Origin of the sequence: Mitsuaria sp. BK041 (assembly GCF_014193085.1) — a bacterium.
GTDB lineage: Bacteria > Pseudomonadota > Gammaproteobacteria > Burkholderiales > Burkholderiaceae_C > Roseateles.
In genome coordinates this window covers 1,246,396-1,302,038 of record NZ_JACHYT010000002.1, presented here as the reverse complement: position 1 = coordinate 1,302,038, position 55,643 = coordinate 1,246,396, and the positions used below count along the sequence as shown (strand labels likewise).

Genomic DNA, 55,643 nt, shown 5'->3' with positions numbered 1-55,643 from the left:
CCAGATCAGCCTGAAGTCCAAGATCTGGTCGCTCGACGACCACGGCAGCCTGTCCGTCTGGGGCGCCTACACCCAGAGCTCCCGCTGGCAGGTCTACAACGGGCGCGTGTCGCGGCCCTTCCGCGAGACCAACTACGAGCCGGAGCTGATCGTGACCCACGGCGCCGACGTGGCGCTGCCCTTCGGCTGGAAGGCCAGCATGGTGGGCCTGAGCCTGAACCACCAGTCCAACGGCCGGGCGGCGCCACTGTCGCGCAGCTGGAACCGGCTGATCGGCGACCTGAGCCTGGAACACGGCGAGACCACCGTCAGCCTGCGGCCCTGGTGGCGGATCCTGAACGGCGGCAGCGACGACAACCCGCGCATCCAGGACTACGTCGGCCGCGGCGAGGTGCTGGTGACGCAGAAGCTGGGGCGCCACGTGCTGGCGCTGACGGCGCGGCACAGCCTGCGTTTCGGCGACCGCTCGCGCGGCTCCGCGCAGTTGGAATGGGCCTTCCCGATCGGCGGCGGCCTGCATGGCTACCTGCAGCTGTTCAGCGGCTACGGCGAGAGCCTGATCGACTACAACTTCCGCGAATCGCGGGTGGGGCTGGGCGTGTCCGTCATCGAATGGCGCTAGGCGCGGCCGCTCCTCGCGACCGGCCGCCGCCGGCCGGACTTCCGTCACGACCGGGCGCCGCCGCCGCGTCACGGGGCCCGGTTTCGATGAATATGGCGCACCCCGCGCGGCCCGCCCCCATCGCCTTCGCGCGGCGGCTCGACTAGGCTGCGCGCATGTCCGCTTTCATCGACACCTGCGTCATCTGGGTGGTGCTCTATCGCCTGGACGGCCGCGACCGCCAATGGGTCCGCGCCCTGCCGCCCTCGGCGGAGGCGGCGGTGCGCGCGCTGCTGCTGGAGGAGCTCGACGAGCTCTATGGCGAGCGCGCGACGCTGGTCTCGCTGCGCCCGGCCCTGGACGCCGAACGCGGTGCCTTCCTCGCCGGCGGCCTGCCGATGTGCCCGGTGGCTGCGCCGGCCGGACCCTCGGCCGCCTGAGCGGCGCCCCCGGCGCACGCGGTCCCCACCCGACCGATACGGCCAATACGGCGCACGCGGCCCGGCCTCGCCACCGCCCGGTGGCGGCGAAACGACAACGTCGACGGCCCGGTCGGTTTCATCGCGGTTACGGCCCCAAGCGCAACGACGCCACGAGAGAATCCCGCGCTCGTGTCCACCGCTGTCAGCGGCGGCGCGCGTCCGCCTCCCGCCGCCGCACCATGTCGTCCCCCTCGCACACGCCGCCGTCGCCCCGCCTGTTCTCGCTGGCCTGGCCCCTGTTCCTCGAGCTCTGCCTGGGCATCGCCGTCGGCGTGATCGGCACCATGATGGCGGCCCGGATCTCCGATCCCGCCGGGGCCGCCTTCGCGCTGGCCAACCAGTTGGCGGCCACGCTGTTCATCCTCTTCCGCATCATCGGCGCCGGCATCAGCGTGGTCATCACGCAGGCGCTGGGCAGCGGCCGCCGCGCGGTGGCGGACGCGACCGCGCGCGCCGCGCTCGGCGCCAGCAGCTGGCTGGGCGGCTCCACCGCGGTGATGGCGCTGCTGTTCGCCGGCCCGCTGCTGCGCCTGATGAATGCCCCGGCGGAAGTGCTGCCGCTGGCGCAGCCCTTCCTGATGGCGCTGGCGCCGGCGCTGATGCTGGACGCCTGGAATGCCTCGATGGCCAGCGTCATGCGCGCCCACCTGCGCAGCCGCGACACGCTGCTGGTGCTGGTGGCGATGCAGGTGGCGCAGCTGCTGCTGTCGGTGCTGCTGATGCCGCGCCTGGGCCTGCCGGGCTTCGCGCTGGCGCTGGCGCTGAGCCGCGCCTTCGGCCTGGGCCTGCATGTCTGGCTGTGGCGCGCGCGCCTGGACCTGCGCCCGCGCGCCTCCGACTGGTGGCGGCTGCCGCGCGCGGAGCTCGCCGCGGTGCTGCACATCGGCCTGCCCGGCGCGGCCGAGAACATCGCCTACCGCCTGGCCTACATGGTGAGCATCGCCGTGGCCGGGCATCTGGGCGCGTCGGCGCTGGCGGCGCACAGCTACACCTCGCAGCTGATGTACTTCGTGCTGCTGCCCGGCCTGGCGACCGGCTTCGCGGCGGAGATCGTCGTCGGCCACCTGATCGGCGCCGGCCAGCTGCACGAGGCCCACCGGCTGGTGCGCCGCGCGCTGGCGCGCGGGCTGGCGATCAGCGTGGTGGTCGCGGGCGCGGCGGCGGCGGCGTCGCCGTGGCTGCTGACGCTGTTCACCCACGACGAGGCCATCCTCGCCAGCGCGGCCGTGCTGATGTGGATCACGGTGATCCTGGAGCCGGGGCGGACCTTCAACCTCGTGGTCATCAACGCCCTGCGCGCCGCCGGCGACGCGAAGTATCCGGTGATGGTCGGCGCGGGCTCGATGCTGCTGGTGCTGGCCGGCGGCAGCTGGCTGCTGGGCGAGGTGTTCGGGCTGGGCCTGGTCGGCCTGTGGATCGCCTATGCGGCGGACGAATGGATCCGCGGGCTGCTGATGTGGCGCCGCTGGGCGCGACTGGGCTGGGTGCCGCAGGCGCGGGCGGTGCACCGCCGGCTGCGCCTGGCCGCGCAGGCGCACTGACGCGGGCGGCAATGCGGCGCGGCCGTGAGGCCATGACGCCTCCGCGCTGTCGACGGATTTGACACTCGCGCGCCGTCCCGCCGGGGCCGACGGAAAAACCTCAATCGCCGTCCCCACTTGCAGTTCTGGCCCGGGCCTTGCTGCGAGAGACCGACCGTGCGCGCGCAGACGCGCCGGCCGCCGTCAGGGGGACGACAACGAGCTCCGCAGGGACGGCTCCGCAGGCCGGGGACCGCCGCTCGGGGCGGAGGAGACCGCCATGTCCGTGCTTGCATCCTTCGTCCTTGCCGCCGCCGCGGCCACGCCGGCTTCGACGCCGCCTTGCGCGCCCGCGCGTCCGGAGCAACTGCGCAACGAGCTGTCGCCATCGCAGGGCCTGGGGCGCTACACCGACCTGAGCCCCGCCGTGCGCGAGGCGCTCGCCCGCCGCATCGACCAGCTGCGCATCGACGACCTGGTGATGCTCAGCCGCGCCGGCGTCAACGGCCAGTACCGCTACGACGACGAGATCCGCCACGCGCTGATCGGCAACCTGCTCTGCGACCGGCTCGACCTGTCGTCGTGGAAGGCGACCGACGAGGCCAGCGCCCTGGTGTTCTGCGAAGGCGACACCTGCGTCGCCCTGACCGTCGACGGCCGCGTGCTGACGCGCCTGAGCCGGCGCAAGCCCGATGCCTTCGACGCGCTCGCGCAGGCGCTGCGCATCCGGCCCGGCGGCCCGCAGACGGAGCTCGAGCTGCCGCCGCCCGCGGCCGGCACGGCCAACGGCTGGGCGCGCCAGCGGCTGCTGGTGCAGACGCGGGCGGGCCTGGACGACAAGGCACTGGCCAGGATCCTCGGCCCGCACGGCGGCAAGGCGCGCCGCATCGGCCGCACGCAGGTCGCCATCGTCGACCTTCCGCCCAACGCCTCGGAGACCGCGGTGGCGATGACGCTGGCCCGCCATCCGCAGCTCAAGACGGCCGAGCTGGACATGCGGGTGTCGCCCGCGATGACGCCCAACGATCCCTACATGGGCAGCGAGTGGCACCTGGTGCGCATCAACGCGCCGCAGGCCTGGGACACCGCCCAGGGCGCCGGCATCAAGATCGCGATCCTGGACACCGGCATCGACGCCAGCCATCCCGACCTGGCCGGCCGCATGGTCCCGGGCTGGAATTTCTATGACGGCAACGCCGACACCAGCGACGTCCACGGCCACGGCACGGCGGTGGCCGGCGCGGCGGCGGCGGCCTTGAACAATGGCATCGGCGTCGCGGCCGTCGCCGGCCAGGCGCAGCTGATGCCGGTGCGCATCGCCGATCCCAATGCCTATGCCTACTGGAGCACCGTCGCGCAAGGCTTGAGCTGGGCGGCGGACCAGGGCGCCCGCGTGGCCAACATCAGCTACAGCGGCGTGGCGGGCAGCGTCTCGGTGCAGAGCTCGGCCGACTACCTGCGCAGCAAGGGCGGGCTGGTCGTGGTCGCGGCCGGCAACAACGGCATCGACGAGGGCATCACGCCCACGGCCAGCATGATCCCGGTCTCCGCCACCAACGAGACCGATGCCAGGACCAGCTGGTCCAGCTACGGCAACTTCGTCGCGCTGGCCGCGCCCGGGCAGAACATCTGGACCACCCAGCGCGGCGGCAGCTATGGCGCCTGGTGGGGGACCTCGCTGGCCAGCCCGGTCGTGGCCGGCACCGTCGCGCTGCTGATGTCGGCCCGGCCGACGCTCAGCGGCAGCGCGATCCAGAACGCGCTGTTCACCACCGCCGTGGATCTCGGCACCGCCGGGCGGGATCCGTATTTCGGCTGGGGCCGCATCAACGCCGGCGCGGCGATGCAGGCGGTGCTGAGCGCGCCCGCGCCCGATACCCAGCCGCCCGCCGTCTCGGTGAGCGCGCCGCTCAACGGCGCGACGGTCAACGGGCTGGTCGCCGTCGATGTCGGCGCCTCCGACAACCAGGGCATCGCCCGTGTGGACCTGCGGGTCAACGGCAGCGTCGTCGCCTCGGACACCTCGGCGCCCTACGGCTTCAGCTGGGACTCGACCCGGGTCGCCAACGGCGCGGTGACGCTCACCGCCACCGCGGTCGACGCGGCCGGCAATGCCGGCACCAGCGCGGCGGTGACGCTGACGGTGGCCAATGCGGCGCTGGTCGACACGCAGCCGCCGGAGATCGCGATCGCGACGCCCGCGGCCAATGCCAAGTTCGCCGGCAACACGCTGACGATCTCGACCCGCGCCAGCGACAACGCCGGCGACGCCGGCATCCGCCAGACGCTCTACGTCGACGGCGCGCAGGTGGCGAGCGGCACCGGCGCCACCCTGAGCTTCACCTGGAACCTGAAGAAGGCCTCGGCCGGCACGCACACGATCCAGGCCGTCGCGAAGGACGCCGCCGGCAACACCGCGGTGGCGACGACGTCCTTCACGAAGTAGGCGGGCGGACCGGCGCGGGGCTCGCCGGAACGCAAGAAAGCCCGCCGAAGCGGGCTTTCTGTCGAGGCCTGCTTTCGCGTGACCAGGTCTCAGGACGGGCGGCGCAGCGGGCGTGTCAGCACCCGGCGCGACAGGCCGGCGGCGAGTGCCGCGATGGCGATCAGCGCCAGCGCGTCGGGCTCCGGCACGTTGCCGCCGCCGCCGCCCGAGCCGCCGCCACCGCCTTCGCCGCAGCCCGGCTGGCTGGCGACGCAACCGGCGAACTCCACCGACACCTCGTTCGTGCCGACGCTCTGGAACTTCGCGGAGTAGGGGCTGGTGAAGGTGATGCCCTGCATGAAGTCACCGCCGGCCTCGGCCGTGAGGACGAGGTTGAAGGACGACATCATTCCCTCGCCCAGCCCGTCGCCGATCGGTCCGCCGGAGCAGGAGTTGCCGGCCCAGACGCACAGGTCGACCTTCTTGAAGCTCGGGAAGTTGTCGTCGATCGATGCGGACCATCCGGAACCGGCGGTGGCGCCCTGGAGCGCCGGCGTGACGACGTCGATGCCGAACGACAGCAGCGCGTTCTGCCCCGGCCCGAAGGAGTTGTTCGTGACGATGGTCGCGAAGGTGGCGCTGGTCGCGGACCAGCTGGTCAGCGTGAACTTCACCGTGGCCGACAGCGTGGCGCCGTCGACCGTGCTGGTATAGAGCAGCGTCGTGGTGTCGTTGAGGCCGCCGAACACCACCGCCGTGGCCTGCGCCTGGCTGCAGAGGGCCAATGCCGCAGCGGCGACGATCCCATGGATCATTGTTGGCTTCATGATCGATCCCTTCCCGGACGATGCACGTGGCTGTTGTTCTCCCCTGCCTTCCCTATGCATAAGCCGGGCCACTTCGCCAAGCCGTTGATCCGGCGTGAGATTTCCGTTGATCTGATAAATCCGCGCACGGAACTGTAAAAAAATGCGACGCGGCGGGCACGCCGGTTGCCGTTGCGTCCGCCCGTGTGGGGCAACGCCGTCGCGGACGCGGCGCCTATGATCCCGCCCGCGATGAATTACCTGCTCAAGCGCCTGGCGGTGCTGTTGCTGACGCTGCTGGCCGCTTCGGCGCTGATCTTCGGCGCGCTGGAATGGCTGCCCGGCAATGCCGCCCAACTGATCATGGGACCCGAGGCCCCGCCCGAAGCGGTCGCGGCGCTGGCCCGCCAGCTGGGACTGGACCAGCCGGCGTGGTCCCGCTACCTCGCCTGGCTGGCCGGCCTGGTGCGCGGCGACCTCGGCCTGTCCTACGCCTACGGCGCGCCGGTCGCCGACCTGATCCTCGAGCGCCTGGCCCTGACCCTGCCGCTGGCGCTGCTGGCGATGTCGATGACGGTGGTGCTGGCGCTGGGCGCCGGCTGGTGGGCCGCCAGCCAGCACGGCCGCGCGGGCGACCACCTGGTGATGGGCCTCACGCAGCTGGGCCTGGCGGTGCCGAGCTTCTGGCTGGGCATGCTGCTGGTGCTGCTGTTCGCGGTGAAGCTGCAGTGGGTCGACGCCGGCGGTTTCCCCGGCTGGTCCGAGGACCTCGGCGGCGGCTTCTGGCCGGGCCTGCGCGCGCTGCTGCTGCCGGCGGCGGCGCTGGCGGTGGTGCAGGCGGCGATCCTGGCGCGCATCGCGCGCTCCGCGCTGCTGGACATCGCCCGCGAGGACTTCATGCGCAGCGCCCGCGCCAAGGGCCTGTCGCGCCGCGCGGCGCTGTGGCGGCACGGCCTGCGCCATGCCGCGATCCCGCTGCTGACGCTGGGCGGGCTGCAGTTCGCCAACCTGCTGGCCGGCACCATCGTCATCGAGAACGTCTTCACCTTGCCCGGCCTGGGCCGCCTGATGGCGCAGGCGATCGCCAACCGCGACCTGATCGTCGTGCGCAACGGCGTCATGGGGCTGGCGGCGCTGGTGCTGCTGCTGAATTTCACGATCGACCTGCTGCACGGCTGGATCGATCCCCGGCTGCGCACGCGGGCCGAGGCCGACGTCGAGGCGGAGGGCGCGGCATGAAGGACGGTGCCAAGGACAGCATGAGGTCCGACGTGAGGTCCGGCATGAAGTCCGGCGTGAGGTCGGGCATGACGCGCGCCGGCTTCCTCGCGGGCGCCGTGCTGACCGCCGCGCTGCTGCTGGCGGCGCTGCTGTCGCTGGTCTGGACGCCCTGGCCGCCCGAGCAGATCGACATGGCCCGCCGCCTGGCCGCGCCCAGCCCGGCGCACTGGCTGGGCTGCGACCAGCTCGGCCGCGACGTCCTCAGCCGCCTGATGGCCGGGGCGCGCAGTGCCTGGCTGGTGGGCCTGGTGGCGGTCGGCATCGGGCTGCTGGCCGGCACCGCGCTCGGGCTGGTCGCGGCCGCGCGGCGAGGCGCGGTGGAGGCGCTGATCCTGCGCGGCGCCGACCTGGGCTACGCCTTTCCCGCGCTGTTGCTGGCGATCCTGCTGGCGGCGGCGCTGGGGCCTGGCATGACGGTGGCGATGGCGGCGATCGGCCTGCATGCGGTGCCGTCCTTCGCGCGGCTGGTCAATGGCAGCGCCAAGAGCTGGTGGGCGCGCGACTTCGTGCTGGCCGCCCGCGTCGCGGGGCAGGGCCGGTGGGCGATCACGCTGCGTCACGTGCTGCCGCAGCTGCTGCCGCTGCTGGTCGTGCAGGGCACGACCAGCTTCGCGCTGGCCATCCTGGCCGAGGCCGGCCTGTCCTATCTCGGCCTGGGCGCCCAGCCGCCGCAGGCCAGTTGGGGACGGCTGCTCGCCGAGGCCCAGACGCTGATGTTCGAGGCGCCGCAGCTGGCGCTCGCGCCGGGCCTGGCGATCACGCTGGCGGTGCTGGGCCTGAACCTGCTGGGCGACGGTCTGCGCGATCGCCTCGATCCCAAGGAGCTGCCGCGATGAGCGCGCCGCTGCTCGAGGTCCGCGACCTGCAGGTGTGGCTCGCCGGGCGCGGTGGCGCGGCGCTGCATGCGCTGCGCGGCATCGACCTGAGGCTGGACCGCGGCGAGTGCCTGGCGCTGATCGGCGAGTCCGGCAGCGGCAAGACGCTGACGGCGCTGGCCGTGATGGGGCTGCTGCCGGACGGCGCGCGGGCCACCGGCCGCATCGCCCTGGACGGCCGCGAGCTGCTCGCGCTCGACGAGGACGACTGGTGCGGCCTGCGCGGCCGCCGTGTCGCGATGGTGTTCCAGGAGCCGCTGACGGCGCTGAACCCGCTGCAGCGCGTGCTGGCGCAGGTGATGGAGCCGATCCGCCTGCACCGCCTCGCGCCGGACCGCGCGAGCGCCCGTCAGCGTGCGCTGGCGCTGCTGGCGCGCGTCGGCCTCGAGGAGCGGCAGGCCTGCGCCTATCCGCACCAGCTCTCCGGGGGCCAGCGCCAGCGGGCGCTGATCGCGATGGCGCTCGCCGCCGAGCCCGAACTGCTGATCGCCGACGAGCCGACCACCGCCCTGGATGCGCGGCTGCGCGTGCAGGTCCTGGAACTGCTGCGGGAGCTGGTCGCCGAGCGCGGCATGGGGCTGCTGCTGATCTCGCACGACCTCGCGCTGACGGCGCGCCGCGTCGATCGCCTGCTGATCCTGTACGGCGGACGAGTGATGGAGCAGGGCGTCGCGGCGGACTTGCTGGCACACCCGCGCCATCCCTACACGCAGGCGCTGTGGGCGGCGCGGCCGCGGCTGGGCGCCGGGCGGGACCAGCCGCTGCATCCGCTCAAGGGCAACGTGCCGGCGCTGGCGCAGCTCGGCGACGGCTGTCCGTTCGCGCCGCGCTGCCCGCTGGCGACCGCCCGCTGCGCCGCGGAGCCGCCTCGTTTCGACGGCCGGCTCGCCTGCTGGGAGGTGTCGACATGAGCGGGGTCATCGGCCGGACTCCGGCGCCGTCGTCCTCGCCAGCGGCCCCGCTGCTCGAGGTCGACGGACTGGGCCAGCGCTACGGCGGCCGCACGGTGCTCAAGGACATCGCGTTCACGCTGCCGGCGGGCGAGTCGCTCGGCATCATCGGCGAGTCGGGGGCCGGCAAGAGCACCTTGGCGCGCCTGGTCATGGCGCTGGAACGGCCGCGCCACGGCCGGGTGCGGTGGTCCGGCCAGGACGTGAACGCGATGCCCGCCGCCGCGCGCCGCGCGCTGCGGCCCGGCGTGCAGATGGTGTTCCAGGATCCCTACGGCTCGCTCGATCCGCGCTGGCGCGTCGGCCGCAGCGTGGTGGAGCCGCTCGCCGCGCTGCCGATGACCGACGCGCAGCGCCAGGCGCGGCTGCTGGAGGTGCTCGCCGAGGTGGGCCTGGAGCCCGACGCGGCGCTGCGCTTCCCGCACCAGTTCTCCGGCGGCCAGCGCCAGCGCCTGGCGATCGCGCGGGCGCTGGCGACGCGCCCCCGGCTGATCGTCGCGGACGAGCCGCTGTCCGCGCTGGACGTCTCGGTGCAGGCGCAGATCCTGGCGCTGCTGCGCGAGCTGCAGCGGCGCGACGGCATCAGCCTGGTCATCGTCAGCCACGACCTCGCCGCGGTCGAGGTGCTGTGCGACCACGCGCTGGTACTGCGCGGCGGCGAAGCGGTCGAGCAGGGCCCGGCCGCGCGCCTGCTGGGCGATCCCCGGCATCCCTACACCCGGGACCTGCTGGCCGCTTTGGCATGATCCGCGGCCATGGACACCTCCCTGGACCGCCGCCGTTTCCACCGGCTCTCGATCGGCGCCGTCGGCGCCAGCCTCGGCGCCGCGCTGCCGGCCTTCGCGCAGGTGCCCGGCGGGCGGCCGCTGGTGCTGGGCATGACCCTCGAGCCCCCGGGCCTGGACCCGACCGCCGGCGCCGCCGCCGCCATCGGCGAGATCGTGCTCTACAACGTGCTGGAGCCGCTGACCAAGGTGGCCGAGGACGGCTCGGCCCGCCCCCTGCTGGCGCTGCGCTGGAGCGCCTCGGCGGACCAGAAGACCTGGACCTTCGCGCTGCGTCCGGGCGTGCGCTTCCACAACGGCGCGCCCTTTGACGCCACGGCGGTGAAGCTCAGCTTCGAGCGCGCGGCCGCGCCGAACAGCCTCAACAAGGACCGCCGCGTCTTCGAGAACATCGCCGCGATCGCGACGCCCGATCCGCTGACCGCGGTGCTGACGCTCAGGCATCCGGAGCCCGACCTGCCGGCGCTGCTGGCGCAGGCGACGGCGGTGATCGTCGAGCCCGGCAGCGCCGCCGGCAACGCGCAGAACCCGGTGGGCACCGGGCCCTACCGTGTCGCCCAGTGGCAGCGCGGCGCCAGCCTCACCGTCGCCGCCTGGCCGGGCTTCCGCGACGCGGCCTCGATCCGGATCCCGCGGGTGCAGTTCCGCTTCATCGGCGAACCGGCCGCGCAGGTCGCCGCGCTGCTGGCCGGCGACGTGGACGCCTTCCCGCGCGTGGCCGCGGCCCGGGCGCTGTCCCAGTTCAAGGCGCAGCCGCGGCGCTTCCAGGTGATCACCGCCTCCTCGCGCGCCAAGACCATCCTGGCCATCAACCACCAGCGGCCGCCGCTGGGCGACGTCCGCGTGCGCCGCGCCATCGCCATGGCGATCGACCGCAAGGCCGTCATCCAGGCCAGCGCCGACGGCTACGGCGTGCCGATCGGCAGCTTCGTCACGCCGGACGCGCCGGGCTACGTCGACTGCACCGCGATCAACGCCTACGACCCGGCCGCCGCGAAGGCGCTGCTGGCCCAGGCCAAGGCGACCGGGCTGTCCCTGTCGCTGAAGCTGCCGCCGGTGCCGTACGCGCGCCAGGGCGGCGAGCTGATCGCGGCGCAGCTGGCGGCGGTCGGCATCACCGCCCGGATCGAGCAGATCGAATGGGCCCAGTGGCTGTCCAGCGTCTACGGCAGCAAGGCCTACGACCTGACCGTCATCGCGCATGTGGAGCCCTACGACTTCGGCAACTTCGCCCGGGCGGACTACTACTGGGGCTACCGCAGCCCGGCCTTCAACGCGCTGTACGAGCGCATGCAGGGCAGCGCCGATCCGGCCGAGCGGGCCCGGCTCTTCGGCCAGGCGCAGCGCCAGGTCGCCGAGGACGCGGTCGCGGCCTTCCTCTACCAGCCCCAATGGATCACGGTGGCGCGGGCCGGCCTGAAGGGCCTGTGGAGCCGCACCCCGCTGTTCGCCAACGACCTGTCCGCGCTGAGCTGGGCATGAAGCCGTGCAAGCCCCCTGATGCAGGGACGCGGCGGCGGCGCGCTGTCGCGTGGCCGCGTCAGCCGGCGAGGCGCGACGGCGGCTCGTCGGAGCTCGCGCGCCGGCCGTCCACCGAGAGGGCTTTTCCTCTACAGGCCGTCTTGCGGCCGGTGTAGCGTGCGCGGTTTGGGGAGGAGTCGGAGAGCCGCATGCCGTTTGAATTGCCTGAGACCCTGCAGCCGTTCCTGTTGCCGCTGCTGATCGTGGTCCCGCTGGCCATCGTGATCATCATCATCACGGTGCGCCGTGGCGACTATCGCGACGTGGGCGCGCCGCCGCCATCGCCCCGTCCCCTGCCGCCCGGCCCGGCCGCCCGCGCCAGCTCGGCCCCCGCCGTGGCGCCCGCCGCCACGTCCCCCGCGACCACCGCCTCGCCCGAGCGCCTGCCGCTGCTGGTGGTCGACGACTCGGCGGTCGTGCGCGCCAAGCTGCTGAAGCTGTTCAGCGAAGCCGGCCACGAGGTGGTCGCCGCGCGCGACGGCGTGGAGGCGATGGAGCTGCTCGGCCAGACCCGCTTCGGCGTGCTGATCACCGACCTGGAGATGCCCAACATGGACGGCTTCGAGCTGATCAAGGCGGTGCAGGGCGCGATGGCGACCGAGGACCTGCCCATCATCGCCATCAGCGGCCATGAGGAGCTGCACGCCCGGCTGCACCAGGTGCAGGGCCTGTACGGCATGTTCCACAAGCCCTGGAACGACCGCGAGCTGATCAAGCGCGTCGAGGCGCTGTCCCACCTGCGGCAACCGGTCCGTTCATGAGCGTGGGTCGCTGGCTGAAGCGCGGCGCGCTCACGGTCGCCGTGCTGGCGGCGCTGGGCGCCGCCGCCGCGGCCTGGCATGTCCACCAGAAGCTGCCGCAGCGCGACGGCGAGCTGCAGCTGTCCGGCCTGAGCGCGCCGGTCACCGTCCGCTACGACGAGTGGGGCGTGCCCCACATCGACGCGCGCAACGAGGACGACCTCTACCGCGCGCTCGGCTACCTGCACGCGCAGGACCGGCTGTTCCAGATGGAGATGCTGCGCCGGCTGGCGCGCGGCGAGCTGGCGGAGGTGCTCGGGCCCAAGCTGGTCGACACCGACCGGCTGTTCCGCGCGCTCGGCATCCGCCAGCGCGCCGATGAACTCGCCGCGGCGAGCGCGGCCATCACCGCCCAGCCGGGAGCGACCCGCGCGCTGTATGCCTACCTGGACGGCGTCAACCAGTACCAGGCGACGCGGCCCGCGCCGCTGGAGTTCGAGGTCCTGGGCATTCCCAAGCGCCCGTTCACCGCCGCGGATACCTACAGCATCGCCGGCTACCTGGCCTACAGCTTCGCCGCGGCTTTCCGCACCGAGCCGGCGTTGACCGCGGTGCGGGACCAGCTCGGTCCCGACTACCTGCGCATCTTCGACCTGGACTGGCATCCCTCCGGTGTGCTGGAGCCGCAGGCGCTGGACACGCCGCGCGGGCGCTTCCCCGACGTGGCGCCGATGCTGGCGCGGCTGGCCGCGGTCGGCGACCAGGCCGCGGCGCTGGCCGGGCTGCCGCAGTTCGAGGGCAGCAACGCCTGGGTCGTGTCGGGCAGCCGCACCGTCAGCGGCAAGCCGCTGCTGGCGGGCGATCCGCACATCGCGTACTCGGCGCCGGCCGTGTGGTGGGAGGCGCACCTGCGCACGCCGCAGTTCGAGCTCTACGGGCATCACCTCGCGCTCAACCCGATGGCGCTGCTGGGACACAACCGGCGCTTCGGCTGGAGCCTGACGATGTTCCAGAACGACGACGTCGACCTGATCGCCGAGAAGGTCAACCCGGCCAACGCCAACGAGGTCTGGTACCAGGGCCGCTGGGTCGCGATGACCGCGCGGCAGGAGACGCTCAAGGTCAAGGGCCAGCCCGACCAGGTGCTGACGCTGCGCCGCTCGCCGCACGGGCCCATCGTCAACGACGCGCTGCCGGGCGACCGCGGCGAGCGCCCGGTCGCGATGTGGTGGGCCTTCCTGGAGACCGAAAACCCGGTGCTCGACGGCTTCTACCGGCTGGGCCGCGCCGACACGCTGGACCGCGCGCGCGACGCGGCGAGCCTGGTGCATGCGCCGGGGCTGAACATCGTGTGGGCCAACGCCAGTGGCGACATCGCCTGGTGGGCGGCCGCGAAGCTGCCGCAGCGGCCGCCGGGCGTGAATCCGGCCTTCGTGCTGGACGGCGCGACCGGCGAGGCCGACAAGCCGGGCTTCCTGCCGTTCTCGGCCAATCCGCACGAAGAGAACCCGGCGCGCGGCTACATCGTGTCGGCCAATTTCCAGCCGACCGGGGACACGCCGGTGCCGGGCTACTACAACCTGGCCGAGCGCGGCCGGCGCCTGGACGGACTGCTGAGCCAGGGCAAGCGCTGGGACATCCACAACAGCCAGGCGCTGCAGCTGGACGTGCAGACCGACTACGGCCCGCGCGTGCTGCGGCCGATCATCCCGCTGCTGCGCGGATCGGCCTCGGTCGAGGAGCAGCCGCTGGTCGAGGCGCTGGTGCGCTGGAACGGCGCCTACAAGGCGGACGCGGTGGCGCCGGTGCTGTTCCAGCAGTTCACCGCCGAGTTGCTGCGGGCGGCGCTCAAGGATGAGCTCGGCGAGGCGCAGTTCGAGAACCTGCGCCGCACCCGCGCGCTCGACCACGCCTTGCCGCGGCTGATGGCGGATGCGGACTCGCCCTGGTGGGATGACCGCTCGACGCCGCAGCGCGAGACGCAGACCGACATCGTGCGCCGCGCCTGGAAAGCGACGGTCGCGCACCTGCAGGCGACGCTGGGCCCCGACAGCGGGACCTGGCGCTGGGACGCGGTGCACACGCTGACGCACGAGCATCCGCTGGGCCGGCAGAAGCCGCTGGACCGGATCTTCAACGTCGGTCCGTTCCCGGTGCCCGGCGGGCATGAGGTGCCCAACAACTTCGCGCAGCGCAACGGCAGTGGGCCGTGGCCGGTGGTCTACGGACCGTCGACGCGCCGGTTGATCGACTTCGCGCGGCCGCAGGAGGCGCTCGGCGTCAATCCGGTCGGGCAGAGCGGTGTCTGGCCGGACGCGCATTACGCCGACCAGGCCGCGCTGCTGGCCCAGGGCCGTTATCGCCGCGAGTGGTTGGACGAGGCCGATGTGCGCGCGCATTCGAACGGCCTGCTGGTGCTCAAGCCATGAGGGCCACGTCGGGCGCACGCGGGGCACCTTGCGCGCGGGCCGCCGTGCTGGCGCTGGCGATGCTCGCCGCGACCTGCTTCGCGATGCCCGCCCTGGCGGTGGACCTGCCGGCACCGGCGGAGCTCGCGCGGCGGCTGGCCGCCGGGCCGGCAACCGGCGCGTCCGGCCCGGCGACGGCGGCGGCCACGGCCAAGGCGACGGCCGCTGTCACCGTCACCGTGCTCGAGCCGCACCTGATGCGTGACGGACGCATGCCCGAGGTCCGCTACCTTGGCGTGCCCGCCGACGCGGCGTTGACGGCGGTGCTTGGCACGGGTTGGCGTGCGCCGGGGCAGGAACTGGAATTCCGCGCGCTGGATGGTTTCGTCTCGCGCATTCCGGTGGAGCGCTTCGCGCAGCATCGCGCGTGGCTGGTGCACGCGCGCGCCGATGGCCGGCCCTTCCAGGTCGACAACCACCTGCAAGGCGAGCGGCAGGTGCCGCTCGGGCCGTATTACCTCGTGTGGGACAACCGCGCCTCGAAGGCGCTGCAGGCCGAGGGCGGCGCGCTCTGGCCCTACCAGGTGGCGTCGGTGAGCGTGGGGCCGTCCTCGACGCGCGCGCTGCTGCCGGATGGCCTGGCCGCCCGGTACGCCGACGCGGCGGACCTCGCCCGCACCCACTGCCTGAGCTGCCACCGCATCCGCGGCTACGGCGGCGACAAGATGCCGCTGGACCTGGACGTCGTCGTGCGCGGCTACGACGCCGCGGCCTGGCAGCGCTGGCTGCTGGCGCCCGCCGCGGTGCGGCCCGGCACGAAGATGCCGGCGCTCGCCGAGGGCATGTCCGCCGACGAGCGGGCCGCCATCGCGCAGCGGCTCTACGACTACCTGCGCGCGCTGCCGCCTCGCTGAGCGGGCGGTCAGAACCAGGGCTTGGGCAGCTGCTCCGTCTCGATCGCGCGCAGCAGCGCCGGGCGCTGCGCCATGCGCTCGAGGAAGGCGGCGAGGGCGGGGCGGTTGCGCGCGGGATGGCTGAAGTTGCGCGTCCAGCGGCACAGCATGAAGGCGAAGGGGTCCAGCACCGAATAGCGCTCGCCGAGCAGGAACGGACCGCCGTGGCGTTCGAACTCGGCGGCGAGCAGGTCCAGCTGCGCCGCGGCGCGCACCTGCGCCTGGGCTTTGACCTCGGCGCTGCCGGCGGCGTTGCCCGGGGCGACGAAGCGGTCCGGGTAGTAGTAGGTGATGACGGTGGGCTGCAGCGTGTTGGTCAGCCACATCAGCCACTTGTAGGCATGGGCGCGCTCGGCGCTGCCCAGCGGCGGCATCAGGCCGGCCTCGGGATGGGTGTCGGCCAGGTGCAGCAGGATCGCGGCGGTCTCGAACAGCACCAGCTCGCCCTGGCGCGTGTCGCGCAGCGCGGGCAGCAGGCCGTTGGGATTGAGCTTCAGGAACGTGGGGGATTTGTGCTCGTCGCGGTCGCGATCGACGAGGCGGAGCTGGAACGGCACGCCCAGTTCCTGCAGGAGCACGTGCGGGGCGAAGCTGGCGTTGCTGGGGAAGTAGTAGAGCTCGATCATGGCGGCGGGGTCGAGGTGGGGCGAGGTGAGGTCGCAAGAAAGGCGTGCGCCCGGCGGCGCGTGGAGAGGCCGTGAGGGCCGTGTCGTCATGTCGTGACGTCGCGGATGCCCGGCGGCGCGCATCATCGCCGATCGTCGCGCGCGACCGTTGCGCCACCGCGCGCGACCCGCTTCCGTCCCATGCGCGGCTCGTGCGCTGACCGTGCACGGACCGACACGGGCAATGGATCTTTACCCCTGCGAAACGCCCTTCCGTAGACGCAGCCGAAGGGCCCGGCGTTCAATAAGCCTCCGGACTTCCTGGGCGCCGCACGGCGGCGCGAGCAGATCATGAGCAAGCTTCGTTGGTTGATTCCCGTCGCGCTGGCGCTGAGCGCCGGCGTCGCCTCGGCGCAGCACCACGGCGGCGGCGCGCGGGTCGACATCGGCCTGCGCTTCGACAGCCGCTACCACCACGACCACTACTACCCCGCGCCCGGTTACGTGGCCCGCGGCCTGCCGGGCGGCGCGGTGTTCGTCGGCAACCGCTACTGGTACCACGGCGGCGTCTGGTACCAGCCCTGGGGGCCGAGCTTCCGTGTCATCGCCCCGCCGATCGGCTTCGTGGTGCCGGTCCTGCCCAGCGCCTACGTGACGCTGCGCATCGGCGGGCTGCCCTACTACTACGCCAACGGCGCGTATTACACGGTGGCCACCGGCGAGCCGGGCTACGTCGTGGTCGCGCCGCCGCCCGGCGCCGACACCGCGACGCCGGCCCCGGTGGCGCCGCCGCGGCCGGACCCGATCATCTATCCGCGTCACGGGCAGTCCGCCGCGCAGACCGAGGCCGACCGCCAGGACTGCAACCGCTGGGCGACCTCGCAGCCCACCGCGATGAATGACGCGGGCGTGTTCAACCGCGCGGTGGAGGCCTGCATGGACGGGCGCGGGTACAGCATGCGCTGAGCGCGGGGTGCGCCGCTAGACCACGCATCCCGCCTCGCCGCGATCCTCCGGCAAGGCGCTGCTGACGACCTGCACGCCGTAGCGTTCCGCGGTCATGTGGGCCAGGATGGCCAGCGCGATCTCGGGCGGCGTGCGGGCGCCGATGTGCAGGCCCACCGGGCCGTGCAGGCGGTCGAGCTGGGCATCGCTCAGGTCGAAGTGCTCCTTCAGCCGCGCGCGGCGCTTGGCCTGGTTCACCCGCGAGCCGATCGCGCCGACATAGAACGCGGGGCTGCGCAGCGCCTCCATCAGCGCCAGGTCATCCAGCTTCGGATCGTGCGTCAGCGCGACCACCGCCGTGTGCCCGTCCGGCCGCAGCCGCTGGACGACGTCGTCCGGCATCTCGCGCGTCAGGGGCGCCGCGATCAGCGTCCACGGGTAGTCGTCGCGCGGATCGCAGACCTGCACCTGGTAATCGAGCGCCAGCGCCATCTGCGCCAGGTACTGGCTCATCTGGCCCGCGCCGATGATCAGCAGCCGCCACTGCGGCCCGTGGTGGGTCACCAGCCGGGTGTCGCTCAGCACCAGCCGGTCGGCGCCGTCGCGCGAATGCGCCGGCGGCTCCGCCAGCGTCACCGCGCCGGTGGCCAGCTCCAGCGTGCGCAGCACCCGCTCGCCGCGCGAGAGCCGCTCCAGCAGCGGGCCGATCGCCGACTGCGATCCCACCGGCTCCAGCATCAACTCCAGCGTGCCGCCGCAGGGCAGGCCGAAACGCTGCGCCGCCTCGGCGCCGACCCCATAGCGGATCAGCTCCGGCGTGCGCAGGCTGAGCGCGCCTTCGCGGATCTTCGCGACCAGGTCGTCCTCGATGCAGCCGCCCGAGACCGAGCCGGCGATCAATCCGTCCGCGCGCACCGCGACGATCGACCCGACCGGCCGTGGCGCCGAGCCCCAGGTCCGGGTGATCGTGCCCAGCACGACGCGCTGATCGGCGTCTAGCCACTGCTGCACCTGGCGCAGCACCTGCAGGTCCATGTTGTCCATCCCCGCACCATAGCGAAATTCGTTGCGGCCTGCCTTGGCCGGGGGCGGCGGGCCACAATCCGGCCCATGCCCACGCTCGCCCTCAACGACGACCTCGTCCTGCCCGTGTCCCAAGACCTGGCCTGGCGCGCGCTGCATGACCTGGCCCTGCTCGCCGACAGCCTGCCCGACGGCGCCCGTCTCGCGGCCGGCGACGCGCCGCGGTCCTACGCGCTGGCGCTGCCCGGCTTCGAGGGCGTCGTGACCGTCCTCGACCTCGAGGTCCCCAGCCGCCTGCGCCTGCGCATCGACGGCCGCGGCCCTCGCACCGGCAAGGTCGAAGGCCAGGCGCAGCTGCGGCTGGCCTCGCTGGGCGAGGACCGCGCGCTGCTGCATGTGGCGCTCGTGATCCAGGCCGAGCGCGAGACCCCCACCAAGGTCGCCGGCCTGATGGCGCTGCGCGAGCGGCTCGCCGGCATCGCCGCCGCCGTCGAGCGCCGCCATCCGTCCGACCGCCCGCGGCCGGTGAAGGCGCCGCCCAAGCCGTGGCCGCAGCGCCTCGTCGACTGGTACCTGGGCTGGTTCGCCGCGATATTCAACGGCACCTTGTTCCCGCCGCCCAAGCCCCGTACGCGCGGCCCGCGCGCCAAGCGGTGAGCGGTGAGCGATTGACCTCCTCATGGCGACGTGGCGGTCGTCGTGAGCGGAATGTGAGCGTGACGTGAGCGTGGCGTTGGCCTGATGTGAGTCCGCTGTCATGCGGCGGTGCGCCGGGCGTGATGCAAACGAACTCGATGTAACTCGTTGATTTGCTTATAGAATTGGCGCCTCAACGGCCACCTCGCGGTGGCCGCTTCGTTTTTGCGCCGAGCGAGACCCAGGCTCGTCGGCGACTGCTTTCCGCCGATTCCCGATTCCCGATTCCCGATGGCCTCTCGCCTGTTCCCGCTGGACGCGCTGCGCGCCACCGCCGCGCAACTGATCGTGTTGCATCACCTGTCGGTCTACGGACCGATCGCGGAAGCCATGCACCGGCTGTTCCCGCTGCTGACCGGCTGGCTCTACGACTACGGGCGCATGGCCGTGCAGGTCTTCCTGGTGCTGGGCGGCTACCTGAGCGCGCGGGCGCTCGCGGCGCAGGAGCCGCAGCTGCGCCGCTCGGCGCCGGCGCTGCTGGCCCAGCGCTACTGGCGCCTGGTGCCGCCGTTCATGGCCGCCGTCGGGCTGACGTTGCTGAGTTCCTGGCTGGTGGCGCCCCTGCTGCCGGACCTGGTGCCGGAACAGGTGGAACTGGCGCAGATCCTGGCCCATGCGCTGCTGCTGCAGGACCTGCTGCCGGTCGAGGCGCTCACCGTCGGCGCCTGGTACGTGGCGATCGACTTCCAGCTCTTCGCGCTGCTGCTGCTGGTGATGTGGGGCCTGCGCTGCCTGCCGCTGCCCGGCGCCAGACGCCAGGAGCTCGCGCTGGCGCTGGTCGGCGCCCTGTGCGCGGCGTCGCTGCTGCAGTTCAACCGGATGGCCGAGCTGGACGCCTGTGCCGTCTACTTCTTCGGCGCCTACGGCCTGGGCGTGCTGCTCTGCTGGTGCCAGGGCTGGACGCCGCGGGCGCGCCGCGCCGGGCTGCTGGCGCTGGGCGGCTTGATGGCTGTCGCGCTGGCGCTGGAGTTCCGCGAGCGCCTGGTCGTGGCCGCGCTGACCGCGGCGGTCATCGCGCTGTCGCACCGCGGCACGCTGCCGGCGTGGTTCCAGCGGCACGGCCAGGCGCCGGTGCAGACGCTGGCGCGCCATGCCTACGCGCTCTTCCTGGTGCACTTCCCGGTCTGCCTGCTGGTGAACGCGATCTACGAGCACCGCGCCGAGAGCCCGGCCCTGATGCTGGACGCGCTCGCGCCGCTGGCGCTGCTGGCGGCCTGGCTGCTGAGCAACATGGCGGCGGTGCCTTTCCATCGCTGGATCGAGGCGCCGCTGCTGCGCTGGCGGCCGCGCGCCGCGGCGCTGCCGCAGGGCGTCGCGCTGCGCTGAGGCGCCCGTCGCGTCCGGGCCCGGCAGGCCCGTCGCCTGCTAGGCCCAGTTCTCGCGCGCGTTCTCGCGCCGTTGCAGGTCGGCGAGCGTCTTGCCCGGTTCGTCGCGGAAACGCTCCTCCAGCAGTTCCAGCTGCTGCACCCGGTCGACGCGGAAGCTGCGGAAGTCCTCGCGCAGCTCGCACCAGGCGGAGAAGGTCCACACCGGTCCCCAGAAGAAGCAGGCCAGCGGCCGCACGACGCGGGAGCTGGTCTGCTCGCTCAGGTCGAGGTAGTGCAGCCGCAGCTTGGTGCGGGACTCGGTGGCCAGGCGCAGCTGCGTCAGGCGCTCGCGGGTGGCGTTGTCCAGGCCGCGCTGCGGCGCGTAGACGGTCAGGCTCTCCGCGGCGGCGCGCGCCGAGCCCGGCAGCACCGCGAAGATCTTGCCCAGCGCTTCCTCGGCGCGCTGCCCGAGCACGGCGTCGAGCTGCGGCTGGGCCAGCCGCACCGCGGCGACCAGCGACTGGGCTTCCTCGGCGCTGAACATCAGCGGCGGCAGCTCGAAGCCGACCCGCATCCGGTATCCGACGCCCGCCTCGCCATCGATCGGCACGCCCTGCTGCTGCAGCGCGGCCACGTCGCGATAGACGGTGCGGATCGAGACCTCCAGCCGCTGGGACAGGAACTCGGCCGTCGTGAGACGGCGTCCACGGATGAGTTGGACGATCTGGAACAGGCGGTCGGCGCGGCGCATCCCACCATTGTCAGCGATGGGCCCCACCTATCCGAGTCGTCATCCCCGCTACGATGTGCCGCATGGCTGACCCACATGTTGCGCTTCCCCATGTCGTGATCATTGGTTGCGGGTTCGGTGGCCTGGAGGCCTCCAAGGTCCTCGACGGTGCCCCGGTCCGCATCACCTTGATCGACCGCAGCAACCACCACCTGTTCCAGCCGCTGCTGTATCAGGTCGCGACGGCCGGCCTCACCGCGCCGTCGATCGCGTCGCCGATCCGGCACATGCGACGCCACCAGCGCAACCTCACGGTGCTGATGGCCGAGGTCGACACCATCGATGTCCAGGCCCGCGAGGTCGTGCTCGGCGACGGACAGCGCCTGCGCTACGACCACCTGATCGCCGCCGCCGGCGCGACGCACAGCTACTTCGGCAACGACCAGTGGCAGGCGCATGCGCCAGGCCTCAAGACGCTGGCCGACGCCTTCCAGCTGCGCGCGCGCCTGCTGAGCGCCTTCGAGCGCGCCGAGACCCTGCCCGATCCCGCCGACCGCGCGCCCTGGCTCAACTTCGTCGTCATCGGCGGCGGGCCCACTGGCGTGGAGATGGCCGGCACGCTGGCCGAGATCGCCCGCCACACGCTGCGCGACGAGTTCCGCCGCATCGACCCGGGCCGCGCCCAGGTGCTGCTGGTGGAGGGGTCCGACCGGGTGCTGGCCGCCTTCAAGCCGGCGCAGTCGGCGCAGGCCCAGGCGCAGCTCGAGCGCATTGGCGTGGTGGTGCGCACCGGCTGCCGCGTCGTCGGCATCGACGAGGAGGGCGTGGACCTCCAGACCGCCGACGGCACCCGCGAACGGATCGCCTCCCGCACCAAGGTGTGGGCCGCCGGCGTCGCCGCTTCGCCGCTGGCGCGCACGCTGGGCGTGCCGCTGGACCGCGCGGGACGGGTGATCGTCGACGAGCAGATGAACATCCCCGGCCATCCCGAGGTCTACGTCGTCGGCGACATGGCCGCCGCGACCAGCCTGGAGAAGGATGGCAGCCGCAAGCCGGTGCCCGGCGTCAGCCCCGGCGCGAAGCAGGCCGGCCGGCATGCGGCGCGGCAGATCCTCGCGCGCCTGCAGGGGCGCTCGGAGCCGCCGTTCCGCTACCGCGACTACGGCAACCTCGCGACCATCGGCCGCAAGGCGGCGGTCGCCGACCTGGGGACGATCCAGTTCAGCGGGTTCTCCGCGTGGCTGTTCTGGCTGTTCGTGCACGTCTATTTCCTGATCGGCTTCCGCAACCGCGTCCGCGTCTTCGCGGACTGGGCCTGGGCGTACTTCACCTTCCAGCGCCATGCGCGCATCGTCGTGGAGCCCCGGCCCGGCGCGCGGGACGACGCCTAGGCGCCGGTCAGATCGGGGTGCAGATCTCGACCAGGGTGCCGTCGGGGCAGCGCAGGTAGGCGACCACCTGGCCCCAGGGCTTGGTCATCGGCGGGGTCAGGCCTTGCGCGCCGGCGCCCAGGGCACGCGCGTAGGCGGCCGGCACGTCCGGCGTGGACAGCCCGACCTCCATCCCCAGCGGCGCGCCGTCCGCGGCCTTGCGGTAGTCCTGGCCGAGGTTGCCGCGCGCGATGTCGTGGCGCGCGAAGGACAGGGTGGTGGCGCCGGTCTCGAGCTCGCCATAGGCGCCGGACTCGTGCAGGAAACGGCGCGTCAGGCCGAATGCCCGTTCGAAGAAGTCCAGCGACGCGCCCACGTCCTCGACGTAGACGATCGTGTAGGCGAAGTTGATGGCGCTCATGGCAAGCCCTCCGTGGAGTGACGATGAAAGCGGGGCGCTTGTCCCCGTTGGGCGGGGCAGCGGCGCGGCCCATGCCCCGGATCGCCGCCCGGGCGCCCCCGATTCGGGTGGGCCGCCCGTCAGGACGATGTCGCGCCGATGATGCGGACCGGCTGCTGACAGCGGATTGGCAGCTAGGATGCCGGCCATGAGTGCCCCGCCCCTCGAGCCGCAACGGCTGCCCAACGGTCTGCTCTGGCTGGCGCGCCCGGTCCCGGGCTCGCAGGTCGCGGTGCGCGTCGTCTATCGCTGCGGCGGCCGCGACGACCCCACCGGCCGCAGCGGGCTGTCGCACCTGGTGCTGCGGCTGATCGCCGGCGCCAGCCGCTACCTGGAGCCGGGCCAGTTCCACCGCCTGATCGCCAGCGCCGGCGGGCGCACCCGCATCGAGATCGACGAGGACTTCGCCGCGCTGCAGACGGTGGTGCCCGCGCCGCAGCTCGAGCGCGTGCTGTGGGCCGAGGCCGAACGGATGAGCAATCCCCGCCTGGATCCCGATACGCTGGCCAGCGCGCGGCAGCAGCTGCGCCAGGCGGTGCAGGAGCCGCTGCTCAATCCCTATGCGCGGCTGGACCTCGCGGTGCAGCGCCACGGCTACCTGACGCATCCGTACCAGCGCGGCGCGCTCGGCGATCCGGAGCAGCTCAAGGACCTGGACATCGATGCCGTGCGCGCCTTCCATGCCGCCCGGTTCGGCTGCGACCGCGCGCTGCTGGTGGTGACCGGCGCGTTCGACGAGGGCGCGCTCGCGCGCTGGGTGATGCACTACTTCGGCTCGATCCGTCCGCCGTTGCCGCCGTCCGCCGTGGCGGCCGTGACGGCCGCGCCGGCGGTGTCGCCGACCGCCTCGGCAACGCTGGCGTCGGGGTTGCCGGCCTCGTCCTCCTCCGGGCCCGCCGCCGTGCCGGTCACGCCGCCCGCCGCCGTATCGCCTGCGGCGTCGGTGGCATCGGTGGCCGAGCCGCGCGAGCTGCGCGAATCCCGTCGTCCCCAGAGCCAGACGCTCAAGCTGTCGCTGGCGCAGGCGCCGCTGCCGGCGGCCGCGCTGGTGTGGCAGGTGCCGCGCGCCGACGATCCGTCGCTGCCGACCTGGCAGCTCGCGCAGGCGCTGCTGGGGTTGGGGCGATCGGGCCGCCTCACCGACACGCTGGTCGACGAGAAGGCGCTGGCGCATCAGCTCAGCCTGAGACTGGATTCGCACCGCGACGCGGGGCTGCTGGTCGCCCAGGCGCTGGCGGCACATGGCCAGACCGCCGCACCGCTGGCGCAGGCCCTGCAGCAGGAAGTGCTGCGGCTGGCCGACGAGGCGATCACCGACGAGGAACTCGGCAAGGCCAAGGCCCTGCTGCGGCGCGAGACCCTGTCGGCCGAATGGACCGCCGACCGGCTCGCCCGGGCGCTCGGCACCGCCTGGGCGGTGCGCGGCGATGCCGGCGCGGCGGCCAAGGACATGGCGGTGTGGATCAAGCTCGGCGGTGCCGACGTGCAGCAGTTCTGGCGCCGCCAGGTCGTTCAGGCGCCGGTGCTGACGCTGCTGGCGGACGTCGGTGCCGCCGCGGGAGTCGCGGCATGACGGTCGACCTGCATCGTCGCGGACTGATGCTGGGCGCCGCGATCGCGTCCGGCTCGACGGCCTGGCCGGCGCTGGCGCAGGACGGCTTCGACCGCCCGCCGGAAGCGCCGCCCGCGACCGCGCTGCCGCCGCTGGCGATCGAGCAGGCCAGGCTGCCGAACGGGCTGCGCGTCATCGTGCTGCCGATGCCGGGGGCGCCGCGCACCGCGATCCGCCTGATCGGCGAGGGCGGCTGGCTGCGCGATCCGGCCGGCAAGGAAGGCCTGGCGGAGGTGGCGCTGTCGATGCTCGCGCAGGGCGCGAAGCGCGATGGCGAGGAGATGGAATCGGCCGACATCGCCTACGCGGGCGACCTGCTCGGCCTGCCGCTGCGGCTGGCGCTGACGCCATCCACCTGCGAGCTGGCACTGGAAGCGCTGCCGGACCAATGCGACGACGCGGTCAACCTGATGGCCGACCTGACGCAGCGGCCCTTGCTGGCCTTCGAGGCGCTCGAGCACATCCGCAGCCGGGCGCTCGACGCGCTGGTGCTGCGGCGCGCCGATGCGCTGCTGCTGGCGCCCTGGGCGGCACGGCGGCAGTGCTGGGGCCGCGCGCAGCCGGTGCAGACGACGGCCAGCCTGAAGCGCCTGCGGCGCGAGGACGTGCTGGGCTTCCATCGCCAGTACTGGCGGCCGGAACGCGCGGTGCTGCTGTTCGCCGGCGACCTGAGCCTGCAGGCCGCGCGCGGTCTGGCCGAGGACTTCATGGGCGACTGGCGGGTGCCCAAGGCGCCGGCCGGACCGACGCCGGCACCGGCGCTGGCGACCGCGACGCCCGCCGCCGCCGTCGCCCAGTTCCTGCAGCTGCCGCAAGGGCAGGGGTGCCGGCTGATCGTCCAGACGCCGGTGCCGCGCGGAACGCCGCCGGGCCTGCGCGAACTCGCGCGTACGCTGATGCATCAACGGATCGCCGCGCGTCTCCCCTGGCCCTGGGACAGCGAGATCGAATCGCTTGGCGGCGCGCTGTGCTGGCGGATGGGCGTGACGCTGCCGGTGGCGGCGGTGCCGGAGCAACTCGCACGCTTGCGGGAGCAGCTGCCGCTGCTGGCGGACGAGCCGGTGACGCCGGAGGACCTCGCGCTGGCCCAGGCCCTCGCGCTGGGGGACTGGCAGGCGCAGCTGGCGGAGGCGCCGGATGCGCTGCTGGCGCAGGCGATGGCGGCGGGGGAGCTGGAGGCGGTCCTGCAATGGCCCCAGCGCGTGAGAGCGATCAGCGCGCCGGTGCTGCAGCTGCTGCTGGCCGCGAGTTGGCGCGACAACCGCACGCAATTGCTGCTTCTGGGCGATGCGGGCCCACCGGCGCCGGCGCAGCGCGCCTGGCCCGGGCTGGCGCTGACTACAATGCGCGCTGTCATTGGGGAGTAGCCGCTGCACCCCGCCCGTCGCCCGACGGGCCGATTCAGCAGACCCGCGTCAACAGACTTGAGCTTCGGCTCATGGCGCGAGGTAGCCAGGAACCCGCGGGTTCCCAGCCTGGCGAGACCTTTGACCATGCCCCCGGACCTGCGGCCGGCGGCGGCATGGTCATGGGTTCGTTCCGGCCGCTGAGTCCTTCATGGAAGCCTTCCTCATCTCCACCGGCCTCGTGGCCCTCGCCGAGATCGGCGACAAGACCCAACTGCTGGCCTTCATCCTGGCGGCGCGTTTTCGCAAGCCGGGGCCGATCGTGCTGGGCATCCTGATCGCGACGCTGGTCAATCACGCCTGCGCGGGCGCCGTCGGCAGCTGGATCACGACGCAGGTCTCCGCGCAGACCTTGCGCTGGGTGCTGGGCCTGGGCTTCATCGCGATGGCGGTGTGGACGCTGATTCCCGACAAGATCGAGGAAGAGGAAACCGGCGGCAAGTTCCGGCTGGGCGTGCTGGGCACGACGATCGTGGCGTTCTTCCTGGCCGAGATGGGCGACAAGACGCAGATCGCGACGGTGGCGCTGGCGGCGCGCTTCAATGACCTGTGGATGGTGGTGGCGGGCACGACGCTGGGGATGATGATCGCCAACGTGCCGGCGGTGCTGGTGGGCGGCAAGCTCGCGCACAAGCTGCCGGTGCGGCTGGTTCACGCCATCGCGGCGGCGATCTTCGCGGTGCTGGGCGTGCTCACGCTTCTGGGGGCAGGCGCGTCGATGGGGTTGTGACCGATCAGCGTCATGCCAGCGGAGTTTGCCGCTCCGCGATCGAAGGTCATGGTGCGGAGGCAGCCGGCGCCCGAGCAGCGCCTCTCGATCAGGTAGTCCTGGAAGTCAGCCGTGCCCATGGCAAAGCGGTCCACGGCCTCTGCGACCTCTGCATCGTGTTCGACGCGAAAGTGAGGGTTGGCCAGCATCCGGCCGATGGCACGGATGAGGCCGGCCCGTTCCATGTCGTAGATCTTGCTGAGGACCCACCACATCTCCATGAGCGCCACGGTGGATACGTAGCCGGGATCCTCCGGCGTGAGGGAATTCAAGAACTCCCGCGCAACGGCCTTCTGCGGATCATCCTCGTCCACGAAATGGCGGACGAGGATGTTGGTATCGACGCCCCTCATCGGACATGTCCTCCCCGCGCACGGATCGCGCGGTTCATGTCCTTGATCGTGACCTTGCGCTTGGGCTTGCCGATCATGCCTTCCAGGCTGAGCGGATGCTCCTTCGAATAGATCAGGTACTCGTGCGGGGCGAGCCTGAGAAACTCCACCCGGTCCCCGGGAACCAGGCGCAGTTCGTCGCGAACGTCATCCGGGATGTTGAGAACCTGGCCTTCTTCATATGTGCCGATCTTGACCAGTGCATCGAGTGCGGACATGGCGTATCTCCTTGAATGGAACGGAAGCCCGCCACTCTATGGACGCCGATGTCGTCTCGCACTTGCTCAAATCAGTCATTGAGGGGTGAGGGCGTGCCCCTCTGGATGGGGCACTCCGAATGGGGAAGTGCTCAACGCGCCGACGCCTGCCGCACCGCGCGCTCCCACTGCGCCATCAGCGCCTGGGCGCGGTCGCGCGACAGGGTCGGGCGGAACACGCGCTCGGCCTGCCAGTTGCGGCCGATGTCGTCGAGGTTGCGGTAGACGCCGACCGTCAGTCCGGCCAGGTAGGCCGCGCCCAGCGCCGTCGTCTCGATCACCTTGGGCCGCACGACCGGGATGCCCAGCAGGTCCGCCTGGAACTGCATCAGCAGGTCGTTCACGCACGCGCCGCCGTCCACCCGCAGCTCGCTCACCGGCGCGCCACCCGCCGCGACCGCGTCCCGGCTCATCGCCTGCAGCAGCGCCGCGCTCTGGAACGCGATGCTCTCCAGCGCCGCGCGCGCGATGTGCGCCACCGTCGATCCCCGCGTCAGGCCCACGATCGCGCCGCGTGCCTCCGCGTCCCAGTAGGGCGCGCCCAGCCCGGTGAAGGCCGGCACGAACATCACGCCACCCGCGTCCGGCACGCTCTCCGCGAGCCCCTGCACCTCGCCGCTCGCCTTGATCGCGTTCAGCCCGTCGCGCAGCCACTGCACCACCGCGCCGCCGATGAAGACGCTGCCCTCCAGCGCGTAGCGCGGCGTCGCGTCGATCTGCGCGGCGCTGGTGGTGATCAGGCCGTTCGCGCTGGTCTGGAAGCGCGTCCCCGTGTGCATCAGCATGAAGCAGCCGGTGCCGTAGGTGTTCTTGGCCATGCCGGCCTCGAAGCAGGCCTGGCCGAACAGCGCGCTCTGCTGGTCGCCGCCGATGCCGCCGATGGTGAGGGCGCCGCCCAGGTGCTCCGGCGCCGCCTTGCCGAATTCATGCGCCGACGGCTTCACCTCCGGCAGCAGGGACGCGGGGATGCCCAGCAGCGCCAGCAGTTCCTCGTCCCAGCGGTTCTCGCGCACGTTGAACAGCATCGTGCGCGAGGCATTGCTCACGTCGGTGACATGCACCTCGCCGTTGGTCAGCTTCCAGATCAGCCAGCTGTCGATCGTGCCGAAGGCCAGTTCGCCGCGCTCGGCCTGCTCGCGCGCGCCGCTGACGTGGTCGAGGATCCACTGCAGCTTCGTGCCGGAGAAGTAGGCGTCGACGACCAGCCCCGTTTTCTCCTGGATCCGCGCGCCGTGCCCCTGCTCGCGCAGTTCGGCGCAGCGCGGCTCGGCGCGCCGGTCCTGCCAGACGATCGCATGGTGGATGGGCCGGCCGGTGCGGCGGTTCCACACCAGCGTGGTCTCGCGCTGGTTGGTGATGCCCAGCGCCTTCACGTCGGCGGCTTTCAGCGAGGCCTTGGACAGCACCTCGCGCGCGACGGCGAGCTGCGTGTCCCAGATCTCGTCGGCGTCGTGCTCGACCCAGCCGGGCTGCGGATAGATCTGGCGGAACTCGCGCTGCGCCATCGCGACGATGCGCCCTTGCGCATCGAAGACGATCGCGCGCGAACTGGAGGTGCCCTGGTCCAGGGCCAGCAGGTAGGTCATGACTTGTCTCGCTGGTCGTGTGCTTTGAACGGCGCTTGAACGGCGCTTGAACCGCGGGGCGGCGGCTGCCCGCCGCGATGCTACGGCGCGACCACCAGTTCCACGCCGGCGTCGCTCATCAGCGCCGGGAAGGGCTCGGGCGGCGGCTCGTCGGTGAAGAGCGCGTCGATCTGCGGCAGCCGCGCCACCTCGGCCATCGCCGGGCGGTTGAATTTCGTCGCGTCGGCCGCCACCCACACCTCGCGCGAATGCTCGACGATGGTCCGCGCCACCATCACCTCGCGGTAGTCGAAGTCGCGCAGGCTGCCGTCGGACTCGATGCCCGAGATGCCGATCAGCCCGATGTCCACCTTGAACTGGCGGATGAAATCGACCGCCGCCTCGCCGACGATGCCGCGGTCGCGATGACGCACCGAGCCGCCCACCATGACGAGCTCGCAGTCCGGGTTGTCGCTCAGGATCATCGCCACGTTGAGGTTGTTCGTGATGACCCGCAGGCCCTTGTGGCGCAGCAGCGCATGCGCCACCGCCTCGGTCGTCGTGCCCAGGTTCAGGATCAGCGAACAGCCGGCCGGGATGCGCGCCGCGATGGCGCGCGCGATGCGGGCCTTGCCATCGGCCTGCATTGCCTGGCGCTGGCGGTAGGCGATGTTCTCGGTGGTCGACGAGGGCACGCGCACGCCGCCGTGGAAGCGCTGCACCAGGCCGGCCTCGGCCAGACGCTGCACGTCGCGGCGCACGGTCTGCAGGGTGACGCCGAATTTCTCGGCCAGCGCCTCGACGCTCACCGATCCATTGGCGCGCACCTCTTGCAGCAGGTCGTTCTGACGCGGGTTGGGATTCATGGCGCGCAGGCTAAAGGAACCAAAACGAACAAATGATCGGGTAAACCCTTGCCTGAAACGCGCATATTCGCGCTAAAAAGAAAAAAGAAGAACAGAATTGCGAACTTCGCAACGGCCTTCGAACCGCCGTCGCGTCGATTCGTTCCCCAGGAGACCCGCTTGAATCCCGCCCCGATGACCGCCAGCCCCACGACGACCGAACCCGGAGCCACCGCCGCGCCGGGCGCGCCGAGCGCGTCGAACGTCTGCGACGTGTTCGTCGTCGGCGGCGGCATCAATGGCGCGGGCATCGCGCGGGACCTGGCCGGCCGGGGCTGGAAGGTCGTGCTGGCGGAGGCCTCGGACTTCGCGGCCCACACCTCCTCGTCGTCGACCAAGCTGATCCACGGCGGCCTGCGCTACCTCGAGTACTACGAGTTCTCGCTGGTGCGCAAGGCGCTGCAGGAGCGCGAGGTGCTGCTGCGCAGCGCGCCGCACATCATGTGGCCGCTGCGCTTCGTGATGCCGCACGACGCCGCGATGCGACCGGCCTGGATGATCCGCATCGGCCTGTTCCTGTATGACCATCTGGCGCGCCGCGAGGTGCTGCCCGGTTCCACCGGTGTCGACCTGCGCCACTCGCCCTACGGCGAGCCGCTCAAGGCCACGTACACGAAGGGCTTCGTGTATTCCGACGGCTGGGTCGACGACGCCCGCCTGGTGCTGCTGAACGCGCTGGACGCGCGCGAGCATGGCGCGGTGCTGCATACCCGCACGACGGTCACCGCGGCGCGGCGGCACGCCGACCACTGGATCGTGACGCTGCGCTGCGCCGACGGCGAGCGCACGGTGCGCGCCCGCGCGCTGGTCAATGCGGCGGGGCCGTGGGCGGAGGGCTTCCTGCGCGAGGTCGCCACGCCGGCGCGCGGCGAGGCGCTCGCCACCAAGAGCCTGCGCCTGGTCAAGGGCAGCCACATCATCGTGCGCAAGCGCTTCACCCACGACCACGCCTACATCTTCCAGAACCCCGACAAGCGCATCATCTTCGCCATCCCCTACGAGGACGACTTCACCCTGATCGGCACGACCGACGTGGAGCTCGCGCCCGATGCGCTGGCGGGTTTCGGCAAGGCGCGCATCGAGGAGCGCGAGATCGCCTACCTCTGCGAGCAGGCCAGCCGCTACTTCCGCGAGCCGGTCAGCGCCGCGGACGTGGTCTGGACCTACGCCGGCGTGCGGCCGCTGCTGGACGACGCCTCCGGCGACCCGTCGGCGGTCACGCGCGACTACCTGCTGGAGACCCACGCCGACGGCGGCGCGCCGCTGCTGAGCGTGTGGGGCGGCAAGATCACCACCTTCCGCAAGCTGGCCGAGGACGCGGCCGACCTGATCGGCGCGCTGCTGGGCGACCGGCGCCGCGCCTGGACCGAACATGCGCACCTGCCCGGCGGCGACCTGCGCGACTGGATCGGCGCGCCGCAGCGGCCCGACACCGATTTCCAGCGCCTGCTGGCCGCGATCGGCCAGCGCCACCCGTGGCTGCCGCCGTCGCTGGCGCGGCGCCTGGCGCGGGCCTACGGCGCCCGCGTCGGCCGGGTGCTCGGCGGCGCGGAGCGACTGGAGGACCTTGGCCCGGAGATTGCCCCGGGCCTGCACCAGGCGGAACTCGAATACCTGGTCCGCGAGGAATGGGCGCGCGCGGCGGACGACGTGCTGTGGCGGCGCTCCAAGCTGGGACTGCATTACACCGAGGCGCAGCGGATGGCGGTGGTCCAGTGGTTCGCCGAGCGCGAGCACCTCTGGGCCAAGCCGCCGGCCGCCGCCGCATGACCTGACCCCGCGCCCCGTGGCCCATCGGGAATGCGGGTTCGCGGGGAGCGACAACGGGAGCCACCCGCGCCATAAAGCGCAACGGCGCGCCGACCGGCGCCCGCCAGCGCCGGGAAACGCCGCGAGGCGCGACGAAACGACAACGACATGCACAGAGAGACAACGATGGAGCCGAGCTCATGGAGCTGAGCCTGCAGGGCGTGAGCCACAAGGTCGGCGCGCAGCAGCACCTGTATCCGATGGACCTGCGGCTGGTGCCGAACGCGGTCACCGTGCTGCTGGGCGCGACGCAGGCGGGCAAGACCACGCTGATGCGGCTGATGGCGGGCCTGGACCGGCCCAGCCAGGGGCGGGTGCTGGTCGACGGCACCGACGTCACCGGCTGGCCGGTGCGCCAGCGCGACGTGGCCATGGTCTACCAGCAGTTCATCAACTACCCGTCGATGACGGTGCGCGACAACATCGCGTCGCCGCTTCGACTGCGCCGCTCGACCGCGGGTACGCGGTCGGCCCCCCGGGGGGGCGCGGCCGTCCCTGGGGACAGCCCCTCGCGCGGCCCGCTCGATCGCGACGCGATCCGCCGCCGCGTGGACGAGCTCGCCACCAAGCTGCACATCGAGATGCATCTGGACAAGCTGCCCGCGCAGCTCTCCGGCGGCCAGCAGCAGCGCGTCGCGCTGGCACGGGCGCTGGCCAAGCAGGCGCCGCTGATGCTGCTGGACGAGCCGCTGGTGAACCTGGACTACAAGCTGCGCGAGGAACTGCGCGAGGAGCTCGGCCAGCTCTTCGCCGCCGGCGAGTCGACCGTGGTCTACGCGACCACCGAGCCGGCCGAGGCGCTCCAGCTCGGCGGCTACACCGCGGTGATGGACGCTGGCGAGCTGCTGCAGTACGGCCCGACCGCCGAGGTCTTCCACCGTCCCGCGTCGCTGCGCGTCGCGCGCGCCTTCAGCGATCCGCCGATGAACCTGGTGATCGCGCAGGGCCTGGGCGACCGGCTGCAGCTGCGGCCGGGCGTCGAGCTCGCGCTGCCGGGGCAGGGCGGCGTCACCGTCGGCGTGCGCGCCAATGCGCTGCGTGTGAGCGCGCAGCCCGGCGACCTCGCGATCAAGGGCGAGGTCGAACTCGCCGAGATCTCCGGCTCCGACACCTTCGTCCATGCGCGCACCGAGATCGGCGAGCTCGTCGCCCAGCTGACCGGCGTGCACGACTTCGAGCTCGGCGCACCGCTGACGCTGTACCTCAACGCGGCGCATGTCCACGTCTTCGACGCGGCCGGCCTGCTGACACGGGCGCCCGAGCGCCGGGGAGGCCGCTGATGGCCCGCATCGACCTGGACCTGGCCCATGCCTATCGGCCCGATCCGAAGGAGGACAGCGACTACGCGCTGCTGCCGCTGCAGATGAGCTTCGAGGACGGTGGCGCGTATGCGCTGCTGGGCCCGTCGGGCTGCGGCAAGACGACGATGCTGAACATCGTCTCCGGGCTGCTGCGGCCCTCGCACGGCACGGTGAAGTTCGACGGCCGCGACGTGACCACGCTGACGCCGCAGCAGCGCAACATCGCGCAGGTGTTCCAGTTCCCGGTCATCTACGACACGATGACCGTGGCCGAGAACCTGGCCTTCCCGCTGCGCAACCGCGGCGTGCCGGCGGATCGCATCAAGGCGCGCGTGGGCCGCATCGCCGAGATGCTGGAGCTCAACGGCCAGCTGGACCAGCGCGCCTCGGGCCTGTCGGCGGACGCCAAGCAGAAGATCTCGCTGGGCCGCGGGCTGGTGCGCGAAGACGTGTCGGCGGTGCTCTTCGACGAGCCGCTGACCGTCATCGATCCGCATCTGAAGTGGCAGCTGCGCCGCAAGCTCAAGCAGATCCACCATGAGCTCAAGCTCACGCTGGTCTACGTGACCCACGACCAGGTCGAGGCGCTGACCTTCGCCGATCGCGTCGTCGTCATGACGCGCGGACGGGCGGTGCAGGTCGGCACGGCGGGCGAGCTCTTCGAGCGGCCGAGCCACCGCTTCGTCGGCCACTTCATCGGCTCGCCGGGCATGAATTTCCTGCCCGCGACGCTGGACGAGCGCGGCGCGTTGCGCGTCGCCGACCAGCCGGTGGCGACCGGCGGCGTCGCGCTGGACGCGGCGTTGCCGCGCGGCACGCCGTTCTCGCTGGGCATCCGGCCGGAATACGTGGCGGTCGACGAGGTCGGCGACGGCGTCCCGGCGCTGCCCGGCAGCATCACCGGCGTGGTGGCGCAGGTGCAGGACATCGGCACCTACTGGCTGCTCACGGCCCGCACCGGCGCGCATACGCTGAAGGCGCGGCTGCCGGCGCAGGCCTCGCCACCGCCCGCGGGCGCGACGGTCGCGCTGCGCGTGCTCAATCCCCACACCTGCTTCTATGGCGCGGACGAGCGGCTGATCGCCGCCAGCGCGGCGACCGCCGGCGCGCGCCAGGAGGATCTCGCATGAAACCCATCAACCAGAAAGCCTGGTTCCTGGTCCTGCCCGTGCTGCTGTGCGTGGCCTTCTCGGCCATCCTGCCCTTGATGACGGTGGTGAACTACTCGGTGCAGGACATCATCTCGCCCGAGCGGCGCGTCTTCGTCGGCACCGAGTGGTTCGCGGCGGTCATGCGCGACGAGGAGCTCCACGGCGCGCTGCTGCGCCAGTTGGGCTTCTCGCTGGCGGTGCTGCTGGTCGAGATCCCGCTGGGCATCTGCCTGGCGCTGTCGATGCCGGCGCAGGGCTGGAAGGCCTCGGCGGTGCTGGTGATCGTCGCGCTGTCGCTGCTGATTCCGTGGAACGTCGTCGGCACGATCTGGCAGATCTACGGCCGCGCCGACATCGGGCTGCTGGGCGCGTCGCTGCAGGCGCTGGGCGTCGACTACAACTACACCGGCGATGCCACCGACGCCTGGGTCACGGTGCTGATCATGGACGTCTGGCACTGGACGCCGCTGGTGGCGCTGCTGTGCTTCGCCGGGCTGCGCTCCATCCCCGACGCCTACTACCAGGCCGCGCGCATCGACGGCGCCAGCAAGTTCGCGGTGTTCCGCTACATCCAGCTGCCCAAGATGCGGGGCGTGCTGATGATCGCGGTGCTGCTGCGCTTCATGGACAGCTTCATGATCTACACCGAGCCCTTCGTCCTCACCGGCGGCGGTCCCGGCAACGCCACGACCTTCCTCAGCCAGTACCTGACGCAGAAGGCGGTCGGCCAGTTCGACCTCGGCCCGGCGGCGGCGTTCTCGCTGATCTACTTCCTGATCATCCTGCTGCTGTGCTTCATCCTCTACAACTGGATGCAGGCGCTCGGCACCCAAGACAAGAGCGAGGTGGCCCATGGATGAACGCCGATTCCGCAAGCGCACGATCTTCCTGATCGCCTACCTGCTCTTCGCGCTGCTGCCCATCTACTGGATGGTCAACATGAGCTTCAAGACGAACGAGGAGATCCTCTCCAGCTTCAGCCTGTGGCCGCAGCACTTCTCGCTGGCCAGCTACCGGACGATCTTCACCGATCCGTCCTGGTACAGCGGCTACATCAACAGCCTGATCTACGTGGCGATCAACACGGTGATCTCGATCAGCGTGGCGCTGCCGGCGGCCTACGCGTTCAGCCGCTACTCCTTCCTGGGCGACAAGCATGTCTTCTTCTGGCTGCTGACCAACCGGATGACGCCGCCGGCGGTGTTCCTGCTGCCGTTCTTCCAGCTCTACACGACGCTGGGCCTGATGGACACGCACCTGGCGGTGGCGCTGGCGCACCTGCTGTTCAACGTGCCGCTGGCGGTGTGGATCCTGGAAGGCTTCATGAGCGGCATCCCGCGCGAGATCGACGAGACCGCCTACATCGACGGCTACAGCTTCCCGCGCTTCTTCCTGACGGTGTTCCTGCCGCTGATCAAGGCGGGCGTGGGCGTGGCGGCGTTCTTCTGCTTCATGTTCTCGTGGGTGGAGCTGCTGCTGGCGCGCACGCTGACCAGCGTCGACGCCAAGCCCATCGTCGCGACGATGACGCGCACGGTGAGCGCTTCCGGCATGGACTGGTCGACGCTCGCGGCCGCGGGCACGCTGACCATCGTGCCGGGCGCCATCGTCATCTGGTTCGTGCGCCACTACATCGCGAAGGGTTTCGCGATGGGCCGGGTGTAAGGGAGGTCCGCGATGTTTGATTGGATGGTGTGGACGACGCCGGTCGCGATCTTCTTCAGCTGCGTGGTGCTGATGCTGATCGGGATGACGGTGTGGGAGATCAAGTCGCCGACGACGCTGCGCAAGGGCTGGCTGCCGATGCGCACGACGCGCGGGGACCGGCTGTTCATCGGCCTGCTGACGGCGGCGTACATCAACCTGGCCTTCGTCGGCCTGGGCGCGAAGATGGCCGAGTGGTTCAAGCTCGAGGCCGAGCCCAGCGTGTGGATCAGCTTCGTCCTGTCGATGCTGGTGCTGGGCCTGATCCTGCGCAAGGGCTGACACTTCATTGAAGCTTCAAGGAATTCGGCTTCCTCTTCCCCCGGAGCCGCGATTCGTCCTCAAGAGGGGGAGATTCGACAGACACAGGAGACAAGCGTGAACAAGAGCAAGTATTCCGCGCTGGCCGTGGCCGCATTGCTGGCGTTGGGAGCGAACGCCGCCTGGGCCGGCGAGGCCGAGGCGAAGAAGTGGATCGACAGCGAGTTCCAGCCGTCGACGCTGTCCAAGGACAAGCAGACCGCCGAGATGAAGTGGTTCATCGAGGCGGCCAAGAAGCTGCAGGCCAAGGGCGTGAAGGAGATCTCGGTGGTGTCCGAGACCATCACCACGCACGAGTACGAGTCCAAGGTGCTGGCCAAGGCCTTCAGCGAGATCACCGGCATCACGGTCAAGCACGACCTGATCCAGGAAGGCGACGTCGTCGAGAAGCTGCAGACCTCGATGCAGTCGGGCAAGAGCATCTATGACGGCTGGATCTCGGACTCCGACCTGATCGGCACGCATTTCCGCTACGGCAAGATCATGAACCTCACCGACTACATGGGCGGTGCGGGCAAGGAGTGGACGAATCCCGGGCTGGACCTGAAGGACTTCATCGGCACCAGCTTCACGACCGCGCCGGACGGCAAGCTGTACCAGCTGCCCGACCAGCAGTTCGCCAACCTGTACTGGTTCCGCGCCGACCTGTTCGCGCGCAAGGACCTTCAGGACAAGTTCAAGGCCAAGTACGGCTACGAGCTGGGCGTGCCGCTGAACTGGAGCGCCTACGAGGACATCGCCGAGTTCTTCACCAACGACGTGAAGACCATCGACGGCAAGCCGATCTACGGCCACATGGACTACGGCAAGAAGGACCCGTCGCTGGGCTGGCGCTTCACCGATGCGTGGCTGTCGATGGCGGGCTCGGCCGACAAGGGCATTCCCAACGGCATGCCGGTGGACGAATGGGGCATCCGCGTGGCCGACGACAAGTGCACGCCGGTGGGCGCGTCGGTGGCCCGCGGCGGCGCGACCAACTCGCCGGCGGCGGTGTACGCGCTGACGAAGTACGTCGACTGGATGAAGAAGTACGCGCCCAAGGAGGCGACGGGCATGACCTTCGGCGAGGCCGGCCCGGTGCCGGCCCAGGGCCAGATCGCGCAGCAGATCTTCTGGTACACGGCCTTCACCGCGGACATGACCAAGCCGGGCCTGCCGGTGGTGAACGCCGACGGCACGCCGAAGTGGCGCATGGCGCCCGGCCCGAACGGTCCGTACTGGAAGGCCGGCATGCAGAACGGCTATCAGGACGTGGGCAGCTGGACCTTCTTCAGCGGCCATGACGCCAACCGGACGGCGGCGGCCTGGCTGTATGCGCAGTTCGTGACGGCCAAGACGGTGAGCCTGAAGAAGAGCATCCAGGGCCTGACCTTCATTCGCGACAGCGACATCCGCAGCGACTACTTCACCAAGAACGCCAACAAGTACGGCGGCTTGATCGAGTTCTACCGCTCGCCGGCGCGGGTGGCGTGGACGCCGACGGGCACGAACGTGCCGGACTATCCGAAGCTGGCGCAGCTGTGGTGGAAGAACGTGGCGCAGGCGGTGACCGGCGAGAAGACGCCGCAGGCCGCGATGGACACGCTGGCGGACGAGATGGACGCGGTGATGGCGCGGCTGGAGCGCGCCGGCATGGCCAAGTGCGCGCCCAAGCTCAACAAGAAGGAAGACCCGAAGAAGTGGCTCTCCGACAAGGGCGCGCCGTGGGCCAAGCTGGCCAACGAGAAGCCCAAGGGCGAGACGATCGCCTATGAGAAGCTGCTGGGGGCTTGGAAGGAAGGCAAGGTGCGCTAAGGAGACCCGCCTGAATCAGGTGGAGAGTGCTACCGAGGAGGATGGCACTCTCCAACCTGTAGCATTCGGCCCAGCGCCCGCAGTCTGCGACGGGCGAGAACTTAGGGCGCCCAATGACTCAGTCCATCTTTCTGACACGCGTCGTTCTCCGGAACTACAAGAGCATTGGGTACTGCGACGTCCCTCTTCGTCGATTGACCTACTTGGTGGGCACAAACGGCTCTGGGAAGAGCAACTTTCTTGATGCTCTCCACCTCGTGCGAGACGCATTGAGCGGATCTCTGGACAACGCGTTGAACGAGCGGGGCGGCCTTGGCGAGGTTCGCCGACGTTCTAGCGGACATCCGACGAACTTCGGCATCCGCTTGGAGTTCGTGCTCCCAAGTGGCCAACCAGGGCGGTATGCATTCAGCATCGGCGCGCTTGCGAACGGAGGCTACGAGGTCCAGAGCGAAGAGTGCACCATCGGCAAAAAGGGGCAAGGTCCGACGTATCGGATCGAGAAAGGGATCGTTAGGTCCACAAGTGAACCAACCTTTCCGGCCGTCACTGGGGATAGGTTAGCACTGGTAGCGCTGTCGGGTGTCGCTGCGTTCCGGCCAGTCTATGACGCACTGACCGCGATGGGCTTCTACAACCTGAACCCCAAGGTCATGCGAGAGCTCCAGAAGCCGCAGGAAGGAAGACTGCTGAAGCCGGTCGGGGAAAACATTGCTAGCGTCATAGGGCACCTGGAGCGCGTGGCGCCCGAAGGGCTGTCCAAGATTCAGGAGTATCTTCAGACGGTCGTACCGATGGTTCATGGCGTTCAGCGTGTTCAAGTCGGTCCGATGGAGACGCTCGAGTTCCGGCAAGACATGGCCGGCGCCAAGCATCCCTGGAAGTTTTTGGCGCAGAACATGTCCGATGGCACATTGCGCGCCCTGGGGGTTCTTACAGCACTCTTCCAAGGAAACCGCGATTACGCGCCCACGTTGGTGGGCATCGAGGAGCCTGAGACCGCACTGCATCCTGCAGCCAGCGCAGCGTTGCGCGAGGCCTTGGAACGCGCTTCTCAGCATTCGCAAATCATCATTACGAGCCACAGTCCAGATCTTCTGGACGATCGGAATATTGACGCTGATGCAATTTTTGCCGTGGTTTCAAAAGGGGGGGAGACCCATGTTGCAGCCTTGGATGAGGGGGCTCGAGAGTCACTTAGGAGCCATCTATTCTCTGCAGGAGAACTGCTGCGCCTGAATCAATTGGCGCCTGACCCAGTTGAGATTCAGCGACAAGAGACTTCGCAGATCGATCTTTTCGGCGAGGCGCGAGCATGACCAGCGTCAGTTCAATCGTCGAGGGAGATGGCGAGGTAGCGGCCCTACCTGTAGTGCTTCGGCGCTTACACGAACGATTCGGTCCGTACGATCACGTGAATGTCCTCGCGCCGATACGCGTCTACAAGGATCGTTTTCTTAACAGAGAAGAAGAGTTCCGTCGGCATCTCCTCCTGGCCGCAGCTAAGTGCGGAGAAGGGGGCTGGATTCTTGTGGTTCTAGACGCTGACGATGAATGCCCCAAGGAACTGGCCGAAAGGATTCGCGCCCGCGCGGCGGAGGTGGTACCTCATCGACGCGTGGCGGTCGTTATTCCAAAGCGCGAGTTTGAAGCTTGGTTCATAGCAGCGGCAGCTTCGCTTGAGGGCGTCCGAGGCTTCTCGTCTAGTGAAGCCGATCGCGGAATAGATGCGGAAACGCCCCGAAATGCCAAGGGTTGGCTCAAAGAGCGCATGCACGGTGGTAGTTACGGTGAAACCACCGACCAACCGGCATTCGCCGCTCGATTCGATCTGGACCAAGCGTTGGCCAACAGCCGCTCCTTTCGCAAGATGTGCAGCGAATGGAGGAAGAACTTTCAACTCGATGAAATGGGCGACGCCAAGTCTGTGGCTTAAGCACGGCGTAAGCCCCGCGCCGACGCCCATGCCACCATGGGCCCATGTTCAAGTCGCTGATCGACCTCTTCGACACGCTGGCGCCGGATGACGCGTTCGGCCGCTCGCGGGGCGGCACGCCGTCGCTGCCGCTCGCGGCGGCCGTGCTGCTGGTCGAAGTCATGCGAGCGGACGCCGACTTCTCCGGCGTCGAGCGCGCCGCGGTCCACCGCGCCCTCACCGCCCTGTTCGCCATCTCCGACGACGAGGCCGATGCGCTGACCGCGCAAGCCGAGCGCACCGCGCGCACGGCCTCCGACCTGTTCGCCTTCACCTCGCCGATCGACGAGCGCTGGGAGATGCCGCAGAAGCTGCGCCTGCTCGAGCTGATGTGGGGCGTGGCCTATGCCGACGGCCGACTCGGCGACATCGAGCGCCACACGATGTGGCGCATCGCCGACCTGCTGCACGTCCCGCAAGGCGCCTACGTCCACGCGCGCATGCGGGCGAAGGCGGCCGCCGGGATCGGCGACGAAGACTGAATCCGCCTCCTCCGAGGCACCGGTCGTGCCACCTGCCCGAAATGGAAAGCCCTCCGCAGGAGGGCCTTCTTGTTGGTGAGAGCTCGGTGATGGCGAGGCTCGCCCCGACCGCCTCGCCCGGTTGGGTCAGCGCACGTTCTGGAAGACCACGCGTTCCGCCAGTTCGCGCGGCGCGACCGCCGTGCTGCGCTGCAGCTGGTTGAGCACCAGGCTGGCGCGCTCGCAGCTGATGGGCGCGGGACCGGCATCGCCGCCGGTCCACAGCTTGGAGAAGGCGCCGGCGGCAGCGGTGCCGACGGTCCGGGCCACGACCTCGAGTTCCAGCGCCGTCGCCTGCGGCGCACGCGCGCGTAGCGGCGCGGTCTCGGCGGCGGACTCGGTCAGCCAACGCGCCTCAAGGGCCATGGCTTCCTCCGGCAGCAGGCGGCGCGGCACCGGCGAGCCCGACAGCCAGGACTGGCAGGTGTCCGCCCCCAGCGCCTGCGCCGCGGTCAGCTGCGCGCGCAGCACTTGCAGATAGCGCCGGCGCAGGTCGCGCGAGCCGTTCAGCAGCATCTCCCGCACGTTCGGTGCGAGCGCCGCCTGGGCCGCGATCTGCGCGCCGGCGACGGCGTGTTCCGATCCCGCCAGCGCCATGTGGGCATTGCGCATGCGGCCGGCGGCGTCGTCGATCAGGCCCGGGAAACGCTGATCGAGCCGGAACCAGGCGTCGCTCGCCCGCAGCGCGTTGACGTAGTCGACCAGCGGCGCGTACTGGCCTGGCTTGTCGCCTTCCGGCAGCGCCACGTCCAGCGTGCGCGGCGGCGGCAGGATCAGGGAATGGCGCACCAGGTCCTCGGCGGCGGGGTACCACATGCGTCTGGACGGCGTGCTGAGCGTCTTCTCGATGAAGTCCTCCGGCAGCTCCATGCGGCGGTAGGTGCGGGCGAGTTCCTGATTGGCGATCTCGTCGAAGGCCGGATTGAAGGTGCCGCTGCTGGCGCGATGGAAGCCCAGCTGCGCGCCGGGCATGAGCTGGCGCTTGTTGCCGGCCAGGAAGACCAGCGTGCAGGCGCTTTCGCAGTTGCCGATCGCGCGGGTGCCGACGCCGCGTTGGCGGATGAGCTCGACCATGCGTTCGGCCTCGGTGACGCGGCCGCCGGGCGAGGCGACCTCGAGCAGCCGCACCGCCGGCGAGGCCGCCAGCAGCGTGCCCAGGCGATGCGCGTCGCCGGCGCCGATCGGACCATTGAACTGCATGGTGCGGCCGTCGGCGCTGACGGACAGGCGCACATTGCCGATCGGATCGATGCCGCGGGCGAGCTTCCACAGCTCCGGGAACTCGGAGAACACGCCCAGCGCGAGCGAGAAGGCGATCTGCAGGAACGAGCCCAGCAGCGACAGTCGCGCCAGGCCGGAGATCAGGTAGGAGCCGCCCGCGTCGACGTAGCCACGCACCGAGCGCCAGGTGCCGACGGCGCTCCAGACCTCGATGACGATCAGCAGCGGCCAGGCGATCAGCAGCGCGATCGCGACGCCCTGCAGGCCCTCGCTCTTGGTCGCGAGCCAGGCGACCAGGCCCTGCACGCCGGCGGCGACGGGCCAGGTCAGCAGGACATGGTTGATCCAGAAGCTCTGGGCCAGGCTCTGCTCGCCGCGCCAGTGGCTGGCGATGTAGCCGATGAGCAGGCCTTCGCCCTCGGCGGGCGCCTCGCGGCTGCGCTCGACGGCGGTGCGGGAGAGGCGGTCGTGCCAGGTGCGGCCCTCGGCATCGACGCGGGCCCACAGAAAGCCGGCGAACAGCGGGACCGCGGACACGAGATAACCGGCCCAGCGCAGGGCGGCTTGCAGCGGTGACGGGTGCTTGCCGCTGCGGGCGTCGACGACCTTGATGCCGGCGACCAGCTTGCCGGGCGTGGCGCCCTGCCAGCTCCAGAACACCACGCAGACGATCAGCGGCAGCAGCCAGTTGATGGCGAGCGTGCCGGGACGCAGGTCGGTCCACTTGGACACCGGGTCGCCATAGACGGCCCACATCAGCAGCGTGCTCGCGGCGAGCATCAGCGCGCCGTCGATGACCATGGCCAGCGCGCGAGGCGCCAGGCCGACGGATTGGTTCGACATCCTTCTCTCCCTCCAGGGCGGGGAGTGTAGTGAGCGGGTGCGCCGCGGCGCTTGTCAGTCCTGTGGCGGTGTGGGCGCTGTATTGAATCCGTCACAGGCGATGGGGTGGAGTTCCCCCTTTGGGAGGAGGCCGCGAGCGCCGACGCCTCAGTCGTCCCACAAGAACCGCCGGTCCGGATAGACCACGCTCTGCGAGGTGCGGAACACCACGCCGTTCTTGAAGTGCACGTTGAAGCGCAGCAGGTAGCCGTTCATCTCGGGCTCGATGTTCCAGTCCCAGACGTCCTCGCCGCTGAGCTTGAAGAACACGCGGGTGCGCTCGCGGCCGAGGATGCGGTTCACCTGCTCGGGCGTCATGCCCGGCACGATGCGGTTGCGGCTCGCCGGCGAGAGGCCGTCGACCGCGCTCACGAAGCGGTCCTGCGCATCGAGCCGCACCATGTAGCAGGTGCGGCCGAAGGGCTGGGTGGCGTACTCCAGCGTGTGACCGCCGTCGGCCTCGGGCCAGACCTGGCTCGGCGGGCCGTAGAGCTGTTGCACCTGGGCGCCGGTCGTGACGCCGGGCTGCAGGCGCTGGTCCTTGAGCAGCGTCGTGCAGCCGCCCAGCGCCACCGTCGCGACCACCGCCACCGCTGCCGTGCCCAGCGGGCCCAGGCTCGTCCACTCGCGCATCGTTCTCTCCTGCCAGACGAAGCGGCCATTGTGCGGCGAGCCCGGCGACGCACAATCCGCCCCATGCCGAGACCGCACTTCCGACAGGCGTTTCAGATCGCCGCCCTGACCGTCCTGCTGACGGGCGCGCCCGCGATGGCGCAGGCGCCCGCCGTGACCGGCGCGGGATCCGCGTCGAGCGCCGCGCCGGGCGCGCCGTGTGTGCTGCTGTTCGGACAGGGGCGCAACTTCGATCCCGAGCAGCCGGCGGCCAATCGTCGCTGGGACGAGGCCAACGGCGCCTTCAACCTTGCCGTGCGCGAGCCGCTGGCGGCCGCGGGGCTGCCGGTGATCAACCTGGTGCTGCCGGTGTCGGCGACCGACCTGCCGCGCAACCTGCAAGGGCTGCTCGCCGAGGTGCAGCGGCGCGGCTGCACGCGGGTGCTGGAGACGGCGCTGTTCGCCGACGTCGCGCAAGGGCTGCTGATCGCGCGGCTGCGGGTGTATCCGGTGCTGGGACTGCTGGGCCCGCAGGCGGCCGGCAGCCAGCCGCGGATCGGCGCGGTGGCCTATACGCAGCAGAAGGAATTCACGCTCGATGCGCGGGTGATGGATCGGGTGAACCCGTCCCGGTTGGGACGGGTGATGGGGGCGGAGGCCGCGGCCGCGCTGGTCGGGCCCCGTGAATGAGCAAAGGGCCGCGATGCGGCCCTTTGCGTATCGACACGGACGACGGGATCAGCAGGTCAACGGGCCGTCGTTCAGGACCTGGGGATCGCTGCTCGGGTAGAGGTTTTCGACCTGCCCCGGCGTGGAGAAGAGCAGGATGACGCCCTTGGTGATGATCGAGCCGTTCGTCGGCATCGGGAAGGTGACGACGTTCTCGTCATCGGCCGGCGCGAAATTGCTGCCGTTCATGCCAGGTGTGGAGCCGATCGTCTTGAAGGTGGCGCCGATCAGCAGCAGGCTGGTGTTGTCGGCCTGCGCGAAGTTGCAGGAGCCCGCGTCGCGGGGAATGTGGAGCGTGGAACCTTCGATGGGCTCGGTGCCCGCCTGGTCGGCGTAGTACGTGCAGTCCGCGAAGTTGCCATCGGCGCTGACCTGGGCAGCGACATAGAACGTGTTGGTCATCGAATCACTCCTTGAGCAGTTTTGGTAATGGTCAGGTCGGAGCGATGCCTGATCGATCCCGCGCGAGCCACTCGGCAGATTGCCTGACGTCTCCGCGTCCTCCCTGTCCCAAGCAGGATTGGGCATCAACCCATGCGCGAGTGATCTGCTGATGAACCCGAATCAGGCCGGCCATCTTCTCGATCCTGTCAACAACGTCCTGGCATACCGCCTGTCGCTCGCGTGCCTGCTGCGGGCTGGTGCGTCCCTTCAGCAATTCGATCTGCAGCTGCCGGACGAGTAGCAGCCCGCTCAGGATCCGCACCTCGCGGGGCCGCTTGTCGAGGGTCGGCTGCACCAGCTGCACCGCGTTCGCGAGCACCGCTTGTGCGGCGGCAATGTCGCCGTCCTGGCTGAGCGACCGTGCCTGCTGGGTGGACCAGACCATCCAGGCGTCGAGCACCCGGCCGTCGATGCGCTCGGCGTCCTTCGTGAGCAGGTCCAGAGCCTGCCGGACGGTCTGGAGGCGGGCCTTGCGCTCCTGCGGCGGCATCAGGCTGCCGTGGACGTCCACGTCCAGCAGCTGCATCCGGATCCGGTTGATCTGCCATTGGACATTGGACGGATCTTTGGCGGCCAGCGTCTCGAGGATGCTCCGGGCGGTGGAGGCGTCCTGGATGGCGGCGCCGCGCTGGCCGGTGTTGACCAGCGCCTCCGCTTTCCAGCGACGCATGATCGCCTCGCGATAGGCCCAGCCGTCCTGCGGGGCGTCGCGTCGCACCTCGGCGATCAGCGACGCGCCTTCCGCGAAGGTGTGGGCGGCGGCCTGGTCCAGCCCTTGCCAGAGCAGCGTCGTCCCGAGCCAGCTCAAGCTGTCCGCCAGGTCCATCCGCGCAGCGGCATTGCCGGCGCCCGCGGGTTCTTGCAGCCCCTGTTTCTTGAGCTCGATGGACTTGCGGAAGAAGGCCGTCGCCGAGCGCAGGTCCGCCAACTCCAGCTTGGCGGTGCCCAGGCTGTTGTAGGCGTAGGAGAGCTCGATCAGCGCCTCGCGGTTGCGAGGCTGCGCGTCCAGCCAGGCCTGTTCCGCGTCCCGGTAGGCGAGCCAGGCCTCGGTCGCCCGGTCGAGCTCGCGCGCGTAGTAATGGACATGGCCGACCCAGAACGCCGCCGCGCCCTGCGCCTTGCGCCACTCGCCCGTCAGGTCGGGCGAGGGCGGGGCGCCCTCGAGCAGCTTGCGTGCCGCCTGCAGCGGCTCCAGCGCCTCCTTGAGATTCCGCTTGGAGACACGGACCTCACCGATCACCGTCAAGGCCTTGGCGCGTTGCAGCCGCTCCATCGGCGTGGCGTTCTGATCCTGCGCCAGATACGTCAGCGCCTTGCTCCCCACGCTGTCCAGCAACTCCAGCCGCCCGACCGGCCGCAGCTTGTCGGCGAACTCCCCCAGCATGTAGCTCAGCAGGTCCTCCGCCTGCTGCCGCCGCTCCTGCGCCTGGTGTTCCGCGCGTTCCGCCCGCCGCGCCTGCAGCACGCTCAGCCCCGTCAGCGACACCAGCGCCAGCACCGCCACGCTGCTCGCCGCGACGCTCCAGCGGTGCCGCCGCACGAAGCGGCCCAGCACGTACAGCCGCGTGTCCGGCCGCGCCGTGATCGGCTCGTGCGCCAGCCAGTGCCGCAGGTCCACCGCCATCGACTCCGCGTTGGCATAACGCTCCGACGGCTTCTTCTTCAGCGCCTTGCCGACGATCGTGTCCAGGTCGCCCCGCAGCAGCTTGGCCTGCCGCGCGATCACCGGGTCGAGCTGGTCGCTCGCCACGTCGGACAGCCGTTTGGGCACCAGCTCCACCACCGCCCGCAGCCGGTCCAGATGGGTCTGCGTGTCGTCCGCCGTCGGATGCCGGCCGCCCAGCATCTGGTACAGCAGCACGCCCAGCGCGTACACGTCGGTGGCCGTCGTGACGTCGGCCTGCTGCACCTGCTCCGGCGCCGCGTACTGCGGCGTGAACGCGCTGCCGGCGCGCTGCGTCAGCTCGGTGGCCACGCCCGAGTGCGTCGCGTCGTCCAGCAGCTTGGCGATGCCGAAGTCCAGCAGCTTCACCTGGCCGTCATGCGTGACCAGGATGTTGCTGGGCTTGAGGTCGCGATGCAGGATCAGCCGCTGGTGCGCATGCGCCACCGCCGCCAGCACGTCCAGGAACAGCTTGATCCGCGACTCCACGTCCAGCCCGTTGACCTGGCAGTGGCGGTCGATCGGCAGGCCGTCCACATACTCCAGCACCAGGTAGGGCTGGTGCCCGTGATGCACGCCCGCGTCCAGCAGCCGCGCGATGTTCGGATGCGACAGCCGCGCCAGGATCTGCCCCTCGCGCTCGAAGCGGCCGCTGTCGCCCTTGCCGAACAGCCCCGACTTCAGGAACTTGACCGCCACCTGGCCCTCGAAGCGGCCGTCGGCCCGGCTCGCCAGCCACACCGCGCCCATGCCGCCCTGGCCGAGCTCGCGCTCGAGCTCATAGGGCCCGAGCGTCTCGCCGCGGAAGTCCAGCGGCGGCACCGCCGAGGGCACCGGTCCCTGCAGCACCTCGGCGGCCGGCTGCTCGAGGAAGCGGTCGTCGTCGAGCGCGGCATCGCGCGCCAGCAGCGCCTCCAGGTGCTCGGCCATCGCGACGTCGCCGGCGCGGATCTCCGCGAGGCGGCGACCCCGGGCGGGCTCCTCCAGGTCGAGCAGTTCGTCGAGCAGCGGACTCAGCGCGATCCAGCGCTGTTTATCGAGTGCGTCCATCGTCGGGCGTCTTGGGATTCTTGAGCGTCGTGGGCATCTTGGGCGTCTTGCGCCGTATCGACGGACCGCGCGGTGCCGACCCGGGGGTCAGTCCTTGAGGCTCATCGAGAGCAGGATTCTCGCCTTCTGCCAGTCGCGCTGGATGGTCCGCTCGGTGACGCCCAGCGCCTCCGCGATCTCCTGCTCCAGCAAGCCGCCGAAATACCGCATCTCCACCACCTGCGCCAGCCGCGCGTCGATGGTGGCGAGCTCCTCCAGCGCCTCGTGCACGCGCAGGATGTGGTCGTCGGACTGCGGTGCGCCCTCGACCACCGCGGTGTTGAGCGTCAGGTCGGGCTGGTCGCCGCCGCGGCGCTCGGCCTGGCGCGCCCGCACCAGGTCGATGACGACGTGGCGCATGGTCCGCGCCGCGTAGGCCAGGAAGTGGCGCCGGTCGGGGAAGGTCTGGCCCTGCGCGCCCGCCAGGCGCAGCCAGGCCTCGTGCACCAGCGCGGTGGTGTCCAGCAGCGTCATCTCGCCGGCCTGCCGGATGCGTTGCCGCGCCAGGCGCTGAAGGTCGCCGTACAGCTGCGCCACCACCTGGTCGGCGGCGGACCGGTCGCCTTGGCCGGCCTCGTGCAGCAGTTGGGTGATGTCCTTCATGAGGCGGAACTCTAGCGGGGGTGTATGACCTTGTTACAGGAGCCTGGGCGACGGATGACGCAAACCGGTGGGTCTCGGCATCAATTTAAGGGTTTCTACCCAGCAGATTTTTGTGAGCGGATGTCGGGACGGCGGTGAGGAATCCGTTTTAGATAGGTGAGGGCACGGCTGGTCAGTGTGGCAAGGGAGGCCGGCATGGATCGGGCTGCTTCAGCAGGTCGTGTCCTCAACCCCATTCATTCGTTCCCCGCGGGTCGGCCTGGTGCCGCACGCGGGCGTGGATCCGTCCTCGACCTGGAGCTGTCGCGCATGAGCCTGTCCACCGCCATCGTCGCGTCCGCCGCCATGGAGGAGGGCCAGGCGGTGCCTGCCAAGCCGGCGCGACAGACGCCGGCGCTGTGGCTGCCCCGCGTCGATTCGCTGGCCGAGTTCGGCCTCATGATCTCGCGCCAGCTGACGCAGTGCCGCCGCTATGGCGGTCACCTGTCGGTGCTCTGGCTGGAGGCGGCGCCGGCCGATGCCGAGGACGACGCGACCCTGGCCCCCCCGGCGTCGGGCGAGCCGCCAGCTGCCGATGAGGGCGAGGGCGCCGCGGACCGCGGCGCGGCGCTCGAGGCCCGGTCGCAGCTGATGACGGCGGTGGGTCGCCGCCTGCGCAGCCGGGTGCGCGGGACCGACATGGTCCTGCAGGTGGGCGAGACCAGTTTCGCCGTGCTGCTGCTGGACGCCGGCCTGCGCGAGGCCCACCTGGTGCAGCAGCGCCTGGCCCCGGCGCTGAACAGCCCGTACGGCGTGGACACGCGGTTGCTGCAGGTGCGCCTGCAGATGGGCACGGCCTCCTTCCCGGAGGGCGGCCTGCGCGGCGCCGACCTGGCCGAGAGCGCCCGCCAGGACCTGCGCCGGCGCCGCTGCTGAGCGCGCGCCTGCTCTCGACCCGTCCGGCGGGCCGCTGCCCGCCATCGGGCTCGTTCAGAAGCCCCGCTCTGAAGCCCCGCTCAGAAATCCTGGCCGTAGATCAGGAAGCCCTTGTGCTCCGCGACGCGGTCGTACAGCGCGCGCCCGACCGCGTTGGTCGTGTGCGTCTGCCAGTAGAGGCGATGCCCGCCGCGCGCCTGCACCGCCGCGGTGACCGCCGCGATCAGCGCGCGGCCGACGCCACGGCCGCGGACATCCTCGGCGGTGAACAGGTCCTGCAGGTAGCAGGTGTCCTCGATGCGGGTCGTGCTGCGGTGGAAGAGGTAATGCGTCAGGCCGACCAGCCGCCCGTCGAGCTCGGCGACGAAGGCGTGGACCGGCTCGCGTTCTTCGAAGAAGCGTGCCCAGGTCGAGGCTGTCACCGCCTCGGGCAGGGCGGTCTCGCCGGCGCGGCCATAGAAGGCGTTGTAGCCGTCCCAGAGCGGACGCCAGGCGGCGAGGTCGGACGGGGCGATCGGGCGGACGACGATTTCAGAGGACATGCGCGAAGTCGAGGCGTGGGCCGGGGCCCGGTTGAAAGGGCCGCGATCATCGGGCTTCGGGCGAGGACGGGCAACCATCGCATGACGCCGGGGGCTCAACCGCGCGCATCACCGCCTGCCACGGCACCAGCTTGAAGTTCTGCCGTCCCATCGGCCAGCGCTTGTGGCCGTCCTGGACGACGAGCAGCCCCTGGCTGTACTCGCCGCCGAGCGCGGCCGCGCTGACGTCCAGCCCGTCGGTCTCCGATGCCGCGTCGATGCCGCGGGCCGGGTTCAGGCCGACACGGAAGCGTCCCTTGACCGCATGGGGCGCGTCCGCGTCGAGCAACACGTAGCTGTCGTCGCCCTGGGAGGAGACAACCAGCCACGCGCCCTGGGCGCTGCGATGCACCGCCATGCCCTCGACATCGGCATGCAGCGTCTCCCCGACCGGCAGGATCAGCGCGGCGTCGCCCAGCCGGCCCTCCGCGTCCAGCGCGACGCGCCACAGCCCACGCTTCTCCTCGCCGACGAAGAGCTGCCGGCCCGGCTCGTCGACCACGCAGCCTTCCGGCTGCGAGGCCAGCCGCATCGTGGCGACCGTCGTGGCCGACCAGGCGCCGGCGCTGCGCGCCACTCGCAGCTGCAGCAGGCGCCCGTCCTTGTCGTTGACGAATACGTCGAGGCCGCCCGCCGGGTGGCGTCCGGCGCAGACGCCGTAGACCTCGTCCAGCCCCGTCGGCAACTCGGCCAGGGTGCTCACGCGGCCGCCGCCGTCGATGCCGAACAGCAGCACGCTGCGGCGGTCGCGCTGCGTGGCGACGGCCAGGTCCCAGGCGCGGCCGTCGTGGCGCAGGCGCTGCCGCAGGTCGACGTTGTTGACGCGGCCGACCGGCAGGAACTGCGTCTCGCGCCCCTGCAGGTCGTAGACCGCCAGGCCGCGCTTCTTGTCGGTGCCCAGGATGCGGCTGCGTGTCGGCTGCGTCGGATGGACCCAGATGGCGGCATCGTCCGCGGCGTCGCCGCCGCCCCGCACCGGCTCGGTCTGCGCCGAGGGGACCGCGACCGGGATCACCGGGCGGGGACGCGCCGCGCGGGCTTCGAGCCAGAGCGCCAGATCCTTCGGCGCCAGCCCCGGCGCGACCAGCGCGCGGCCCGAGCGCTCGGCGTCGGCCTCGAAGGCCCACAGGCCCACGTCCGCCTCGGCGATGTACAGCGTCGCCTCGTCGTCGCGCACCGCGCAGCCCTTGGCGTCCGGGATCGTCGCCAGTTGGCGCAGCACCTGGGCCGGCATCGGCGAGGGCGCGACCAGGCGACCGCTCGTGCCGGTCAAGCCGCTCGTGCTGCTCGTGCTGCTCGTGCTGCTCGTGCTGCTTACGCGGCGCTTGGCCGGGTTGACGGGCGGCGGGGTCAGCAGCCATTGCTCCGACAAACCATCGCTGCCGAGCAGGAAGGCCTGGAGCGTCTGCTGGCGCGGCTCGAGGTAGAGGCAGATCGCCTCGACGTCGATCGCCGGCGCCGCCCACTGGCCGCGCTCGCGCAGGCGCTGGTCCCGCACCTCGATCAGGCGAAGGGTGCCGGTGTCGGCGTCCTGCAGCAGGGCGACGGTCGTGCCGTCCGCGAGCCGGCGTCGATCCCAGCGCTTGGCGCGGACGCTGAACTCGTCCACCGGCTGGCCCGCGGCGTCGAGCAGTCGCAGGCCGTTCTTGCCCAGCTCGAGCACCGGCGCGGCCGCCGTTGCCGCTGTGCCCGTTGTCGTTCCCGGTCCAGAAGCCGCTTGAGCGATTGGAACGAGCGCGCCCGCAGCCGCAACAGCCGTCGCCAGGAGCGTCCGGATCGTCATCCCAGCGGTGCGGGGCGTCCTCATCGTCTTCATCGTCATGACCTGCCGCTCCTTCAGAACATCGCCAGCTTCAGGCTGAGCTTGTAGGCCCGCCCGTACTGCTCGTACTGGGTGTTGAAGGCCTTGCTGCCCTGGTAGACGTAATAGCGTTCGTTGCTCAAGTTGAGCGCCTCGAACTGCAGCTGCAGCTGCTTCGTCAGCTGGATGCGCATCGACGCGTCGATCTGGTTCTGCGTGTCGACCTTGCGGTCCTGCGCCGCGTCCAGCACGTCGCCGACCTCGAGCAGATAGGGCGACTTGTGGTTCAGCGCGATGCGCGCGCCGAAGGCCGGCGACTCCCAGCCCAGGCTGAGGTTGATGCTGCGGTCGGACTGGCTCGGCAGCGCGATGCGCCGGCTGACGAAGCGGCCCTCGTCATGACCGCCGATGGTCGCGCGCGACTTCACGAAGCTGCCGTTCGCCCCGATCACCAGGCCGTTCCACGGCGCCGGCAGCGTGCTCAGCGCCTGGCTCCAGGAGAGCTCCAGCCCACGCACCGTCGCGTCGCCGCCGTTGGCGAAGGACTCGACATGGCTGAAGTCCTCCCAGCCCGGCGTGCCGGCCAGGTCGGTCTGGAAGGCGAAGTCGCGGATCTTCTTGTGGAACAGCGCGGCCGACAGCACCCCGTCGCGCCCCAGTCTCTGCTCCAGGCCGAGGTCCAGGTTGCGCGCGCGCAGCGGCTTGAGCAGCGGGTTGCCGACGGTGGCCTCGTCGCCGTCGACGGTCACGCCCGGGCTCAGCTGGCCGAAGGCCGGCCGCACCACCGCATGCGTCAGCGCCGCGCGCAGCACCAGGCCTTCGTTGAGCTTCTGGCGCAGCAGCACCGCCGGCAGCCAGTGGCGCGAGCGCGTGTCCTGGTGCACCGCGCTCAGCACGCCGTCCTTCCAGGCGGTGCCGTCGGCGGTGAAGCGCACGCGCTCGTGACGCACGCCGACCAGCCACTGCGTGCCGCCGCGCTCCAGCGTCGCCTGCAGGTAACCGGCGTCGGTGCGCTCCTTCATCGCGTAGTCGTTGACCGACGAGTCGACCGCGTCGCGGAACGCGTTCAGGTCAAAGGCGCCGTACAGGCCGCGCAGCTTGCCGACATCGATGCCGGGTCCGAAGGCGGTCCACGGGTAGTCGACCTCGCCGCCGCCGACGAACTGGCCCAGCCCCAGCTGCGCCGAGGGGACGTTGTACGGCGCCTTCTTCAGCACCTTCGCGCTGGGCGCGTAGGTCTCCTGCGCGTTGTCCTTGTCGCGGCGCATCGCCTTCAGGCCGGTCTTGAGGTCGAGGTCCCAGCCGCCCAGGTCGAACTCGCGCTGCACGTCGGCCTTCAGGTGGCGCACCCGGTCGGTGGCGCTGCTCTGCTCCACCTTGGCCTTGTTGAAGGCGTATCGCGAGGCGTCGCCCAGCCCGGCCACCGCCGTGGGCATCGGCCGGACGGTGTCGGTGTAGCCCAGGCCGGAGAAGTCCGCGGTGAAGGACGACGAGGCCAGCGTGTCGGGCTTGTCCTCGCTGGCGCGGCCGGCACCGGCCTCGGCCCAGAACTTCCAGTCGCCGCGGCTGAGCTCGCTGCCCAGCACCACGGCGCTGGACTTGTTGATCTCGCGCCGCGCCTTCAGTCCGCGGCTGACGGTGCCGTCGCCGGTCTCGCCGGGCGCCAGCGGCTCGTCGAACTCGATCGCGATCGACTGGCGCTGCTCCTGGTCGGTGAAGCGGCTGCTGAAGCTGCGCAGGTAGACCAGCGAGGCCTCGTCCGGCTTGAAGTCCAGGTTCAGCGCCGCGCCGACGCGCTCGCGGGTGATGGTGTAGCGGCGCAGCTCGAAGCTGGCCAGCTTGTCGCCGTCCCAGTCGCCGCCGGTCTCGACGTTGTCGCTGGCGAAGCGGCGCTGGTCGGCCGACAGCGCCAGCGCCACGCCCAGCGTGCCGCCGGCGAAACGGTCGGCGAAGGCGACCGAGCCGCGCGGCCGGGTCCTGCCGGCATTGGCGTCGTGGTTGGCGCCCAGTTCCATCGTGAACAGCCGGCCGGGCTGGTCGAAGGCGCTGAGCGTGCGCACCGTCACCGTGCCGCCCAGCGAGTTGGCGTCCTGGTCCGGCGTCAGCGTCTTCTGCACCTCCAGCGAGCGGATCAGGCCGGCCGGCACCAGGTCCAGGCCGGGAGCGCGGCGGTCGGACTCGGAGGCGGGCGTGAGCGCGCCGTTGATGTTGACCGCGTTGTAGTCCGGACCCAGGCCGCGGACGCGGATGAAGCGGCCTTCGCCCTGGTCGCGCTCCACCGACACGCCCGGCATGCGGGCCAGCGCCTCGGCGGCGTTGTTGTCGGGCAGTTGGCCGATGCCGTCGGCATGCACGATGTTGACGATGCCGGGCGCCGCGGACTGCTTGTCCAGCGCGGAGCGCAGCGCCGCCGCCTGGCCCACCGTCACGACGGTGTCGAGCTGGCGGGCGTCGGCCTTCGCGTCCCTGGCGGGCGGGGCGTCTGCGCGGGCGTCCTTGCGGACGTCGGCGGCGGCATCGGGGCGCGTGTCAGGACGTGGCTGGGCCTGGGTGCCGGCGGCCTGCTGCGCCCAGCCGGGCGTGGCGGCGAAGAGGCTGGACAGGCACAGGGCGAGGAGCGTCGGGCGGGGCGGCGTGCGCATGGGAGGAGGTGGATGAGTCACGGATGGCGGCGCACGTTAGGAAGCCGGGATGGCGGGTCCGTGACAGCGTGGGATTCTCGACGCGCCGCGGCCCGGACGGCTCCGCCAGGCCCGGCGCGTGAGCCGATCCGACCCCCGGCGCCGCGTGTGACGGCGACTGTCACAAACGCTGCCTAGCATCGCGCGCCATGAAAGTCGTGCTGCCGCGTCCGCCGCTGGTGCTCGCGCCGGTCGCGGGCTCGCGCCATTTCGGCCATGGGCTGCTGCTGGCTATGGCGGCCGTCACCTGGTCCTTCGGCTACTGGGCGGTCGCCAAGCCGCTGGCGCAGTGGCGCTGGGTCGATATCCTCAGCGAATCGCTGATCGTGGCGATGCTGGCGCTGTGGCTGGTGCAGCTGCGCGCGAGCCGGCCCGCCGGCCGCGTCACGACCTGGCTGTGCCTGGGGCTGGCGGGGATGCTGCTGGGCGGCTGGGCGGACCTGATGGACGAGTTCTGGAAGTTCCCGCGCGCGTTCACGCTGCTGATGGGGATGGAATCCACCTGCCACGTCGTCGGCATGACGGGGCTGACCTTCGGCTTGCACCTGTGGCGGCAGGAACAGCTGGCGCTGAACGCGCTGCGCGCCGGCCGTGAGCGCGGCTACCGGGAACACGCGCAGATCGACGGGCTGACGCAGCTGGGCGACGGCGCCTACCTGCTCGCGCAGATCGAGCGCCTGCGGCGCGCGCCCGCCGTGCCCACGACGCTGGTGATGCTGGGCTGGCAGGACCTGCCGGCGCTGGCGCGCCAGCATGGGCTGGCGGAGTCGGAACGGCTGCTGCAGGCCACCGGGCCCTTGCTGCTGCTGCAGCTGCGCGAGGGCGACCTGCTGTGCCGTTACGCGGCGGACCGTTTCGTCGCGCTGCTGCCGAATGCGGACTCGGCGCTGCCGGGCGACCTGCTGGCGGCGCTGTCCGCGCATGTGCATCCCTGCGCGGACGGGCGCACCCGGGCGCGGCTCGGCGCCCGCATGGCCAGCGCGATGCTGGATCCCGACGAGGACGGCGAGGCGCAACTGCTGCGCCTGCTGGAGCGGCTGCGGTGAGCGCGCTCCCCAGCGCGGCACCCGAGCCCGACGACGCGCTCGCCGCGCTGCGCCAGGCGCTGCCGACGGGCGCGGCGACCGCCTATGGCGCCGACCACGCCTTCATCCCCTGGGCCTACCAGGGCGCGCTGCTGGCCGAGTTCGCCCGCAGCCGCGGCATCGATCCGGCCGAGTGGCTGGGCCGCTGCGGCGTGGTGCCGGGCCAGGCGCTGTCCGCGCGCCAGCTGCTGTCCATGCTGGCGGCCTTGCAGCCGCTGGCGGGCGACGTGGGTTTCGTCGTCGGCCAGTTGAGCCTCCCGGGCCATTACGGCCTGGCCAGCCAGGCGCTGCAGCAGGCTGGCGACCTGCGCCAGGCGCTGCGCGTGCTGTGCGACTGGCCCGCGCGGCTGTCGCCGCTGCTGACGCCGCGGCTGGTGGAAAGCGCCGACGAGTTGCTGCTGATCTGGACCGAGGCCTGCGGCGCGCCGCCCAGCCTGCAGCCGCTGCTGGTGGACATGCAGATGAGCGCGGTCGTCGCGATGGCGCAGTGGCTGGGCGGCGGCCGGTCGCTGCCCTGGCGCTTCAGCTTCAATCGCACGCGGCCGCGTGAGCTGTCGCGGCACGCGGCCTACCTCGGCCCGGCGCTGCACTTCGGCTGCCAGGTCGACGCGATGCGGCTGCCGCTGTCGGCGGCCGTCGATCCCTGGCCGGCGGCGGCGGCCGGCCGCGCGGCGATAGCGCTCGGCGCGCTGGGGCAGGGCGCCGATCCGCAGGCCGCCTGGCGCGGGCAGCTCGCCGTGCTCTACGACCACCTGCTGGGCGAGGTCGGCGGCGATCCGTCGCTGGAGCGCAGCGCGCAGCGCTTCGGCATCAGCCCCGCGACGCTGAAGCGGCAGCTCGCGCAGCTCGGCACCCATCACCAGGCGCAGCTCGACCAGGTCCGCGCGCACGCGGCGCTCTACCTGATGCTGCTGCGCGGCCAGCGCGGCGAGGCGGTGGCGCGCACGCTGGGCTTCCACGACAAGAGCAACTTCCGGCGCTCGTTCAAGCGCTGGACCGGCATGACGCCCGGGTTGCTCTGAACCGGCGGGCCGGGCATAGACTCCCGCCCATGCCCACGGCGTTCGAGCATCCCGAGGATCAGGCCCAGTACCGTCGCCCCGCGCACCGCGCGGGCGTGGAGCTGTACCACGCCCACATCCTGCGGCACAGCTTCGAGCCGCACACGCACGAGGCCTACGGCCTGGGCGCGATCACGGACGGCGTGGGCCGCTTCCGCTGGCGCGGCGGCGAGCACCTCGCGCCGCGCGCCACGCTGATGCTGATGAATCCCGAGGACATCCACACCGGCGAGGCCGCCACCGCCGATGCCTGGGGCTACCGCATGGTCTACCTCGACGAGCAGTTGCTCTCCGAGCTGTACGGCGGTCCC

The 55,643-nt window shown here is 71.2% G+C and carries 51 protein-coding genes and 1 riboswitch (2 of these 52 only partly in view); of the genes, 34 read left to right on the top strand and 17 right to left on the bottom strand.

Going from position 1 to position 55,643, the window contains the following annotated elements; genetic code table 11:
- The 4 genes from FHT38_RS21595 to FHT38_RS21580 all read left to right on the top strand — a co-directional run.
- On the top strand, nt 1–622 hold the 3' portion of the coding sequence (locus FHT38_RS21595; protein WP_183483376.1) for a phospholipase A. 575 nt of this gene lie to the left of the window's left edge; 622 of the gene's 1,197 nt are visible here — the last part of the coding sequence; its start codon lies off the left edge, out of view; the stop codon is at nt 620–622.
- Between the two features lie 155 nt (nt 623–777).
- On the top strand, nt 778–1,041 hold the full coding sequence (locus FHT38_RS21590; protein WP_183483374.1) for a hypothetical protein: 264 nt from the start codon (nt 778–780) through the stop codon (nt 1,039–1,041).
- Between the two features lie 221 nt (nt 1,042–1,262).
- Entirely contained in the window at nt 1,263–2,624 is a 1,362-nt protein-coding gene (locus FHT38_RS21585) for an MATE family efflux transporter (RefSeq protein WP_183493174.1), read from the top strand.
- A gap of 259 nt (nt 2,625–2,883) precedes the next feature.
- Complete coding sequence (locus FHT38_RS21580) at nt 2,884–5,049, top strand: S8 family serine peptidase (protein WP_255488884.1); 2,166 nt, start codon at nt 2,884–2,886, stop codon at nt 5,047–5,049.
- An 89-nt stretch (nt 5,050–5,138) separates the two neighbouring features.
- On the opposite strand, the gene FHT38_RS21575 is transcribed toward FHT38_RS21580, so the two are convergent.
- A complete protein-coding gene (locus FHT38_RS21575; RefSeq protein WP_183493173.1) occupies nt 5,139–5,855 on the bottom strand; it encodes a cistern family PEP-CTERM protein in 717 nt (238 codons plus the stop codon).
- A 216-nt stretch (nt 5,856–6,071) separates the two neighbouring features.
- Here FHT38_RS21575 and FHT38_RS21570 point away from each other — a divergent pair, with 216 nt between their 5' ends.
- The 8 genes from FHT38_RS21570 (at nt 6,072) to FHT38_RS21535 (ending at nt 15,308) form a co-directional block, all read left to right on the top strand.
- Nucleotides 6,072–7,073 carry an ABC transporter permease gene (locus tag FHT38_RS21570; RefSeq protein ID WP_183493172.1) on the top strand — a complete coding sequence of 334 codons (1,002 nt, stop codon included), beginning with the start codon at nt 6,072–6,074 and terminating at the stop codon, nt 7,071–7,073.
- Nucleotides 7,074–7,117: 44 nt separating this feature from the next.
- A complete protein-coding gene (locus FHT38_RS21565; RefSeq protein ID WP_255488959.1) occupies nt 7,118–7,951 on the top strand; it encodes an ABC transporter permease in 834 nt (277 codons plus the stop codon).
- The gene (locus tag FHT38_RS21560; RefSeq protein WP_091728970.1) at nt 7,948–8,901 is read left to right on the top strand and encodes an ABC transporter ATP-binding protein; all 954 of its coding nucleotides are present in this window, start codon (nt 7,948–7,950) and stop codon (nt 8,899–8,901) included. The genes FHT38_RS21565 and FHT38_RS21560 overlap by 4 nt, the downstream gene beginning before the upstream one ends.
- On the top strand, nt 8,898–9,686 hold the full coding sequence (locus FHT38_RS21555) for an ABC transporter ATP-binding protein (protein WP_183493171.1): 789 nt from the start codon (nt 8,898–8,900) through the stop codon (nt 9,684–9,686). The genes FHT38_RS21560 and FHT38_RS21555 overlap by 4 nt, the downstream gene beginning before the upstream one ends.
- 9 nt (nt 9,687–9,695) lie before the next feature.
- A complete protein-coding gene (locus FHT38_RS21550; RefSeq protein WP_183493170.1) occupies nt 9,696–11,207 on the top strand; it encodes an ABC transporter substrate-binding protein in 1,512 nt (503 codons plus the stop codon).
- A gap of 188 nt (nt 11,208–11,395) precedes the next feature.
- On the top strand, nt 11,396–12,007 hold the full coding sequence (locus FHT38_RS21545; RefSeq protein WP_183493169.1) for a response regulator: 612 nt from the start codon (nt 11,396–11,398) through the stop codon (nt 12,005–12,007).
- Nucleotides 12,004–14,415, top strand: a complete 2,412-nt coding sequence (locus FHT38_RS21540; protein ID WP_183493168.1) for a penicillin acylase family protein — start codon at nt 12,004–12,006, stop codon at nt 14,413–14,415. The genes FHT38_RS21545 and FHT38_RS21540 overlap by 4 nt, the downstream gene beginning before the upstream one ends.
- Nucleotides 14,412–15,308: a hypothetical protein gene (locus tag FHT38_RS21535; RefSeq protein ID WP_183493167.1), complete on the top strand. Its 897-nt coding sequence runs from the start codon at nt 14,412–14,414 to the stop codon at nt 15,306–15,308. Before FHT38_RS21540 ends, FHT38_RS21535 begins: the two co-directional genes overlap by 4 nt.
- 8 nt (nt 15,309–15,316) lie before the next feature.
- On the opposite strand, the gene FHT38_RS21530 is transcribed toward FHT38_RS21535, so the two are convergent.
- Entirely contained in the window at nt 15,317–15,973 is a 657-nt protein-coding gene (locus tag FHT38_RS21530) for a glutathione S-transferase family protein (RefSeq protein ID WP_183493166.1), read from the bottom strand.
- Nucleotides 15,974–16,303: 330 nt separating this feature from the next.
- Here FHT38_RS21530 and FHT38_RS21525 point away from each other — a divergent pair, with 330 nt between their 5' ends.
- Entirely contained in the window at nt 16,304–16,918 is a 615-nt protein-coding gene (locus tag FHT38_RS21525; protein WP_183483352.1) for a DUF6515 family protein, read from the top strand.
- Between the two features lie 15 nt (nt 16,919–16,933).
- On the opposite strand, the gene FHT38_RS21520 is transcribed toward FHT38_RS21525, so the two are convergent.
- Nucleotides 16,934–17,941: an XdhC family protein gene (locus tag FHT38_RS21520; RefSeq protein ID WP_091728939.1), complete on the bottom strand. Its 1,008-nt coding sequence runs from the start codon at nt 17,939–17,941 to the stop codon at nt 16,934–16,936.
- A 66-nt stretch (nt 17,942–18,007) separates the two neighbouring features.
- On the opposite strand from FHT38_RS21520, the gene FHT38_RS21515 reads away from it, so the two are divergent.
- Both FHT38_RS21515 and FHT38_RS21510 read left to right on the top strand, forming a co-directional pair.
- The gene (locus FHT38_RS21515) at nt 18,008–18,577 is read left to right on the top strand and encodes a CoxG family protein (RefSeq protein WP_183493165.1); all 570 of its coding nucleotides are present in this window, start codon (nt 18,008–18,010) and stop codon (nt 18,575–18,577) included.
- A 270-nt stretch (nt 18,578–18,847) separates the two neighbouring features.
- A complete protein-coding gene (locus FHT38_RS21510) occupies nt 18,848–19,942 on the top strand; it encodes an acyltransferase (RefSeq protein ID WP_183493164.1) in 1,095 nt (364 codons plus the stop codon).
- A 39-nt stretch (nt 19,943–19,981) separates the two neighbouring features.
- Here FHT38_RS21510 and FHT38_RS21505 read toward each other — a convergent pair whose 3' ends face one another.
- Complete coding sequence (locus FHT38_RS21505) at nt 19,982–20,674, bottom strand: YafY family protein (protein ID WP_091728927.1); 693 nt, start codon at nt 20,672–20,674, stop codon at nt 19,982–19,984.
- Nucleotides 20,675–20,736: 62 nt separating this feature from the next.
- On the opposite strand from FHT38_RS21505, the gene FHT38_RS21500 reads away from it, so the two are divergent.
- A complete protein-coding gene (locus FHT38_RS21500; RefSeq protein ID WP_183493163.1) occupies nt 20,737–22,044 on the top strand; it encodes an NAD(P)/FAD-dependent oxidoreductase in 1,308 nt (435 codons plus the stop codon).
- A 7-nt stretch (nt 22,045–22,051) separates the two neighbouring features.
- Here the strand turns inward: FHT38_RS21500 and FHT38_RS21495 are convergent, their stop codons facing one another.
- The gene (locus tag FHT38_RS21495; protein ID WP_183484150.1) at nt 22,052–22,435 is read right to left on the bottom strand and encodes a VOC family protein; all 384 of its coding nucleotides are present in this window, start codon (nt 22,433–22,435) and stop codon (nt 22,052–22,054) included.
- Nucleotides 22,436–22,631: 196 nt separating this feature from the next.
- Between FHT38_RS21495 and FHT38_RS21490 the strand changes: the two genes are divergently transcribed.
- The 3 genes from FHT38_RS21490 to FHT38_RS21480 all read left to right on the top strand — a co-directional run bounded on the left by FHT38_RS21490 (nt 22,632) and on the right by FHT38_RS21480 (nt 26,231).
- On the top strand, nt 22,632–24,056 hold the full coding sequence (locus FHT38_RS21490) for a pitrilysin family protein (protein ID WP_183493162.1): 1,425 nt from the start codon (nt 22,632–22,634) through the stop codon (nt 24,054–24,056).
- Nucleotides 24,053–25,462, top strand: a complete 1,410-nt coding sequence (locus FHT38_RS21485; protein WP_183493161.1) for a pitrilysin family protein — start codon at nt 24,053–24,055, stop codon at nt 25,460–25,462. The genes FHT38_RS21490 and FHT38_RS21485 overlap by 4 nt, the downstream gene beginning before the upstream one ends.
- A riboswitch (yybP-ykoY riboswitch) is annotated at nt 25,442–25,575 on the top strand. It overlaps the preceding gene by 21 nt.
- 77 nt (nt 25,576–25,652) lie before the next feature.
- Nucleotides 25,653–26,231 (top strand): TMEM165/GDT1 family protein, encoded by a 579-nt coding sequence (locus FHT38_RS21480; RefSeq protein ID WP_091728906.1) that lies wholly within the window; start codon nt 25,653–25,655, stop codon nt 26,229–26,231.
- Here the strand turns inward: FHT38_RS21480 and FHT38_RS21475 are convergent.
- The 4 genes from FHT38_RS21475 to FHT38_RS21460 form a co-directional block, all read right to left on the bottom strand.
- Nucleotides 26,153–26,623 (bottom strand): PIN domain-containing protein, encoded by a 471-nt coding sequence (locus tag FHT38_RS21475; protein WP_183493160.1) that lies wholly within the window; start codon nt 26,621–26,623, stop codon nt 26,153–26,155. The two genes, FHT38_RS21480 and FHT38_RS21475, sit on opposite strands and share 79 nt — an antisense overlap.
- The gene (locus FHT38_RS21470; protein ID WP_183493159.1) at nt 26,620–26,880 is read right to left on the bottom strand and encodes an AbrB family transcriptional regulator; all 261 of its coding nucleotides are present in this window, start codon (nt 26,878–26,880) and stop codon (nt 26,620–26,622) included. The genes FHT38_RS21475 and FHT38_RS21470 overlap by 4 nt, the downstream gene beginning before the upstream one ends.
- A gap of 131 nt (nt 26,881–27,011) precedes the next feature.
- Nucleotides 27,012–28,505: a glycerol kinase GlpK gene (gene glpK / locus FHT38_RS21465; protein ID WP_091728893.1), complete on the bottom strand. Its 1,494-nt coding sequence runs from the start codon at nt 28,503–28,505 to the stop codon at nt 27,012–27,014.
- 80 nt (nt 28,506–28,585) lie between these two features.
- Nucleotides 28,586–29,350, bottom strand: coding sequence for a DeoR/GlpR family DNA-binding transcription regulator (locus FHT38_RS21460; protein WP_091728890.1), 765 nt, complete (start codon nt 29,348–29,350; stop codon nt 28,586–28,588).
- A 174-nt stretch (nt 29,351–29,524) separates the two neighbouring features.
- Here FHT38_RS21460 and glpD point away from each other — a divergent pair, with 174 nt between their 5' ends.
- The 10 genes from glpD (at nt 29,525) to FHT38_RS21410 (ending at nt 39,926) form a co-directional block, all read left to right on the top strand.
- Nucleotides 29,525–31,159, top strand: coding sequence for a glycerol-3-phosphate dehydrogenase (glpD, locus tag FHT38_RS21455; protein ID WP_183493626.1), 1,635 nt, complete (start codon nt 29,525–29,527; stop codon nt 31,157–31,159).
- A gap of 179 nt (nt 31,160–31,338) precedes the next feature.
- A complete protein-coding gene (locus FHT38_RS21450) occupies nt 31,339–32,478 on the top strand; it encodes an ABC transporter ATP-binding protein (protein ID WP_183493158.1) in 1,140 nt (379 codons plus the stop codon).
- Complete coding sequence (locus FHT38_RS21445) at nt 32,478–33,629, top strand: ABC transporter ATP-binding protein (RefSeq protein ID WP_183493157.1); 1,152 nt, start codon at nt 32,478–32,480, stop codon at nt 33,627–33,629. Before FHT38_RS21450 ends, FHT38_RS21445 begins: the two co-directional genes overlap by 1 nt.
- Entirely contained in the window at nt 33,626–34,510 is an 885-nt protein-coding gene (locus FHT38_RS21440) for a carbohydrate ABC transporter permease (RefSeq protein WP_091728875.1), read from the top strand. Before FHT38_RS21445 ends, FHT38_RS21440 begins: the two co-directional genes overlap by 4 nt.
- A complete protein-coding gene (locus FHT38_RS21435; protein WP_091728872.1) occupies nt 34,503–35,315 on the top strand; it encodes a carbohydrate ABC transporter permease in 813 nt (270 codons plus the stop codon). Before FHT38_RS21440 ends, FHT38_RS21435 begins: the two co-directional genes overlap by 8 nt.
- Nucleotides 35,316–35,327: 12 nt before the next feature.
- Entirely contained in the window at nt 35,328–35,636 is a 309-nt protein-coding gene (locus FHT38_RS21430) for a DUF2160 domain-containing protein (protein WP_091728868.1), read from the top strand.
- 96 nt (nt 35,637–35,732) lie between these two features.
- The gene (locus FHT38_RS21425; RefSeq protein ID WP_091728865.1) at nt 35,733–37,469 is read left to right on the top strand and encodes an ABC transporter substrate-binding protein; all 1,737 of its coding nucleotides are present in this window, start codon (nt 35,733–35,735) and stop codon (nt 37,467–37,469) included.
- A gap of 113 nt (nt 37,470–37,582) precedes the next feature.
- A complete protein-coding gene (locus FHT38_RS21420; protein ID WP_183493156.1) occupies nt 37,583–38,788 on the top strand; it encodes an AAA family ATPase in 1,206 nt (401 codons plus the stop codon).
- Nucleotides 38,785–39,405: a DUF4276 family protein gene (locus FHT38_RS21415; RefSeq protein ID WP_183493155.1), complete on the top strand. Its 621-nt coding sequence runs from the start codon at nt 38,785–38,787 to the stop codon at nt 39,403–39,405. Before FHT38_RS21420 ends, FHT38_RS21415 begins: the two co-directional genes overlap by 4 nt.
- Before the next feature lie 44 nt (nt 39,406–39,449).
- Nucleotides 39,450–39,926, top strand: coding sequence for a TerB family tellurite resistance protein (locus tag FHT38_RS21410; protein ID WP_183493154.1), 477 nt, complete (start codon nt 39,450–39,452; stop codon nt 39,924–39,926).
- 126 nt (nt 39,927–40,052) lie between these two features.
- Here FHT38_RS21410 and FHT38_RS21405 read toward each other — a convergent pair whose 3' ends face one another.
- Both FHT38_RS21405 and FHT38_RS21400 read right to left on the bottom strand, forming a co-directional pair.
- The gene (locus tag FHT38_RS21405) at nt 40,053–42,029 is read right to left on the bottom strand and encodes an RDD family protein (protein ID WP_183493153.1); all 1,977 of its coding nucleotides are present in this window, start codon (nt 42,027–42,029) and stop codon (nt 40,053–40,055) included.
- A 147-nt stretch (nt 42,030–42,176) separates the two neighbouring features.
- A complete protein-coding gene (locus FHT38_RS21400; RefSeq protein WP_183493152.1) occupies nt 42,177–42,701 on the bottom strand; it encodes a hypothetical protein in 525 nt (174 codons plus the stop codon).
- Between the two features lie 63 nt (nt 42,702–42,764).
- Here FHT38_RS21400 and FHT38_RS21395 point away from each other — a divergent pair, with 63 nt between their 5' ends.
- Nucleotides 42,765–43,370, top strand: coding sequence for a hypothetical protein (locus FHT38_RS21395; protein ID WP_183493151.1), 606 nt, complete (start codon nt 42,765–42,767; stop codon nt 43,368–43,370).
- Nucleotides 43,371–43,418: 48 nt separating this feature from the next.
- Here the strand turns inward: FHT38_RS21395 and FHT38_RS21390 are convergent, their stop codons facing one another.
- The 3 genes from FHT38_RS21390 to FHT38_RS21380 all read right to left on the bottom strand — a co-directional run bounded on the left by FHT38_RS21390 (nt 43,419) and on the right by FHT38_RS21380 (nt 47,208).
- A complete protein-coding gene (locus tag FHT38_RS21390) occupies nt 43,419–43,811 on the bottom strand; it encodes a hypothetical protein (RefSeq protein ID WP_091728846.1) in 393 nt (130 codons plus the stop codon).
- A gap of 31 nt (nt 43,812–43,842) precedes the next feature.
- Entirely contained in the window at nt 43,843–46,566 is a 2,724-nt protein-coding gene (locus tag FHT38_RS21385) for a serine/threonine-protein kinase (protein WP_183493150.1), read from the bottom strand.
- 87 nt (nt 46,567–46,653) lie between these two features.
- The gene (locus FHT38_RS21380; RefSeq protein ID WP_091728837.1) at nt 46,654–47,208 is read right to left on the bottom strand and encodes an ECF-type sigma factor; all 555 of its coding nucleotides are present in this window, start codon (nt 47,206–47,208) and stop codon (nt 46,654–46,656) included.
- 309 nt (nt 47,209–47,517) lie between these two features.
- On the opposite strand from FHT38_RS21380, the gene FHT38_RS21375 reads away from it, so the two are divergent.
- Nucleotides 47,518–48,123: a diguanylate cyclase domain-containing protein gene (locus tag FHT38_RS21375; protein ID WP_183493149.1), complete on the top strand. Its 606-nt coding sequence runs from the start codon at nt 47,518–47,520 to the stop codon at nt 48,121–48,123.
- Between the two features lie 80 nt (nt 48,124–48,203).
- Here the strand turns inward: FHT38_RS21375 and FHT38_RS21370 are convergent, their stop codons facing one another.
- The 3 genes from FHT38_RS21370 to FHT38_RS21360 form a co-directional block, all read right to left on the bottom strand.
- Nucleotides 48,204–48,665 carry a GNAT family N-acetyltransferase gene (locus FHT38_RS21370; RefSeq protein WP_183493148.1) on the bottom strand — a complete coding sequence of 154 codons (462 nt, stop codon included), beginning with the start codon at nt 48,663–48,665 and terminating at the stop codon, nt 48,204–48,206.
- A 46-nt stretch (nt 48,666–48,711) separates the two neighbouring features.
- Complete coding sequence (locus tag FHT38_RS21365) at nt 48,712–50,367, bottom strand: phytase (RefSeq protein WP_183493147.1); 1,656 nt, start codon at nt 50,365–50,367, stop codon at nt 48,712–48,714.
- 173 nt (nt 50,368–50,540) lie between these two features.
- Complete coding sequence (locus FHT38_RS21360; RefSeq protein ID WP_183493146.1) at nt 50,541–53,147, bottom strand: TonB-dependent receptor; 2,607 nt, start codon at nt 53,145–53,147, stop codon at nt 50,541–50,543.
- Between the two features lie 188 nt (nt 53,148–53,335).
- Between FHT38_RS21360 and FHT38_RS21355 the strand changes: the two genes are divergently transcribed.
- The 3 genes in view from FHT38_RS21355 to FHT38_RS21345 are tightly spaced (at most 29 nt apart) and all read left to right on the top strand, a layout consistent with a single transcriptional unit that may run on beyond the window.
- Nucleotides 53,336–54,232, top strand: coding sequence for a diguanylate cyclase domain-containing protein (locus tag FHT38_RS21355; protein ID WP_183493145.1), 897 nt, complete (start codon nt 53,336–53,338; stop codon nt 54,230–54,232).
- On the top strand, nt 54,229–55,293 hold the full coding sequence (locus tag FHT38_RS21350) for an AraC family transcriptional regulator (RefSeq protein ID WP_183493144.1): 1,065 nt from the start codon (nt 54,229–54,231) through the stop codon (nt 55,291–55,293). Before FHT38_RS21355 ends, FHT38_RS21350 begins: the two co-directional genes overlap by 4 nt.
- Before the next feature lie 29 nt (nt 55,294–55,322).
- Nucleotides 55,323–55,643, top strand: partial view of an AraC family ligand binding domain-containing protein gene (locus tag FHT38_RS21345; RefSeq protein ID WP_183493143.1) — the start only. It continues 507 nt past the right edge of the window; 321 of the gene's 828 nt are visible here — the first part of the coding sequence; the start codon lies at nt 55,323–55,325; its stop codon lies off the right edge, out of view.

Bases quoted from the DNA above. Each gene is read 5' to 3' on its own strand.
- FHT38_RS21590 (WP_183483374.1), top strand. From the start codon at position 778: ATGTCCGCTTTCATCGACACCTGCGTCATCTGGGTGGTGCTCTATCGC.
- FHT38_RS21585 (WP_183493174.1), top strand. From the start codon at position 1,263: ATGTCGTCCCCCTCGCACACGCCGCCGTCGCCCCGCCTGTTCTCGCTG.
- FHT38_RS21580 (WP_255488884.1), top strand. From the start codon at position 2,884: ATGTCCGTGCTTGCATCCTTCGTCCTTGCCGCCGCCGCGGCCACGCCG.
- FHT38_RS21575 (WP_183493173.1), bottom strand. From the start codon at position 5,855: ATGAAGCCAACAATGATCCATGGGATCGTCGCCGCTGCGGCATTGGCC.
- FHT38_RS21570 (WP_183493172.1), top strand. From the start codon at position 6,072: ATGATCCCGCCCGCGATGAATTACCTGCTCAAGCGCCTGGCGGTGCTG.
- FHT38_RS21565 (WP_255488959.1), top strand. From the start codon at position 7,118: ATGAAGTCCGGCGTGAGGTCGGGCATGACGCGCGCCGGCTTCCTCGCG.
- FHT38_RS21560 (WP_091728970.1), top strand. From the start codon at position 7,948: ATGAGCGCGCCGCTGCTCGAGGTCCGCGACCTGCAGGTGTGGCTCGCC.
- FHT38_RS21555 (WP_183493171.1), top strand. From the start codon at position 8,898: ATGAGCGGGGTCATCGGCCGGACTCCGGCGCCGTCGTCCTCGCCAGCG.
- FHT38_RS21550 (WP_183493170.1), top strand. From the start codon at position 9,696: ATGGACACCTCCCTGGACCGCCGCCGTTTCCACCGGCTCTCGATCGGC.
- FHT38_RS21545 (WP_183493169.1), top strand. From the start codon at position 11,396: ATGCCGTTTGAATTGCCTGAGACCCTGCAGCCGTTCCTGTTGCCGCTG.
- FHT38_RS21540 (WP_183493168.1), top strand. From the start codon at position 12,004: ATGAGCGTGGGTCGCTGGCTGAAGCGCGGCGCGCTCACGGTCGCCGTG.
- FHT38_RS21535 (WP_183493167.1), top strand. From the start codon at position 14,412: ATGAGGGCCACGTCGGGCGCACGCGGGGCACCTTGCGCGCGGGCCGCC.
- FHT38_RS21530 (WP_183493166.1), bottom strand. From the start codon at position 15,973: ATGATCGAGCTCTACTACTTCCCCAGCAACGCCAGCTTCGCCCCGCAC.
- FHT38_RS21525 (WP_183483352.1), top strand. From the start codon at position 16,304: ATGAGCAAGCTTCGTTGGTTGATTCCCGTCGCGCTGGCGCTGAGCGCC.
- FHT38_RS21520 (WP_091728939.1), bottom strand. From the start codon at position 17,941: ATGGACAACATGGACCTGCAGGTGCTGCGCCAGGTGCAGCAGTGGCTA.
- FHT38_RS21515 (WP_183493165.1), top strand. From the start codon at position 18,008: ATGCCCACGCTCGCCCTCAACGACGACCTCGTCCTGCCCGTGTCCCAA.
- FHT38_RS21510 (WP_183493164.1), top strand. From the start codon at position 18,848: ATGGCCTCTCGCCTGTTCCCGCTGGACGCGCTGCGCGCCACCGCCGCG.
- FHT38_RS21505 (WP_091728927.1), bottom strand. From the start codon at position 20,674: ATGCGCCGCGCCGACCGCCTGTTCCAGATCGTCCAACTCATCCGTGGA.
- FHT38_RS21500 (WP_183493163.1), top strand. From the start codon at position 20,737: ATGGCTGACCCACATGTTGCGCTTCCCCATGTCGTGATCATTGGTTGC.
- FHT38_RS21490 (WP_183493162.1), top strand. From the start codon at position 22,632: ATGAGTGCCCCGCCCCTCGAGCCGCAACGGCTGCCCAACGGTCTGCTC.
- FHT38_RS21485 (WP_183493161.1), top strand. From the start codon at position 24,053: ATGACGGTCGACCTGCATCGTCGCGGACTGATGCTGGGCGCCGCGATC.
- FHT38_RS21480 (WP_091728906.1), top strand. From the start codon at position 25,653: ATGGAAGCCTTCCTCATCTCCACCGGCCTCGTGGCCCTCGCCGAGATC.
- FHT38_RS21475 (WP_183493160.1), bottom strand. From the start codon at position 26,623: ATGAGGGGCGTCGATACCAACATCCTCGTCCGCCATTTCGTGGACGAG.
- FHT38_RS21470 (WP_183493159.1), bottom strand. From the start codon at position 26,880: ATGTCCGCACTCGATGCACTGGTCAAGATCGGCACATATGAAGAAGGC.
- glpK (WP_091728893.1), bottom strand. From the start codon at position 28,505: ATGACCTACCTGCTGGCCCTGGACCAGGGCACCTCCAGTTCGCGCGCG.
- FHT38_RS21460 (WP_091728890.1), bottom strand. From the start codon at position 29,350: ATGAATCCCAACCCGCGTCAGAACGACCTGCTGCAAGAGGTGCGCGCC.
- glpD (WP_183493626.1), top strand. From the start codon at position 29,525: ATGACCGCCAGCCCCACGACGACCGAACCCGGAGCCACCGCCGCGCCG.
- FHT38_RS21450 (WP_183493158.1), top strand. From the start codon at position 31,339: ATGGAGCTGAGCCTGCAGGGCGTGAGCCACAAGGTCGGCGCGCAGCAG.
- FHT38_RS21445 (WP_183493157.1), top strand. From the start codon at position 32,478: ATGGCCCGCATCGACCTGGACCTGGCCCATGCCTATCGGCCCGATCCG.
- FHT38_RS21440 (WP_091728875.1), top strand. From the start codon at position 33,626: ATGAAACCCATCAACCAGAAAGCCTGGTTCCTGGTCCTGCCCGTGCTG.
- FHT38_RS21435 (WP_091728872.1), top strand. From the start codon at position 34,503: ATGGATGAACGCCGATTCCGCAAGCGCACGATCTTCCTGATCGCCTAC.
- FHT38_RS21430 (WP_091728868.1), top strand. From the start codon at position 35,328: ATGTTTGATTGGATGGTGTGGACGACGCCGGTCGCGATCTTCTTCAGC.
- FHT38_RS21420 (WP_183493156.1), top strand. From the start codon at position 37,583: ATGACTCAGTCCATCTTTCTGACACGCGTCGTTCTCCGGAACTACAAG.
- FHT38_RS21415 (WP_183493155.1), top strand. From the start codon at position 38,785: ATGACCAGCGTCAGTTCAATCGTCGAGGGAGATGGCGAGGTAGCGGCC.
- FHT38_RS21410 (WP_183493154.1), top strand. From the start codon at position 39,450: ATGTTCAAGTCGCTGATCGACCTCTTCGACACGCTGGCGCCGGATGAC.
- FHT38_RS21405 (WP_183493153.1), bottom strand. From the start codon at position 42,029: ATGTCGAACCAATCCGTCGGCCTGGCGCCTCGCGCGCTGGCCATGGTC.
- FHT38_RS21400 (WP_183493152.1), bottom strand. From the start codon at position 42,701: ATGCGCGAGTGGACGAGCCTGGGCCCGCTGGGCACGGCAGCGGTGGCG.
- FHT38_RS21395 (WP_183493151.1), top strand. From the start codon at position 42,765: ATGCCGAGACCGCACTTCCGACAGGCGTTTCAGATCGCCGCCCTGACC.
- FHT38_RS21390 (WP_091728846.1), bottom strand. From the start codon at position 43,811: ATGACCAACACGTTCTATGTCGCTGCCCAGGTCAGCGCCGATGGCAAC.
- FHT38_RS21385 (WP_183493150.1), bottom strand. From the start codon at position 46,566: ATGGACGCACTCGATAAACAGCGCTGGATCGCGCTGAGTCCGCTGCTC.
- FHT38_RS21380 (WP_091728837.1), bottom strand. From the start codon at position 47,208: ATGAAGGACATCACCCAACTGCTGCACGAGGCCGGCCAAGGCGACCGG.
- FHT38_RS21375 (WP_183493149.1), top strand. From the start codon at position 47,518: ATGAGCCTGTCCACCGCCATCGTCGCGTCCGCCGCCATGGAGGAGGGC.
- FHT38_RS21370 (WP_183493148.1), bottom strand. From the start codon at position 48,665: ATGTCCTCTGAAATCGTCGTCCGCCCGATCGCCCCGTCCGACCTCGCC.
- FHT38_RS21360 (WP_183493146.1), bottom strand. From the start codon at position 53,147: ATGCGCACGCCGCCCCGCCCGACGCTCCTCGCCCTGTGCCTGTCCAGC.
- FHT38_RS21355 (WP_183493145.1), top strand. From the start codon at position 53,336: ATGAAAGTCGTGCTGCCGCGTCCGCCGCTGGTGCTCGCGCCGGTCGCG.